Source organism: Candidatus Poribacteria bacterium (assembly GCA_026706025.1).
Taxonomy (GTDB): domain Bacteria; phylum Poribacteria; class WGA-4E; order WGA-4E; family WGA-3G; genus WGA-3G.
The window spans coordinates 1-57,671 of sequence record JAPOZO010000087.1 but is presented as its reverse complement, the minus strand read 5'-3'; the positions used below and the strand labels follow the sequence as shown (position 1 = coordinate 57,671).

At 46.9% G+C, this 57,671-nt stretch carries 46 protein-coding genes (1 of these 46 running past the window's edge); 21 read left to right on the top strand and 25 right to left on the bottom strand.

Annotation, left to right across the window (positions count from 1 at the left end; translation table 11 throughout):
* Together OXH00_22055 and OXH00_22050 are read right to left on the bottom strand one after the other, a co-directional pair.
* Nucleotides 1–886: the beginning of a hypothetical protein gene (locus tag OXH00_22055; GenBank protein MCY3743708.1), read on the bottom strand. The gene continues 1,253 nt to the left of window position 1, outside the view; the window shows 886 of its 2,139 coding nt (coding positions 1–886); it begins with the start codon at nt 884–886; its stop codon lies beyond the left edge, outside the window.
* Nucleotides 887–1,074: 188 nt separating this feature from the next.
* Nucleotides 1,075–2,961 (bottom strand): hypothetical protein, encoded by a 1,887-nt coding sequence (locus OXH00_22050; GenBank protein MCY3743707.1) that lies wholly within the window; start codon nt 2,959–2,961, stop codon nt 1,075–1,077.
* A gap of 550 nt (nt 2,962–3,511) precedes the next feature.
* Here OXH00_22050 and glpK point away from each other — a divergent pair.
* The 3 genes from glpK (at nt 3,512) to OXH00_22035 (ending at nt 8,315) form a co-directional block, all read left to right on the top strand.
* Nucleotides 3,512–5,053 carry a glycerol kinase GlpK gene (gene glpK, locus OXH00_22045; GenBank protein ID MCY3743706.1) on the top strand — a complete coding sequence of 514 codons (1,542 nt, stop codon included), beginning with the start codon at nt 3,512–3,514 and terminating at the stop codon, nt 5,051–5,053.
* 1 nt (nt 5,054) lies between these two features.
* Nucleotides 5,055–6,758, top strand: a complete 1,704-nt coding sequence (locus OXH00_22040; protein ID MCY3743705.1) for an ATP-binding protein — start codon at nt 5,055–5,057, stop codon at nt 6,756–6,758.
* Between the two features lie 165 nt (nt 6,759–6,923).
* Nucleotides 6,924–8,315, top strand: coding sequence for a sigma-54 dependent transcriptional regulator (locus OXH00_22035; GenBank protein MCY3743704.1), 1,392 nt, complete (start codon nt 6,924–6,926; stop codon nt 8,313–8,315).
* Nucleotides 8,316–8,333: 18 nt separating this feature from the next.
* On the opposite strand, the gene OXH00_22030 is transcribed toward OXH00_22035, so the two are convergent.
* Entirely contained in the window at nt 8,334–8,705 is a 372-nt protein-coding gene (locus tag OXH00_22030) for a rhodanese-like domain-containing protein (protein ID MCY3743703.1), read from the bottom strand.
* Between the two features lie 177 nt (nt 8,706–8,882).
* Nucleotides 8,883–10,910, bottom strand: coding sequence for a TonB-dependent receptor plug domain-containing protein (locus OXH00_22025; GenBank protein MCY3743702.1), 2,028 nt, complete (start codon nt 10,908–10,910; stop codon nt 8,883–8,885).
* A gap of 536 nt (nt 10,911–11,446) precedes the next feature.
* On the opposite strand from OXH00_22025, the gene OXH00_22020 reads away from it, so the two are divergent.
* From OXH00_22020 to OXH00_22010, 3 genes are read left to right on the top strand one after another with little or no spacing between them, the layout of a single operon-like run.
* The gene (locus OXH00_22020; GenBank protein ID MCY3743701.1) at nt 11,447–12,232 is read left to right on the top strand and encodes a LamG domain-containing protein; all 786 of its coding nucleotides are present in this window, start codon (nt 11,447–11,449) and stop codon (nt 12,230–12,232) included.
* A gap of 50 nt (nt 12,233–12,282) precedes the next feature.
* Nucleotides 12,283–14,022, top strand: a complete 1,740-nt coding sequence (locus tag OXH00_22015; GenBank protein ID MCY3743700.1) for a hypothetical protein — start codon at nt 12,283–12,285, stop codon at nt 14,020–14,022.
* 13 nt (nt 14,023–14,035) lie between these two features.
* A complete protein-coding gene (locus OXH00_22010) occupies nt 14,036–14,716 on the top strand; it encodes a TIGR04283 family arsenosugar biosynthesis glycosyltransferase (GenBank protein ID MCY3743699.1) in 681 nt (226 codons plus the stop codon).
* A 106-nt stretch (nt 14,717–14,822) separates the two neighbouring features.
* On the opposite strand, the gene OXH00_22005 is transcribed toward OXH00_22010, so the two are convergent.
* From OXH00_22005 to OXH00_21950, 12 genes are all read right to left on the bottom strand, one after another.
* A complete protein-coding gene (locus OXH00_22005) occupies nt 14,823–15,692 on the bottom strand; it encodes a hypothetical protein (protein MCY3743698.1) in 870 nt (289 codons plus the stop codon).
* A gap of 318 nt (nt 15,693–16,010) precedes the next feature.
* A complete protein-coding gene (locus OXH00_22000) occupies nt 16,011–16,739 on the bottom strand; it encodes a hypothetical protein (GenBank protein MCY3743697.1) in 729 nt (242 codons plus the stop codon).
* 277 nt (nt 16,740–17,016) lie between these two features.
* Nucleotides 17,017–18,192, bottom strand: a complete 1,176-nt coding sequence (locus OXH00_21995) for an aminotransferase class I/II-fold pyridoxal phosphate-dependent enzyme (GenBank protein MCY3743696.1) — start codon at nt 18,190–18,192, stop codon at nt 17,017–17,019.
* A gap of 199 nt (nt 18,193–18,391) precedes the next feature.
* Nucleotides 18,392–19,822: a sulfatase-like hydrolase/transferase gene (locus OXH00_21990; GenBank protein MCY3743695.1), complete on the bottom strand. Its 1,431-nt coding sequence runs from the start codon at nt 19,820–19,822 to the stop codon at nt 18,392–18,394.
* On the bottom strand, nt 19,819–20,613 hold the full coding sequence (locus tag OXH00_21985; GenBank protein ID MCY3743694.1) for a hypothetical protein: 795 nt from the start codon (nt 20,611–20,613) through the stop codon (nt 19,819–19,821). Before OXH00_21985 ends, OXH00_21990 begins: the two co-directional genes overlap by 4 nt.
* A complete protein-coding gene (gene nfi / locus OXH00_21980) occupies nt 20,610–21,284 on the bottom strand; it encodes a deoxyribonuclease V (protein MCY3743693.1) in 675 nt (224 codons plus the stop codon). The genes OXH00_21985 and nfi overlap by 4 nt, the downstream gene beginning before the upstream one ends.
* A gap of 158 nt (nt 21,285–21,442) precedes the next feature.
* Nucleotides 21,443–21,595: a hypothetical protein gene (locus OXH00_21975; GenBank protein MCY3743692.1), complete on the bottom strand. Its 153-nt coding sequence runs from the start codon at nt 21,593–21,595 to the stop codon at nt 21,443–21,445.
* 750 nt (nt 21,596–22,345) lie between these two features.
* Nucleotides 22,346–23,131, bottom strand: a complete 786-nt coding sequence (locus tag OXH00_21970; GenBank protein ID MCY3743691.1) for a hypothetical protein — start codon at nt 23,129–23,131, stop codon at nt 22,346–22,348.
* 52 nt (nt 23,132–23,183) lie between these two features.
* The gene (gene mazG / locus OXH00_21965) at nt 23,184–23,975 is read right to left on the bottom strand and encodes a nucleoside triphosphate pyrophosphohydrolase (GenBank protein MCY3743690.1); all 792 of its coding nucleotides are present in this window, start codon (nt 23,973–23,975) and stop codon (nt 23,184–23,186) included.
* Nucleotides 23,976–23,986: 11 nt separating this feature from the next.
* Entirely contained in the window at nt 23,987–25,267 is a 1,281-nt protein-coding gene (locus tag OXH00_21960) for a hypothetical protein (GenBank protein ID MCY3743689.1), read from the bottom strand.
* Nucleotides 25,264–25,965: a hypothetical protein gene (locus OXH00_21955; GenBank protein MCY3743688.1), complete on the bottom strand. Its 702-nt coding sequence runs from the start codon at nt 25,963–25,965 to the stop codon at nt 25,264–25,266. The genes OXH00_21960 and OXH00_21955 overlap by 4 nt, the downstream gene beginning before the upstream one ends.
* A gap of 3 nt (nt 25,966–25,968) precedes the next feature.
* The gene (locus tag OXH00_21950) at nt 25,969–28,473 is read right to left on the bottom strand and encodes a tetratricopeptide repeat protein (protein ID MCY3743687.1); all 2,505 of its coding nucleotides are present in this window, start codon (nt 28,471–28,473) and stop codon (nt 25,969–25,971) included.
* A 216-nt stretch (nt 28,474–28,689) separates the two neighbouring features.
* Between OXH00_21950 and OXH00_21945 the strand changes: the two genes are divergently transcribed.
* The 3 genes from OXH00_21945 to OXH00_21935 all read left to right on the top strand — a co-directional run bounded on the left by OXH00_21945 (nt 28,690) and on the right by OXH00_21935 (nt 31,232).
* A complete protein-coding gene (locus OXH00_21945) occupies nt 28,690–29,238 on the top strand; it encodes a redoxin domain-containing protein (GenBank protein MCY3743686.1) in 549 nt (182 codons plus the stop codon).
* 90 nt (nt 29,239–29,328) lie between these two features.
* Nucleotides 29,329–30,186: a hypothetical protein gene (locus OXH00_21940; protein MCY3743685.1), complete on the top strand. Its 858-nt coding sequence runs from the start codon at nt 29,329–29,331 to the stop codon at nt 30,184–30,186.
* Nucleotides 30,187–30,230: 44 nt separating this feature from the next.
* Nucleotides 30,231–31,232 (top strand): GDP-mannose 4,6-dehydratase, encoded by a 1,002-nt coding sequence (locus OXH00_21935; GenBank protein MCY3743684.1) that lies wholly within the window; start codon nt 30,231–30,233, stop codon nt 31,230–31,232.
* On the opposite strand, the gene OXH00_21930 is transcribed toward OXH00_21935, so the two are convergent.
* The gene (locus OXH00_21930) at nt 31,229–31,849 is read right to left on the bottom strand and encodes a hypothetical protein (protein ID MCY3743683.1); all 621 of its coding nucleotides are present in this window, start codon (nt 31,847–31,849) and stop codon (nt 31,229–31,231) included. The two genes, OXH00_21935 and OXH00_21930, sit on opposite strands and share 4 nt — an antisense overlap.
* A gap of 99 nt (nt 31,850–31,948) precedes the next feature.
* On the bottom strand, nt 31,949–33,535 hold the full coding sequence (gene cimA, locus OXH00_21925) for a citramalate synthase (protein ID MCY3743682.1): 1,587 nt from the start codon (nt 33,533–33,535) through the stop codon (nt 31,949–31,951).
* Nucleotides 33,536–33,813: 278 nt separating this feature from the next.
* On the opposite strand from cimA, the gene dacB reads away from it, so the two are divergent.
* From dacB to OXH00_21910, 3 genes are all read left to right on the top strand, one after another.
* On the top strand, nt 33,814–35,049 hold the full coding sequence (dacB, locus tag OXH00_21920; GenBank protein ID MCY3743681.1) for a D-alanyl-D-alanine carboxypeptidase/D-alanyl-D-alanine-endopeptidase: 1,236 nt from the start codon (nt 33,814–33,816) through the stop codon (nt 35,047–35,049).
* Nucleotides 35,050–35,241: 192 nt separating this feature from the next.
* Nucleotides 35,242–35,562 carry a type II toxin-antitoxin system HigB family toxin gene (locus tag OXH00_21915; protein MCY3743680.1) on the top strand — a complete coding sequence of 107 codons (321 nt, stop codon included), beginning with the start codon at nt 35,242–35,244 and terminating at the stop codon, nt 35,560–35,562.
* 3 nt (nt 35,563–35,565) lie between these two features.
* Complete coding sequence (locus OXH00_21910; protein MCY3743679.1) at nt 35,566–36,933, top strand: tetratricopeptide repeat protein; 1,368 nt, start codon at nt 35,566–35,568, stop codon at nt 36,931–36,933.
* A 25-nt stretch (nt 36,934–36,958) separates the two neighbouring features.
* Here the strand turns inward: OXH00_21910 and OXH00_21905 are convergent, their stop codons facing one another.
* The 3 genes from OXH00_21905 to OXH00_21895 all read right to left on the bottom strand — a co-directional run bounded on the left by OXH00_21905 (nt 36,959) and on the right by OXH00_21895 (nt 39,694).
* The gene (locus OXH00_21905; GenBank protein ID MCY3743678.1) at nt 36,959–37,738 is read right to left on the bottom strand and encodes a phytanoyl-CoA dioxygenase family protein; all 780 of its coding nucleotides are present in this window, start codon (nt 37,736–37,738) and stop codon (nt 36,959–36,961) included.
* A 72-nt stretch (nt 37,739–37,810) separates the two neighbouring features.
* Complete coding sequence (locus OXH00_21900) at nt 37,811–38,941, bottom strand: sulfite oxidase (GenBank protein MCY3743677.1); 1,131 nt, start codon at nt 38,939–38,941, stop codon at nt 37,811–37,813.
* A 30-nt stretch (nt 38,942–38,971) separates the two neighbouring features.
* Nucleotides 38,972–39,694 (bottom strand): superoxide dismutase, encoded by a 723-nt coding sequence (locus OXH00_21895; GenBank protein ID MCY3743676.1) that lies wholly within the window; start codon nt 39,692–39,694, stop codon nt 38,972–38,974.
* 134 nt (nt 39,695–39,828) lie between these two features.
* On the opposite strand from OXH00_21895, the gene OXH00_21890 reads away from it, so the two are divergent.
* The 5 genes from OXH00_21890 (at nt 39,829) to OXH00_21870 (ending at nt 44,245) form a co-directional block, all read left to right on the top strand.
* On the top strand, nt 39,829–40,833 hold the full coding sequence (locus OXH00_21890; protein MCY3743675.1) for a DUF4268 domain-containing protein: 1,005 nt from the start codon (nt 39,829–39,831) through the stop codon (nt 40,831–40,833).
* A gap of 7 nt (nt 40,834–40,840) precedes the next feature.
* Nucleotides 40,841–41,749, top strand: coding sequence for a CBASS cGAMP-activated phospholipase (locus OXH00_21885; GenBank protein MCY3743674.1), 909 nt, complete (start codon nt 40,841–40,843; stop codon nt 41,747–41,749).
* Nucleotides 41,750–42,054: 305 nt separating this feature from the next.
* Nucleotides 42,055–42,483 carry a hypothetical protein gene (locus OXH00_21880; protein ID MCY3743673.1) on the top strand — a complete coding sequence of 143 codons (429 nt, stop codon included), beginning with the start codon at nt 42,055–42,057 and terminating at the stop codon, nt 42,481–42,483.
* Between the two features lie 656 nt (nt 42,484–43,139).
* Nucleotides 43,140–43,895, top strand: a complete 756-nt coding sequence (locus OXH00_21875) for an aldolase/citrate lyase family protein (protein ID MCY3743672.1) — start codon at nt 43,140–43,142, stop codon at nt 43,893–43,895.
* Nucleotides 43,896–43,930: 35 nt separating this feature from the next.
* Entirely contained in the window at nt 43,931–44,245 is a 315-nt protein-coding gene (locus OXH00_21870; protein MCY3743671.1) for a DUF4282 domain-containing protein, read from the top strand.
* 95 nt (nt 44,246–44,340) lie between these two features.
* On the opposite strand, the gene OXH00_21865 is transcribed toward OXH00_21870, so the two are convergent.
* Nucleotides 44,341–45,675: a mandelate racemase/muconate lactonizing enzyme domain-containing protein gene (locus tag OXH00_21865; protein ID MCY3743670.1), complete on the bottom strand. Its 1,335-nt coding sequence runs from the start codon at nt 45,673–45,675 to the stop codon at nt 44,341–44,343.
* Nucleotides 45,676–45,719: 44 nt separating this feature from the next.
* Between OXH00_21865 and OXH00_21860 the strand changes: the two genes are divergently transcribed.
* From OXH00_21860 to OXH00_21850, 3 genes are all read left to right on the top strand, one after another.
* The gene (locus tag OXH00_21860; GenBank protein ID MCY3743669.1) at nt 45,720–46,274 is read left to right on the top strand and encodes a cob(I)yrinic acid a,c-diamide adenosyltransferase; all 555 of its coding nucleotides are present in this window, start codon (nt 45,720–45,722) and stop codon (nt 46,272–46,274) included.
* Between the two features lie 631 nt (nt 46,275–46,905).
* Entirely contained in the window at nt 46,906–49,482 is a 2,577-nt protein-coding gene (locus OXH00_21855) for a T9SS type A sorting domain-containing protein (protein MCY3743668.1), read from the top strand.
* A gap of 131 nt (nt 49,483–49,613) precedes the next feature.
* Nucleotides 49,614–50,381 (top strand): hypothetical protein, encoded by a 768-nt coding sequence (locus tag OXH00_21850; GenBank protein ID MCY3743667.1) that lies wholly within the window; start codon nt 49,614–49,616, stop codon nt 50,379–50,381.
* Between the two features lie 63 nt (nt 50,382–50,444).
* On the opposite strand, the gene OXH00_21845 is transcribed toward OXH00_21850, so the two are convergent.
* From OXH00_21845 to OXH00_21835, 3 genes are all read right to left on the bottom strand, one after another.
* A complete protein-coding gene (locus tag OXH00_21845) occupies nt 50,445–51,431 on the bottom strand; it encodes an aldo/keto reductase (GenBank protein ID MCY3743666.1) in 987 nt (328 codons plus the stop codon).
* 109 nt (nt 51,432–51,540) lie between these two features.
* Nucleotides 51,541–53,961, bottom strand: coding sequence for a cohesin domain-containing protein (locus tag OXH00_21840; GenBank protein MCY3743665.1), 2,421 nt, complete (start codon nt 53,959–53,961; stop codon nt 51,541–51,543).
* Between the two features lie 4 nt (nt 53,962–53,965).
* Nucleotides 53,966–56,533 carry a dockerin type I domain-containing protein gene (locus tag OXH00_21835; GenBank protein ID MCY3743664.1) on the bottom strand — a complete coding sequence of 856 codons (2,568 nt, stop codon included), beginning with the start codon at nt 56,531–56,533 and terminating at the stop codon, nt 53,966–53,968.
* A gap of 286 nt (nt 56,534–56,819) precedes the next feature.
* On the opposite strand from OXH00_21835, the gene OXH00_21830 reads away from it, so the two are divergent.
* Nucleotides 56,820–57,605 carry a phytanoyl-CoA dioxygenase family protein gene (locus OXH00_21830; GenBank protein ID MCY3743663.1) on the top strand — a complete coding sequence of 262 codons (786 nt, stop codon included), beginning with the start codon at nt 56,820–56,822 and terminating at the stop codon, nt 57,603–57,605.
* The last annotated feature ends 66 nt before the right edge of the window (nt 57,606–57,671 follow it).

Here is a 57,671-nt window from a genome sequence, read left to right as displayed (position 1 = left end):
CATCTGGTCGAATTTTGTAGATATTAGATTTATTCTCTTGCGGTGGTCCTCCACCGGGTGGCGGCGGTCCACTGGGTGTAGGCGGTCCGTTTGCGCCGCGTCGACCGCGTGATGGTTCTGCGGGCTGAGATGTAACGGCTGCAGCGTAGAGATTGCCTTTACTATCCAATTTAAGGGCGCGGACTTCTTTTTCATTGGCTTGATATATAACCTTTGCAGTGCCATCGCCCATAATATGGTAGATAACGCCGTTGTCCCCGCTTCCTGCATAGGAACCGTTTTCGTGGAGCAGGAGGGTCATAATATTTTTTTCTTCGGCATCAAATAGGACGCTGGATTCACCTTCTGGTGTAATTTTGTAAATCTTTCCATCGGTACCTGTTGCGGCATAAAGATTACCAGCATCATCAAACTGCAATGCCCATACATATTTGTCGCCTTCATTGAGGATAGTTGTAGGCGGTGTCGTAGCATCAGTGATTTTGTAAATCAACCCATCGGGGCCTGTCCCTGCGTAGAGGGTATCGTCGGGTCCGATAGCGAGGCTGTAAATGGTAACTTCGGGTGAATTATAATAGAGTTCAGCGGTGTCGCCATCAGCACTAATTTTATAGATTTTCCCTTCGTTCCCGGTACCCGCATAGAGGTTTCCCGCTGAATCTTCGACAAGTGCCCAGACCTGGGTCTCCTTCATTTTTGTAAAAGCATCAATTTTCAGAGACAACATAACGTCTCCTGTGCTTGTCAATGAAAGGTCTTTGGGCTTACCAGACTCAAAATCGGCGTGATTTTGCTGTTCCCACAACGAAGTTTTCACAGCGGATGCGACACCTGCGAAAATCAAAATAGTTAAAATAAGACTCCAAAAGGAGATGACACGGCGCATTGAAAATACCCTCCTATAGGGTTGCTTAGGCGAAACTTGAGGTGATATTGCAAGTCGCCAAATCTTTAAGGATTTTTAGATACGATTTTGTATTCACCGGCATAGAGACAAGAGCTATGTATCTCTACCTCGTCACCAAATATTGCAGGCAAAAGTTGGTGCCCCCACTTACTTTGTCTTTTTGGACCTTACTCGGCGTTCCTATCAACAACAAAGCGAATAATACCACTACCAAAGACGACATAGTCTGTGGATAGTTTGTCAACATGTAAAGCTGTCCCGGCAGTATATCCTGAATTGCCGACCACCTGCTTTGCAGTATTCATCACAGACATAACAGAAGGTGGTAAATTCGAGAATTCTTGACCTTGAACAGTGAGTCCGGGTTGCGGTACAGAGAGTTCAAAAATAATATTGGAATTGTTTTCCTCACGTTTCAAGAGTTCAACTAACTGGTTGATGTCTCTGTATCGGAAGTTAAATGGTGCCCGGGAACGCTGCCAAGACTCATAAAAACTCCCGTTGGAAGCGAGAAGCATAACAAGTCCATCGGGTGTATCCTTTGGAATCGTAATTGTTCCTGTCAGGACGACCGGCATTTCAAGATAAGGTTGCAGAGTTATCTCGACTGCGACAGTATCACCAGGGCGATATCGAAGTTTATCGACCCGAAGGCTTATAACTCTCGCCGTTCGGCGTTTATCCTCCACCTTAATATCAAGGTCAACCCCCTCAACCTGAACCTTTGTGTAAGTGTTGCTGTCCAACAACATTATTGGGGACATCACCGTTTGCATGATCCCAGAGGCTGGTGAGCCGCTCGAAGAAAAGACGTTTTTGTACGCCAACTCTCGAGTTGTGAGGTCAGGATGTTCTTTCAAGGTGATGGTAGCGTTCAGGTTGACCGTGTAATCGTGGAAATAGAACTCAAGCGCATCAAGAAGATAGGATGCCCCGACTCCGACATAAAGGCCAGATACTCCGCGGTCTCTTATTACCTCATAATACTTTTCGTGCTGCTTCCCATCGGTTGTTTGCACATTAACATTGACCGGAATATAACTCGGATGCTTTCCGATGATCCCGGCGATTGAGGTTTCGCGATCTTGGACTAAGGTCCCGACGAGTTGTGTCGGTGCCGCGACCTTGGAGGAGCGCGATCGGCTCGGCAAAATAAAATGGACATAACCGCCTGAAAGCGGTAGATTTACATTACCTTCCGCCGACGGTGTACCATGTCCATAAGCGAGGAGCTCATCATCTTTGACATAAGTGATAGTACCATAGCCAAAAAATGAGACATCACCCCGTACATATTCCGTCCCGATGATCTGTCCTTCCTCAACCGGCGATTCCTTAATACGACCACCACCCCCTGCTGCTTGAACAGGAGTAAAGTTGAACTTGTCAAAAATCGGTTTGACATATCGCATTAATTCTGGGTTCAGTGGTGGCATCGCGAGCGGTATGGACAACTGGGCGGATCTCGCTGGGGAAGCAGCCCTGGACATGTTCTCAAACCACACTTCATCAAAACTACGCGGGATCTGTGAGACTTTACCGTCGCGAAGCAACGATGCCCCCATATCTAAACCAGATGCTTGCACCGCAGCTGCAGCACCGAAATCAAAGAGTTGCGTGCCTTGGTAACTTAAATTGGGTTCCATCCCACGCTGTGCCACTTTAATCATCGATCCAATGGGCGTGACACCAAAGAGATTGGCATGTTCCCGCTGATTGAAATGTCCAAGCGAGAGTGCCCCTATGAGTCTACCATCAATATAGATCGGACTACCGCTCATGCCGCCTGCGACACCGGTACGTTTAAAGTTGTCGCTGAGCCCTTTACACCATACGACATGCCACCCGGGGAAATAGTTGTACTCAACGCTTACAACTTCAAAATCAAATTCTTCCACTTCTATGCCTGAAAATACAGTGTACCCCTTCCCTGTCATGCCCTGTTTCACATCGGACAACGGCATAAACTTTTCAGCATCCCACTGAATCTGCGCGTGGCTATGATATACAGCCAAGCAGAATACGACCAGAGCGCAAAGCCAAACCTTTTTCACAACGTCACTCCTCTCTGAACTATCAGAAATCTGTTTTATGTTCGCAACAATCATCTCAATCGCACATTGATTAAGACGTAGAGTCATCCAGTTGGTCTACCTGTAGCCTTCAAATCTAAGCCTCCGCTCAATAGGGGCGATATACGAGTTTTAATTTTTTAATTAGAAAGTGGCAAATTTGTTAGCATACTAAAGACCAATGAAAACGGCTCTATGTAATTTAATACTGTCAAGACATAATAGGATATTATAGCAGAATAATAAATTCGATGTCAACTTGAATTGATAAAAAACGCTAAAATCCTCTGGTCAACCAAGTCCACATTTTCAATTGTTATTTTTTCCCAGCCGTGTTATGCTTTAATGATAGAACTTACGCAAATTGCGTAAATGTAGGACATTTGGACGCAAAAAGCGGTAATTTTGATGTATTTAACCCCCTAAATCCCTCTTATCAGGGGGACTTTAACCTAAATCCCTCTTATCAGGGGACTTTAAAAAGAAATGCGTAAGTCCGAAATAAAAAAGAATTAGGAGTCGCACGCGCAGCATGCCGAACACAGCTTGTATCCTCGCGATCGACCAAGGGACAACAGGTACGACCGCCCTTCTTGTTGACATCCAAGGCAATATCGTTGCCCGAGGATACCAAGAATTTACACAATACTATCCACACCCCGGTTGGGTAGAACACGATCCAGAGGAGATATGGAACGCTACACTACAAGCCATAGACGCCCTCTTTGGAGAAACAGTACCAAACATTATCGCGCTCGGCATCGCAAATCAACGTGAAACAACACTCATCTGGAATCGAGAGACAGGTAAACCGATTCACCCTGCGATTGTGTGGCAGTGTCGGCGCACTACAGATAGGTGTAACACACTTCAGAAACAAGGACTTTCAGAAGAGATCAAGACGAAAACAGGTCTCGTCTTAGATGCCTACTTTTCGGCAACAAAAATCGCTTGGATTCTTGATAATGTTAACGGTGCGCGGGAACAAGCAGAACGCGGAGAACTCGCGTTTGGAACTGTAGATACCTGGCTCCTGTGGAAATTAACAGACGGTGCTGTTCATAAAACCGATTACACAAATGCATCGCGCACACTACTTTTCAATATTAACAATCTTTCGTGGGACGATAGTCTTTTGGAAATCTTCAATGTTCCAAAAGCTATATTGCCTGAAGTCTATCCATCCGCAAACAACTTCGGGACAGCGAGTTTCTATCGTAATTTTTGGCTTGAGACCTTCGGGAAAAATATATCTTTAGATGGCATCCCGATTACTGGCATCGCGGGGGATCAGCAAGCCGCCCTTTTCGGGCAATTGTGTACCGAACCCGGCATGGTGAAAAACACTTACGGAACCGGCTGCTTCTTGATGCTGAATACAGGTGCTAAAAAAACAGAAACGGAGACTGGACTCCTGACAACACTTGCTTGTAGTTTAGATGAAAACCCCGTTTATGCGCTGGAAGGGAGCGTATTTGTCGCGGGTGCTGCTGTCCAGTGGCTCCGAGACGGCATCCAGATTATTGAGAACGCAGCAGAAACGGGAAAGATCGCATCCAGTATCCCAGATTCAGGTGGTGTCTTCGTTGTTCCTGCGTTTACTGGACTCGGTGCCCCGTATTGGGAGGCTGAGGCACGCGGTGCAATCCTCGGTTTAACACGCGGGAGCACTCGTGCAGAGATCATCCGTGCCACTTTAGAATCAATCGCTTATCAATCCGCAGATGTCGTCACTGCGATGTTGACAGATGCAGACATGACGATTGATCGTTTGCGTGTTGACGGCGGAGCAACAGCGAATGATTTTCTTATGCAGTTCCAAGCAGATATTCTGGGGATAGATGTAGAACGTCCCGCGCAAATCGAGACAACAGGACTGGGTGCGGCGTACCTCGCTGGTATTACAACCGGAATGTGGAACGATATCGCTGAACTGGAGAGGTATCGATCTACACAAGCGACACCCGCAGACGCGGTTTCTACAGCCTGCGTCTTTTCACCACAGATTGACCCAAACGAACGGAATCAGAAACTCACGCAGTGGAAAAAGGCAGTGAAACGTGTGATGGGTTAAAATGCGACTCCAATGGAAGTATTCCCTTGTTATCAACCTCTCCGTAATAGCAGTCTTAGTGGCATTTTACTTTTTCGACAGTATTCGTGTCCGAAGTGAAATGAATGCCCTTCACGCCTTGGGGGCAGAACGCGGTGCGGAACTGAAGAAAATCACTGAAAACACAATCCTTGATGCGATTACGAGAGAAATCGAAACAACAAAAGTATTTGACGCGAACCGGCTGGACTATGTGCTTACTGAACTCAAGCAGGCACACCCGGACATGCAAGATGTGCTAAACGTCCATATCTCCGTAAACAACACCCGTATTCGCTCGAGCCTACTTACGGGTGAAGATGCTGGCGACATAAATCTTGACACAGCGGACCTTAAACAAATCGAGGCAAAAGGCGCGACGGTCCACGCTGTTGAGGGACAAAATGCAACGGCTATTGTTATTAAGTATACTGCCGTTTTGACGGCACCAAAGCCGATAGAGTTAGATCCGCGCGACTTCGCATATGTCCCAACACTTGATGAAGGGCGGATGCCGCATAAGGTTTGGTGGAGAGCCTTTGGTGAAAACACCTATGTGCCAGAAGGACTGGTCCTTGTGATACCAGAAGAGAAAGGTAGACGCTGGCGAATTACCGACCAAGAGAGAGGCGTTTTTTATAATCTATGGAAGCAAGATGAGATCCTGTGGATTCGGAAAGCGTTAACTGGCTACATACAGGTGCTTTTTGATGTGCCTTATATTGATAGATCAATCCGAAATTCATTGTTGATGCACGCGATACTGATCGTGATTGTCGGGGCACTCCTCGTAATTCTGATCGACTTAACGACGAATCACTTGATTATGAAGCCGTTAGAACGGATGACCCATATTATTCAGAGCGCAGAAAGTGGCGATTTATCTCTTGACCAGACTTACTCCTCGGATGAAATCGGAAGGGCAACCCATAACCTCGTCCGAATGCTGTGGCAATTGCGAGATTCTCACTCAAAAAGGATTGCTGCCTTAGGTCAATTTGCGGCTGGTGTGGCACACGAAATTCGGAACCCACTTAATTCAATTGGAATGACTGCCCAGCACCTGAAATCTGTTTTCTCACAACGAAAGGTGAACCCCGATGATATTGAGGAAGCGAAAGAACTTTTAGAGATCGTTGATAAAAAAATAGGGGAATTAAAGCAAACTTCAGAGCAGTTCCTCACCCTAAATCGACCGAGAAAATTGAATATAGAACCGGTAAACCTCAATGCCCTTGTAGAGCAGGTTTTATCGGAATTCGCACTCGTTACCGAAGGAGCCGAGGTACAGGTAATTAAAAGCTATAACGAAAACTTACCGGATGTCCCATTGGATACAGCGCTAATGCGGCAAACCATCTTCAACTTTGTGCAAAACAGTATCCAAGCAATGCCGAAGGGCGGTAGCATTTACATCACCACCTTAATTGAGGAAATAGAGGACGAGATGAACCAAGCAGTAATCGAAATTCGAGATACCGGTATCGGTATTCCAGAAGAAATTCAGGAACAGATTTACGATGCTTATTTTACAACGAAAGACGCTACCGGTGGCATAGGACTCGGACTTGCGATTTCGCACCAGATCATTACTGCGCATAAAGGTAAGATCGAAGTCAGAAGCAAAATAGGAATGGGAACTGCTTTTAAAATCAGTCTTCCACTTAATGAGAATAAACTCTCATAGGACTTACGCAATTTTGATTTTAGCGCATACTGTTAAGTAGGGTGCTTAGAAAAAACACAGACGGTCTCTTGGCACAGGAGACCAACGGTTTCCTATGCTACAAAAGAGCAGCATGCGTAAGTCCTATCCCATAAATTTACGGGTTCAAATGAGGAGAACCAAACGATGGCATCAATACTAATCGTAGACGACGACCAGGCACAACTGACAATCCTACAGCGTATCTTGAAACGTGAAGGGTACACGGTTGAAATCGTTGGAGACAGCAAAGCCGCGCTTGAGAGCTTAGAGAAACAGATGTTTGATCTCGTTATCAGTGATATGTGGATGTCTTCACGGTTTGAAGGTCGAGATCTGCTTCGGGAAATAAAGCGCACTGACCCAGATCTACCGGTTCTTATCATGACAGCGTACGCCGAATTGAATGATGCTGTGAATCTTGTGGCACATGAAGGTGCGTTTTACTACCTCGAAAAACCGATTCAGCTTGATGTTCTGAAACGGGAAGTGAAGCATGCCTTACAGACTCGCGGCGCGCTCGGAGAGCCTGAAAGCGAGACCGATGATCCAACCCCTGACATTCAGATTGATGAGATTGTGGGTGAAAGCGAGCAAATGCAGGAGCTTTTCAAAAAGATGGCTCGGATTTTGCATCGCGGTGTCACGCAAGTGCTCATCACAGGAGAAACTGGTTCTGGGAAAAGTTTAATCGCACGGGCACTTCACAAGCATGGTCTTAGGAAAGGCAAACCTTTCATCGCAGTTAATTGTGGTGCGATTCCAGATACGCTGATTGAAAGTGAACTCTTTGGTCACGAAAAGGGGGCGTTTACAGATGCCGCGCATCAAAAGAAAGGGTTGTTTGAAGTCGCAAACGAAGGGATACTCTTCCTTGACGAGATCGGCGATCTCCCGACGCAGACACAGAGCAAACTCTTACATGTCTTAGAAGAACGCGAGATACGCCGAATCGGTGGAACTCAGAACATTAAAGTGGATGTTTGTGTGATCGCCGCCACGAATAAGAACTTAATTCAAGCCGTCCGAGATGGGGCATTCCGTGACGATCTCTATTTTCGCCTGAATGTGATTCCGCTTCACGTCCCGCCACTTCGGGAACACCCTGAGGATATTCCAATGCTCGTGAATTTCCTCATCCAGAAGTTCAGCAATGAATACGCGGAGGCGTTACCAAAGCAAGTTACACCGCAGGCGATGTCAGCACTCCGGCGTTATGAGTGGCCCGGCAACATTCGGCAATTAGAAAATTACCTCCGCAGGATCTTTGTGCTTTCAGAAAATGAAGTGATCGACAAAGATGAATTGCCTCCGGAAATTTTAGATACATCACTGCCTACGACCGATGTTGAGTTCGATATACCGGAAGAAGGGGTCTCACTTGAGGAAATTATTAAGGAATATGTGTGCACGGCATTGACAAGAAGCAATGGAAACCAGATTCAAGCGGCGAAACTGCTCGGTATCTCACGTCGCAAACTCCAGCACCGGATGCAGAAATATGAACTCCAGAGCCAAGATTTCAAAACAGAAGCGTAGATAGAGATACATGCAGCACTAATATCGTAGGGTCTGGGTATCAATTTCCTGTGCCCACCGATCAATGCCGCCGATCAGACTCTTCACGGATTTAAAACCGAGTTGTTGCAAAAGAAATGCTGCATCAAGCCCCCGCATGCCCCAGTGGCAATACACCACCACCTCAACGCCTGGCGTAATTTCCCTAAACCGTCTCGGTAACTCGCCGAAAGGCATCAACATAGCTCCGTCAATATGAACCATCTCATACTCCCATTTCTCCCGCACATCCAACAAAATGAACGGTTTATCTTCGTTCATCATCTCTTTAAGTTGCGTCGGTGTGATCGTGTACGTATCAGCGTCTAACGGTAGAATCGCTTCAACTACACTTGGTGCAGCCTTCGGCAAGTCCCGTCTCTGCAAATTTCTTATATACCGTCGTCGTATTTTTTTGAGTGCTTTTCTGATATATTTCAACATCTTCTTATCTGTTTTTTAAATTGGAGAGTTTCATGGCGTTTGAAAAACCGCTTTCACACCGAAATCTAAAATATAGTTTATCCATACAGAAGCGACATTATATCTTTAGAAACGCATCGTAACACCCAAGGTCGGAACGATTGGAAAGAGGGGTTCTTCCTCAATAGCACACTCAATAGTACCCGTTTCCTCATTGCGTACTTCACTAAAGGCGTACTGATCCAGATTTCTATGGTTATATAGGTTCAAAATCTGGAAGTACCAAGATAACTCCCATCGCCGATAAGGGTTTCGCTTGGTGATACGAAAATCAAGACTATGGTAAGCAGGCATCCGCGCTGAATGCGTATCCCCAAATTGTCGGTCGCAGGCAATGCCGCCATCAGGTAGCCGGACTTCCGTGTGAATAAGTGGTGTCCGCGGTTCACCAGTATGGAAACGCCAACTGAGATAGAGATGCCAGAGCGGAGCAAACTGATAGTTACTACTAACGGCGAAAGAGTGGCGCCTGTCATACTGGCGAAAAATAGTTTCACCACCAGCGATCTCTTCCGCGATGCCATAAGCGTACCCGAGCGTCCACGCCAACCGATCTGAAACCGTATGCGTCATGAACACATCGAAACCTTTAGCGTCCCCAGACTCTGGTGCGGCGAAAATCTGATTTTGTCGTCCAAACTCGCGAAGCCGTCCAACAAGATTATCAAATGTATTGTAATACCCCTCCACACGCACCAAAAAATTATGGGTAGGGGTATATTCAGCACCGATAACGTAATGCACGGCTTGTTCCGCGCGTCCAACGGTCTGAATACCGTCCTCTACAGGCACACCCATTAGGCTAACCGGTTGGTGGTAAAGTCCCCACGCGCCCCGTAGGACTAAGTTATTCACAGGTTTTACTGCCAGTGCAACCCGCGGTCCAATTTCATAACGCTGAATGCCGGTTTCACGATACTGTTGGTAAACAAAATGCGCACCAACATTGAGAGCAAGTTTAGGGTGGAGTTGCCACTCATCCTGCAAGAAAGCACTGATGTCGCTCCCACTATTGTCAACATCAACGAGAATAGGTTTATAGATGTTTACACCTGCTTGCCGTTCTTGAACATCGTATTGATATTGAGCAGTTAACCACTGCCACTTCACGCCGCTCCGGAATGTGTGTGCGTCAAAAAGGCTTGCAGTGAACTCCGCTTTTGTCCCCAAGAATCGGAAGTCTCGGTTATCAATATCAGCCTTCCCAGTCATTCTATCTTGCGTGGAAGTACCAGCGAAAACGAAAAAATCTGTCCAGTGTGAACCACCAAAGGTATGCCGCCACTTCGCCCAAAGGGTTGAGTTATCGTATTGGGAATCCAAGTTATTATCTATATCCTCTAAGCGAATCCGATTTTTGTCCCAACCGTATAATCCATTAAGCGTGACCGTATCTGCCTGTGTGACCTGATATGTGAATTTACTGTAGACATCGGCATACTGCGGTTTATAGTCCTCGTCAATATCCATAAGGGCAAGAATTAAATCAATATACCCGCGGCGGGCTGATAGGAGCCACCCGCCGTTCTCAAAGAGCGGTCCTTCTAAAGTAGCAGTCGCGTTAATCAGATCTACGCCAAAATTAGCGGAGAATTGCTCGGTATTTGGAGATCTCGCCGTGATGTCAAAGACACCAGACATCTTTTCACCATATTCCGCGGGGAATCCACCTATGAGCAGCTGCGTGTTCTGAACGAGTTCGAGTCCGATGAGCGAAACCGCACCACCGAAGTCTTGAAGATGATAAGGGTTATAGAGCTCCATGCCGTCTAATCTGACAGCAATATCATCTTTTTCTCCGCCGCGAACGCTGAATCGCGCGCTATAATCGCTTGAAACAACCCCTGGAAAGACGTGTCCGGCACGCATCACATCGTTGTCAATCAACGGAAAACGCTCAATTTCCTGTTTAGATAGGGAGATTCTTGCTGAAGTGCCGTCATAAATCGTAAAGCGACCGGGGGTTACAACAATTTTTTCCAGCTCTACAGGCGCGGTTCCCTCTTCAGCGAAAGTTGCAAACAGACCCGTTAATCCAAAAAACAGCGCGGAAAAGATTAGGTATATCGGCTTCCGAAGGTTAAAGCTAAACATCCAGCTGCACCTCAGCGTATAGTTTATCTGCTTTTATATGGCTATTATAGCACACTTTGGCTGTTGCAGTCAAATATGTACGATAACGTGAGTTTGGTAATTAAAAATGCGAATGAAGTTTCCGTAGGTTGGTTGAGCAGTGAAGACCAAGATCGCTGTATTTATAGCAGAAATCTCGCTTTCCCATGAATCGTTGATAGACATAGATATAGCGAAACCCAACAAACAAATCACGTAGGATTAATTCTAAGTTCCGCTATAGTTCATGAAAGGCGCAGTTCCCAATATACAGTAAATGACCCTCCTATACCAATTTTCCGACAGAGCCATTCAATTTTAAGAAATTATTGGATTTCACGTCTTTTTTTTAAGATCCGGTGCGGTTCGGAAACCCCACTTACCGTGCCTGGTGGTGAAGATTCGCTCGGCAAATGGAGAATTGAATGGCTCTGAATTTTCCGACTAAAAACATTGACACCGACAGTTCCTGTATGCTAAACTATACATCAAATTGAGTGACACAGAAGGAGTAAAATATGGGTCTAATAAAATGGCAATATATGCCCTTATTATACGCGTTTCTTATTTTTTTAAGAACCAGTATCTGTTTCGCCGCTGACGGATTTGAGTATCTGCCCGATGAATCGACGCTCGGCTTGTGGCACTTTGATGGTGATGATATTGTAGACATCTCCGATAACAAAGTCAAAGGCGAGGTAGAAGGAAAAGCGGCATGGGATGCAAATCAAGATTGGAACAAAGAAAACAAAGCAGGAAAATCGTTTGTTTTTGATGGAAATACCGTGATTTCGCTCGGCGAAGCAGATGTCCTGATACCGAAAGTTGAGATTACGATTGAAGCCTGGGTCTATCCCGAAGACTTGACTGGATGGCGCCTCATCTTCACAAACTGGGATGGACCGCCGGGTGCCTATCATTTAGGTGTTCAGAACGGGATCACCAAATTCCACATTAACACGGAAAAGGGAACCGCGTTCGCTGGTGCGACAGATGCGTTAGAATTAGAGCAGTGGCAGCACGTCGCTGGCACCTATGACTCCAAACAGATCAAACTCTATATTGACGGCAAAGAGGTCGGTTCAACGAACCATGGCGGTAAATTCGCAGGTGCAGCAGGGTTTGATGTTATCATCGGAAGCAAGAATACCCGTCAATTTAAGTGGCTCGGATTAATGGATGAAGTCCGAATCAGCGATATTGCAAGAGAGGCTGATGTCCTGAGCCCAAATTTGGATGCGCCACAGGCAGTCGAGTTTTCCGAATTCACATTGCCGACTTTCTGGGGGCACCTTAAACAATAAGCAGTCAGGAAGCTGCTTCTTGGAAATTTTGTGGATGTCAGAAATTCATTATGAAAGAAGAAATCAAATCTGTATTAACGCGCGGCACTACCTTTCTACTTAGGCAACAGTGCGAAGACGGAAATTTTGAGGGGCAACTCTCGTCAAGTACGTTTCCGAGCTGCGCGTATGCTTGGATACAACTCGCACGCGGCGAAACGCCTGAACTTGCGTTAATCGAATGGTTCAGAGCAAACCAGAACAATGATGACAGATGGGGATTGGATATTGCCAACATATCAAACGCAGAAGCAACGCGATTCACCCAAATCATTCTAAAACAAGTTCACCAACGCGCCCCAGACGCATCACTCCAAAAACTATTAGCATCTATCCCGAAATTGCCGCCACACCTCGCCTTGGTCAACTTGGCTTACGCGGCTTTCGGCGAATTTGACTGGAACGAACTTACCTTCTCAGAAAATGCCCTGCCGCTTATGAAATTAGCAAGGCAATTGACAAAAATCCCGCTGCTTGGCAGTCGATTGAAACCACCGAGGCATCGGCTGCCACCTGTCGCGCTGTTCAATACCACAATGTTTGAGGCACTGTTCATTGCTGAACAACACACACTTGTGCCTGTTTTCATCCTCATCGAATTGAATACCGCAAAACGTCCTGAAATGATAACGTCCCTTGTTGCATGGCTGAAAGCACACGTTCTCAGCGATGGCAGTTGGTTTCGAGTAAACTATATTACTGCCCTTTCGGTCTTGGCACTCATTGAACTTCAGGAAAAATGGGAAACTGATGAAGAAATCGGAGAATTCATTGAACGCGGGATTGCCTGGCTCGATAAGACCCAAAATCCTGATGGTGGATGTCGAGAGGCGTTAAATCTCAATGTTTGGGATACAGCGTTGAGTATCATTGCCCTAACAGAAGTGCATCCCATAGACGCGAAAAACTCACCTATCAACGACGCCCTTAGGGACAAAGTAACACACGCTGCACAATGGCTTGTCGAACATCAAAATATGGATGGTGGGTGGGCATTTTCTGGACTCCGCGACAGCACCCTTCCAAGTGACGCGGATGATACTGCCCTCGGAACGCTTGCCCTGATACGCGCTCTCGGTGTTGATACTTCCGAGGATCAACAGATGCCACATGCTGCTATTCGCCGCGGGATTACATGGTTAAAGACGCAACAGGTACGCGATGGAAGTTGGAGCACATATCAGCCCGGACAAGGAGACGTTGGATGCGTCAGTATCACAGCGCATGCCATTGAAGCACTGATTGCTTTTCATGACTGCGACATTACGGATAAACCGAATGTCCAAACCGAGATACAGGGCGGTATCAATTGGCTGCGTCGTCAAATTCATCGAGATGGCTATTGGCGAGACCTCTGGTTAGCAAAAGACACATACGGCACGGCGTGTGCTATTACGGCACTTGTAAAAGCCGGTCTGAAAAACGTAGCAGAAGTTCATAGTGGTGTTGAATGGTTAGAACGTAGCCAAAATGCCGATGGCGGGTGGGGCGAAGATATGTTCGGAAATCCGACCGAAAGTACAGTGGAGCAGACGGCATGGAGTACTTATGCCCTTCTCCAAGTGAACCCGGAAAATCGTGCAGCGCAAAACGGCATACAATTTCTACTCGAACATCAGCGGGAAGACGGCTCCTGGCAAGAGCAGTGCGTCGGTATCTATTGGGAGTTTATTGGCGGATATGCGGACCCGATTAATGCGTCCGTTTTTCCGATGCTGGCTCTGAATCAGTTCGCGCAAACTCCATCTTAGGTCGCGCATAGCAATGTCCCAGAAAATAACAATTATCATTCCAGTTCTGAACGAAGCGAAGATTCTGGAGAAGACGCTGTCTCAACTTCAGTCTGAATTAGGACATCACGAACTCATCATCGTAGACGGTGGAAGCACTGATGGCTCGGTTCCTATTGCGGAGAAGTATGGAAAGGTGGTTACATCTGCGCGAGGACGCGCGAAGCAGTTAAATGCAGGTGCAGCCGCTGCATCAGGCGACATTCTCATCTTTCTACACGCAGATATTTGGCTCGAGCCGGGGGCATTGGCAGCAGTAGAAACGGCACTCTCTTCGGGCTACATCGGGGGCGGGTTTCGTCAAAAAATTGATGGGAACAACATTCTCTATCGTGCGATTGAGATAGCAGGAAACATCCGAGGGAAACATCTGAAGGTGTTTTATGGCGATAGCGGTATCTTTCTAAGGCGTGCCGATTTCGAGAAGATCGGTGGCTTCCGTGAGATTCCGATTTTGGAAGAGATGGAATTTTCGAGGGATTTGCGTAAACTCGGCAAAACAACCCTTGTTATCCCTCATATCCATATTTCTGCGCGGCGATGGGAAACGAAAGGGATTGTGCGCACCACAGTAAACAACTGGCTGATAACGTTTCTCTATTTCCTTAAATTCTCACCGGAACAGCTTGCCAAACTCTATCAACATATCCGATAGAAAAAGAAAAAAGGGAACTTCCTGGGCTGCCTCGGCGGCAGTTCGGAAATTCCCTATAGAAGATGTCGGCTAACTTATTACTATTCCGACACTGGCATACCTGAAATTAGCGAGTCTGCTTAATGGTACCCCAAGTTGTCGCCAACTTGTTCTTGGCTTCAACATCAAAGGTGCCATTCTCTGCGAGCCAGTTGTTGATGAATTCAGCAACACCGATACCGCGGATGTCGGTATTTCCAGGCCATTCGGGTTTAGCGGCTTGCCACATCGCGGCGATCATGCCGGTTCCGTCTCCACCCGGTGACTTGCTAATAGCAACTGCTGGGTCAGCGTTACTTTTGTCAGCCTCCCCGAAAATCACGAGATCCCAATCTGAACCTTTAAACTGCTCTACGTGCCAAGGACGATCAGAATTGAATGCCTCCATTGATGGCATAACCTTTTTCCCGAGGTCTGTCGGTTTCATAGCACCAACGCGTGCCCCAAAGCTGAGTCCATCAATATCAAAGACATTGGCAGCCCCCGTAGGACCGTTATTCGGACTGCGGACACCGCCTTCGTAACTCATATAGAAGATCCAGTCTGCGACGTTAATAACGACATTACCGGCTTCAACAAAGTTCTCAACATTGGATCCATCTGCATCCTTATTCGGGAACTCATAAAGCCCACTTGGACAGGTTCCACAGGCAAGGATGATAACATCTTGCTGTCCGTTATCGGTATGTTCCTTGGTCCACTTAGCGAGCGGGGAATTGTCTCCCACTTCATCGCCATCACCGAAATCTTCTATACTGTTAAAGAGTGCTTTGACACCTGGGTCATCTTTAATGACCTTGACGTTCTCTTGGACGGCTTTATCGGAAATCCAACCCGGGTTGGTAGGCCCCGAGTAAAAAGCCAAATCGTTGGCTGAAACCATAGTTACAAAGCTGAAGAGAACTAAGAGCGTTATACCGAAATAAATCTTTCTCATGATGTGCAATACCTCCTTTTGGGTTGCCATGAGTATGTTACTTATTGCTGGAATGGCACATTAGAACACCACCCCAGATATTGACAAAGGAGCTGCCAGAAAAACAACTCGCGACCGGATTCAATTTTACCTCAGGTTGTCACTACCTTACCCTGAGCATATAATCGTTCCGGTAGGACGTTTATGTCACTTCACTTGCGCAAAGTATACCTTAAAAGGCAAAATGAAGTCAATACTTTTTTTGAAAATTGTAAAGATTAAAAGTTGCCTCTGCTGCACCAAGATTCACAGATAGGCTTTGTCTAACATCTCGACCAACTACTGCTTGAGTTCTGCCCATTTCACAGCGAGTTTACCGTGAGGCTCAACAGCGAGACTCACCTCATTCGGACTGTCGTAAAGGTAAAGGTTATCAATATAATAGTGTTGGAGCTGATTGGTGTGGAAACCGAGGACACCTTTGGGATGCAGATTCTTGACATCGCTTAAATCTGAAACCTTTTGATATCTGAGTTCGCCTTGTCGCTTGATATAGAGTTCAAAATCACTACCTCTGCCGAGCAGCGCAAGGGTGTACCATACTTTTGTTTCAATGGGGATCGGAAATTCATCTCTGAAGTCAATGTACTCGTTCCATGTGCCTCGATCATTGCCTTCTCGCTTGTACCAACGTGCGGAATTAGGGCGACCAAATCCATCACTCGGCGTAATAATCAACTGATAGAAATGTAGATCTTCGTTTGCCCGGAATAGGAGCTCCATCTTACTCGGCTGTGGATCCGAAAAAAGGTAGAAATCAAGACGAAGCCCAAAATTTTCAAATTCTATGATGCCATATCCAAAATCCTCAGCCCCGTTTCCATCACCAGCGACGCGATGTATCTCCAGGTGCTCGTTTTTGATATCCCAAGATTCCTTCTGCCCTTTCCAGTACTTATCTTTGAGTTTACCCTTAAAATCGTCTTCTACAAGGAGCTTAGCATTACTCATCTGACATAACAACAGTGCTGATATGATCAGAATACAGAGAATAACGATTTTTCGCATGGTAGTCACCTCTGTTAGAATAAAAATCTGTCTTTATTATACCCGACCTATTAGAATTTGTCAAGACTTTTTAGAAAAAAAATCAGAGCCATTCAATTGTCCCATAATTTCAATTTTTCGCGTAAAACGTCTCCGTGTAGGAGTACCCTTCTGGTTGCGACGCTTCTTCTAAAATCGACAAAAAACGGAAAACTGGATGACTCTGGGAAAAAATAGGAATGTCTGGGAGCGGATACGAAAAATTAAGGGGTTTATTGGTATATGGTACCCTTCATGATTACCCAAACAACGCGCGTCGTATCTGACGGACTGCCTGACGAATTCGATCTTCGTTCTCCACAAGCGCGATGCGGATATATCCTTCACCGTTATGCCCAAACCCGGCACCCGGAGAGACACAGACCTCCGCTTCATTGAGGAGTTTCATAGAGAAGTCCAGAGAGTTCAGATGCCGCCACGCCTCAGGAATAGGTGCCCAAACGAACATAGAAGCCTGCGGTTTCGGCACGGTCCATCCGATCCGGTTTAGCCCTTCAACAAGCACATCGCGGCGTTTCTGGTAGATAGCAGCGTTTTCCATCACCGTATCTTCTGGCGTGCGGAGTGCCATAATTGCAGCGACCTGAATCGGTGCGAAAATACCATAGTCATAGTAGCCTTTAATCCGAGCGAGAGCCTCAATAATATCTCTATTTCCGGCTGCAAACCCACACCGCCACCCTGCCATGTTATAGGATTTGGATAGGGATATAAATTCAATACCGACATCCTTCGCGCCCTTCGCTTGCAGGAAACTCGGTGCTTTGTAGCCATCAAAAACGATGTCTGCATAAGCCAAATCATGGACAACAACGATCTCCTGTTGTTTCGCGAACGCGACGATCTCCTCAAAGAAGCCAAGATCAACGACAGCTCCCGTAGGGTTATGCGGAAAACTTAAAATCAACATTTTCGGTCTCGGCCAAATATCGCGTGTAATCTCGGTCAGCGAAGGGATGAAATCGTTCTCTTCAGTGAGCGGTATACTCACAACGCTTCCACCCGCAAGGACAACACTATAAGTATGAATCGGGAACGTTGGATTCGGCACCATCGCTAAGTCGCCTTCGTCAATCATGGCTAAAGCGAGGTGCCCAAGTCCTTCTTTGGTTCCGATGACAGCAATTGCTTCCTCATTTGGATCAATGTTAACACCGAATCGGCGTTCATAATGCCAACTGACTTCTCTACGGAGATTGTAGATACCGCGCGATGCCGAGTAGCGGTGATTTCGCATCTCCTGCGCGGCTTCTGTCAGTTTATCAATAATAGGTTGCGGTGTCGGTTGATTCGGGTTCCCCATCCCCAAATCGATAATATCTACACCTTGCTGGCGACGTTCGTGTGTTATCTGCTTCAGCTTACCAAACATGTAGGGTGGGAGTCGATTTAAGCGTTTTGAAAATATATTCATTTTTTTAAATATTTGGGTTTTTGCTCATTTTTTTCCTTCGTCAAAAAATGGTTTCCGATGCGTTTCAACTGATTCTTTTCCATAATATCATGAACATATAGAGGTCACTATCACAATCCTCGTTTTTATCAAATTGAAACCGTTTTCTGACAAAGGTAAGGAAACGAACAGAGATTATTTATGTTAACGAATTGATTTCCTATATCCTATCCATCATGCTCCAATATGACCGTAATCGGTCACCCCAATTTGATATTATCCGTTTCGGACTTGGATGCGCCATCACCTGCCGATGGAGTTTGGTTTCTTGGGCAAGCAGTTTATCTTGGCACATTTTGATGACTTCATCGTAAGCCTCGTCCTCAGCCAAATTTTGCATCTCTCCGGGATCATCGTGCCGATCAAACAGCTGCGCAAGTCCGAACTGTGCAGCATCTGGTCCGGGAGGTAAGAAATCCTCCACCGCCTTCGGTTTATATTCCGTAACGTATTTATACTGTTCGGTGACGATCGCGCGTCCCCAGTAATTGCTCTCTATGTAAGCAGAATCGTGCCATGGGACCTCTTTCCCTTCAGCAAGCGGACGTACACTGGTTCCCTGTAGCCTTCCTGATGTATCAATACCAGCGTAATCACAAACAGTAGGGAATAGGTCTACACCGGAAACGAAGTGCGTTTCGTCAAGCCGGTCTTTCTCTATAGGAATCTCATCTCCCAAACACGCCACGATGAACGGGACTCGTACGCTCTCTTCATAAAGCGTGAACTTCTGGAACATCTGGTGGCTGCCACACGCCTCACCGTGGTCAGCACTGAAGATAATGAGCGTGTTGTGGTGCAGAGATGTTTCACGTAGCAACGCCAGGACTCGACCAATCTCAGCATCAACCTTTTCGATGAACCGGTAATAGTTCCATCTCAAGTAACGCCACTGAAGTTCATCCCAATCGCGTACCCCTTTAAGAATAGCGGCGTGGATAAGTGCGTCATCAACCCTTCGACAGACCCGATGCAGCAGCGTCTCCCGCGTATCGTAGTCGAAGTTTTCCGGGAGTGGTGGCAAAGCATCTTCCGAAACAATTCCCTGTTCCACCGGATTCGGGATACGTTTTTCCTCATGGTTGTGCAGATATTCGCAGACATCATGCGGATCAACATACCCAATTTGGAGATAAAAAGGTTCTGCGCCATCGTAGTTCGTCAAGAAATCGGCAACAGCGTGCGTGGATGCTGAATCGTAATACGCTGCACCGCCAGCACCGATATTGCGTCGCCCGTAATAGAGCGTCTGAAAACTTTCACGGACATTCCGACCCGGAACATGCCACTTGCCACAGTGGAAAGCTTTGTAGCCGCCTTCGCTGAGCACTTGACCAAGATCGGGGATTTCTGGATGCAGATGTCCACCGTTGAAAGGGACACCTGTTTCGGAGGTGTATAATCCCGTCGCCCAACTCGAACGCGCAGCGGCACACACTGGATCCGTACAATATGACTGACGAAAGGAGGTGCCATTCCTATGAAGCGTATCAATATTAGGCGTTTGAAGATACGGGTTTCCGTATGCCGAGATCGCATCCCACGAGTGCTGGTCGGTATTGATAAAGAGAATATTCGGACGTTTGCTCACGTATTCCCTCCTATCTTCTCTTTCAGCACCAACGTCTCAAAAAAGGTAGAAGCGATGGCGATGCTCCCATCTGCATCAAGCCACCAATACGAAGGCAAAAGTCCAGTACCGTAAAGGTAATAACCATCAAGCGACAAAGGTTTCTGTATTGTCTCAAGGAAACCGAGCCTGCTTTTTAGTCTAAGCTGCTCCAAGTCTTCAAGCAGTGCGAGTTTCACGCCGTTGCCTGAGACTCGGATTGTCTCCGCAAGTGCGGGAATTACGTCGAAAAGTGCCCAATTGCACGTCAGTTTGGCAGTTGTGTCCACTGTTCCAACAACGATCTCAGTTCCGCTAACGCGAAGCCGTACCTCCGAATCTTCAACAAGATACCCTTCACACGTCACTTTGGAATATTCATCGTTGCCACTATTTCGGGCATCAACGCGCCAACTGCCTGTGAGCGGACGATAGTGTTCATCACTACAGCGGAATTGCATCCGTAGGTTCTCGCCGCTTGTTGTATTCTCATATTGGACGGAATAGTTCCACAGACCGTCCTGCTTGCTGCGTTCAAGAATAACTGTCCCGATGCTCAGCGTCTCCTTAGCATCTCCTCCAGCATAACCGCGCCAATAGTTCGGCAGAATATTATAGATATGCGTGAGAGCCTGCCCTGTTTGCGTGTCCCGCGCATCGGTATCCGTCGTGTAACACCGGTCAAGTGTTCCAATCAATTCCTGTACAAATTGGGGGTTTTGCGCACCATAATTATAGTCAAACGACCAGTGATGCTCACTGTTATTATTCATGTGCGTATTTTGGGGGGTTTACCGGATGCGGCGTTGTGCGCATAACGCGTCGTTTCGGGCAAACGATAGCCTCGACAACATGCCAACACCCACACACGTGCTGAATCCAAGGAGATTCGGTGCCCTATAGATACATACACCACCCGAACGTTCGCGCGCGTGCGGACTGCAGCACCGATTACCTCCTCTTTGGCTGTGAGGTACGTGTAAGCACCTTGTTCTGAATCAGGTTCTTCGTATTGTCCCCAGAGCCGGGATTTTGCACAACCGATCGTCGGTTTATCCAAGATCAGCCCCAAGTGCGATGCGAGTCCGAATCGCCTCGGGTGTGCGATGCCCTGCCCGTCTACGATGACCAGATCGGGTTCTGTTTGCAACGCCGCAAACGCTGTTAGCAGCGGTGGGATTTCTCGAAAGGACAACAACCCCGGTATATAAGGAAAACGAACAGGGCTCTCTGTAACCACGCTATCTACCACCTGCAGTTCGGGAAAGCTGAGGACTACCACGGATGCGAGTGCGGTGTCCTTTTTCAACCCGATGTCTACCCCAGCAACGGTGTTGATTGTCCCAAACCGGTCTGTTTGAACCACCTGAGAGCGGAGTTCGTTTTGGAGCTGCCGCGCTTCTTCAGGTGTAACATCCCACGAATGGAGGGCGCGATATTTCATAGCTGCCGCTGTTCGTTTTCAATGTAAACGTCATTTTGTGTTATAATATTTTAGGCTCCAAGACACGGTGGCGATCCTCCGCCGGATGCTCCATAACATTATAACACAAAAATTTTCAATTGTCAAGCCGTTTCAACGTAGTCTACACGTAGAAACGCCTACTTTTCCGGTGTCGTTTCTTTGACTTCAACGGCACCAGGTTTAGTGATATGCCGGATGCCCGCGAAAAAAGCGGAAAGAATTAAATAGCCGCCACCAATACCGATGAGGGCACCTAAACTGCCTATAATAATTTCTACTCCGTTGAACATCGTCTATTCTCCCCAACATAAGATTTATATTAGAGCCCTATGTGAGCCTGTTGACGTCTTTTTCAGGTTTCAACCTGCTACTGAAATTATTGCAATATACGCAACTATCTATTAATCGGTTACAGTTTTGTTTTCTTTAAATTTTTCCGACTAACAACAGAATTAGTAGGAATTAACATGAATCACGCTGCAGAAGTAGCAAGAATCATGCCAATGCAAAACGCCAAAATGGGGGATAAAAGTTGGGAAAGTGTGTGTTCCTTGACACAATTCGGCTGGAGGTTTGACAGAAATGTATTAAAATGGAAACACATTGATTTGACATACTCCCCCCGCTAAAGCAGGGGGATTCTTGAAGTCCTCCTACGCGGGGCAGATTGTGGTATCAACAGAGATTGCTCACGATTGTGAGTCTTACATCTCCTACTCCAAAGGTTGATGTCCCAACCTTCTGACTCTGATAGAGTCAGCCTAAATTATGTGACACGTGATTTTTAACGGGATGCACCTGTAAGTGTCTTTCCCTAAACGTGCAACGGATACCCGAAAGGGTTTTGTCAATATAGAGGCGTGTGAGGCTTTTACGTGATTGTCTCATTGACGAGCGTTCCGACAACACATCAATCACAACCAATGCCGAACACGAAAAGTATTCTAACATTTTTGGCAAACTTTGTCAATATAAATATAGGCAGTGTCTACATCCCTGCCTTGAAAGACAGGGTTTTGACACTGAAGAAAATGATAATTTTACCCGATGTGTGCTTTTTCATTGTTAGATCGGCATACATCAAGCATCGTGAGGATACTTGGTGGTACAAGGTGTTCAATCGCTTCACCGCGCGCTAACAATTCACGTACCTCCGTTGAGGACATATAGGCATAAACATCTGGCAACAGAAGGCTTGAAACGTAAGCAGCATACTGGCGAATGTTTGATTGTGCCATGAAGGACGCTATTGTCTGAATATCCGCCTCTGCCCGGTTCGCAACGATAAAGCGAGCCGACGCAAACACCTCTTGCAATTCAGCATGGAAATCGGTGTAGTATTTTGTGTCAAAGATCCTGACGAGGGTATCATACCCGACAATAAAATGGAATTCAGTGTCCGGTGGGAATATAGATTTTAAGGCGACGACTTTATCAATATACCTCCCGTGGCTTGATACACCGACAGAAAACGCTTGTTGACTCTCCGCGTATTTTCTGACTGTCAGGAGTCGCGCAGCAAGGGGTAAACCGAACACCGATTTATCTACGTTCGCTTTTGCAAGAAGTAGGAGCAGTTCATCTAACTCGTATTTAGCGACAGTATCCTCCACCATCTGCGTATGCGCAAGCGTCAGCGGATTGAAGGAACCAGAAAAAATGCCGAGTTTCTTACCGCGCATAAGTATCGGGGGCGCAGCGCGCTGGACAAGCTCTATCTGCGGCGGTGCCGATGGATCCAACCGGTTAAAGAGTTCAGTGTACCGTCCATAGTCGGGATGGCTCTCGCATTTTTGTATCAAGAGATTCAAGAGTGATTTCGCCATTATCTTCCACCTGCGTTCTTGTCCGAGTCAAAAGATTTACGTGAAGAGAGAATCAATCGATGTCGGCTTCGGCTTTTTTCGCTTCTTCCCAGATTGCGTCTAAACTTTCTAAGTTTTGTGCTTCAAAATTCGTGCCGCGGCGTTCTAATTCTGCTTCCATCCATTTAAAACGCTGTATAAATTTTCGGTTCGCCTGCCGCAATGTCTCCTCCGCTTGAATCTCCATAAAACGACACAGATTCACGATAGCAAACAACAGGTCCCCGAGTTCCATCGCTGTTGCCTCTGGGTCATCTGTGCTGATACTCACTTTAACTTCCTCAAGTTCCTCCTCAACCTTAGCAACAACATCGGTCAGCTCATCCCAATCAAAACCGACACGTGCTGCGCGGTTCTGTATCTTCTGTGCGCGGAGCAGCATCGGGAGTGCGTTCGGAATCCCATCAAGTACGGATTTCCGATCCTCATAACCCGCCTCTTGACGTTTGATCGCCTCCCAATTCCTCACGACCTCATCCGAATTCTCAACATCCACATTACCAAAGACATGCGGATGCCGCCGTATAAGTTTCTCTGTTAAGGTCTCAATTACGCCGTAGATGTCAAAATCCTCGTGTTCGGCTGCAATCTGTGCCTGAAGCATGATGTTTAAAAGCAGATCACCGAGTTCTTCTTTCAACTTCTTTGGATCACCCGTATCAATCGCTTCAAGGGTCTCGTAGGTTTCCTCAATGAGTGTAGATTTCAGCGATTCATGCGTCTGCTCGCGATCCCACGGACATCCATTTTCGCTTCGCAGTGTCGCTATGACATCAACGAGTTCCTCAAACAGATCTTTTGGCATACCGATCTCCTTTACTTCGTTCCTGTTTTGTTTTTCAAGTTCTTCACGTGTTTCTGGACTTCTGGGTAGCGTTCCGCCTCTGGAAAATAAGTCAGGTAGAGTTCATAGAGTTGCAACGCGCGCGCATAGTTTTTCTGTGTTTCTGCCGCACGGGCGCGTTTTTCTAACGCATCTGCCTTCGCATTCAACAGTTCACTGAGCAATTGCGTAGCACGCGCCGCGAAAACACTCTTGCTATATGTATTGCGAAACATCTCTAACGCCTTCACCACTTCAGCATACGGTTTCTTATCCCCTGCCTTTTTCAACTGGTCGAGTTGGATTTCGGCTTGCGTAGTAAGACGTGTCGCTGATTCTTTCGCTGTGCGGCATAATTCCGTATCAGGCAAAATGTCCACAATTTGGGCATAAAGTGTGAACGCTTCGCCCAGTCTACCATCCTTTTCAGCGATTTGTGCCTTTTCAAACCCAGACTCAACCTGTTTCGCTGGTCCATAAGCAATAAGCCACTCTCGCATCTTCGTTTTTGTTGACCATTTTGGAGAAAGACTGTGTGTTTCATCTGGCCACCCCTCAAACGTCACATCTGCGCCCCACTCTGTATAAAACCCGGATGCGCGTTTTGCGCGTGGATAGTGTGGATCATCCAATTCGCCTGCGCCGTAGAAGATCGGGTGCCCGCGAATCAGTTCAGTTGGCGGTGGTTCCATATCCACATTGCGTCTACCTGCACCCAAAATAAGAAAACCTGCTAACCGATCCAGCAACTGTTCTCCGAGAACGGTTGTCGAATAGCCGCCTTGGCTATAACCACCCATGAAGATATAATCCATTGCTATATTCAGGCGTGCTGAGACGAGTGCTATAACTTCATAAAAAAATGCCTTTTCAGGTGCTGTTTTGGTAGGTGGGAGGTGTCCTTTGTAATAGTCATCAGTTGCGTAATTCATGCCGACAATGATAAACCCTTCTCCTTTTGTTATATGCCTGAACATCTGGGTTGTGGCTGTCCCACGGTAACCGTGGTAATAAAAAATAACCGGAAATGGACGTTTATCGGTGTAATCAACCGGAACGTAAAGGAGAAAAGTTTTCCCTGTCTTTGGGGCTGTGATACGCACTTCCTTTCCCGGCAATAATTCAGCATCTGACATTGGCACATCAGCGGAGAGGACACTGCAAAACAGAAGCAGCGGGAGTGTGCTGAAGCAAGCGGTTTTTGCCCTACGGCGTGAATAATTGGAACGGAGGCATTTGATATGGCAAGCTGCACTGAAAAAGTGTGTTCTCATGCGTCCGTATCACTCTCCTGAAGTGCCTCTAATTGAAGAATCAGTTGACCAAGTTGCAGTCGCAACAGTAGTGTGTAGATTTGCATGAGTAGCGTGACCTGCGCTTCCGTTGGCAAATCGCTGGCATAAATCACGGCGAGTAACCTATCCGCACGTTCACGGACCTGCTCGGCTTTCTCTAAATCGTCTTCTTCTGTCTCCGGTGTACTCTCCTTAATAAACTGCCAAATGCGATCTTGAATTTCGAGCATGTAATTCTTTGCCATTGCAGTGCGTGCCTTCTTAGCAGAATCTACCCAGATCGTATTCGCCTTCCAATTGAGCATAAACGCCACACTGTTGATAACCACATCCCGGAGCGTATCTTCACCAGAAAGAAGCTCCTCAAGGTTAGTGATCCCTTCCGCCTCTGCCGAGAAAGTGCGAACGCGCGTAAAATCCTTTAAGTTTGTCAGCACCAACTCGTTATCAGCGATAAGCCGCCAAAAATCTGCACTCGTTGAAAGCAAGATCTCTACACGATTGCAAACTGCTTCGGGGATTTGCGCGCGAACACAGTAGTAATGGAGACTGTGGAGCTGACTCCGAAAGAGTTGCAAGCTCTCAGCCGTCTGGATTGCCGAAGAACGTGCAATATGCGGGAGGAGTTCCTCCCGAATCTGATTCAAAAGTGTAGGGATAGTGCGTTCAATGTTCATATTTTAATTTTCAGTCTTCGCTGCTTTTAGTTGCTTCGCTTTTTCAAAAGCATCTATCGCCGCTCTCGCTTTACCAAGCCCAGCGTTTGCAAGTCCCAGACCTCCGTAGTGCCCGGCGTAACCACCATCCAACTTAATAGCTGCCTTAAAATCTTCAATTGCCGACTTATACAATTTTCGTGCTTCCTTTGAATGTCCGTGCTTCGCCTTCGCGTAACCGAGTAGGTAGCGCACCGACCCTCGAAAATGGTAAGAAAAACTAAAATTTGATTTTTGTTCAAGGGCTTTATTAAAATCGTGAAGTGCTGCTTGACAGTCTTCAATCGCCTCGTTGGGGTCACGACTAGCTCCGCGTAGGAGCTTTGTCACGCCTCTATTTGTGTAGTAATAAGCTAGATCATTCTTGGTGGCTAATTTAATGGCTTCATCATAGTTTTGGATGGCTTCTTTATATAGGTTTCGTGCGCCTTCTAAATCGGCTAAATCCGCTTTGAGTTTTCCAAGTTTTTCTTTTATGTTGCCGAGCCGGTTGTATGCCCTGACTCGAAAATTTTTGGCACGCTCAAGATTTTTGCTTAACGCAAGACTTTTGTTAAAGTGCTCAATTGCTTCTTCATAATCACCGCTTTTGTAGGCTTCATTGCCCCAATGATTATGGGCGATGATAGAATCTACTTTAGCCTCTATATTCTTCTGTGAAGTTTCCTTTGCCTCCGCTCTGGCTCTGTAAGCTTCAGCATAAATCGTTGGATTCTTTAATTTAATAGCTTGATCAAAGGCGTTAATTGCTGCTTGATATTCTCCAAGACGTTGCTGCGTTATACCTAATTTGTAGTAAGCTTCCGGGTAATTTAGATTTAGTTTGATAGCCGTTTTAAAGTCAGCACCCGCTGCTTGATAATCACCGTCGTCACTAAGCAAGAGTCGCACATCGCCGCGTGCATAATAGGCTTTCGCATAATCTGAATTCTGGCTGATAGCTGCTGTATAGTCTTGAATAGCACCTTCATAGTCGCTGCTTTTCTGCTTTGCATTGCCCCGCGCATAATAGGTCTTGTCATCCGGATTTAACGCAATGGATTTATCAAATTTTCTAATTGCCTTTTGATAGTTATCGCTGTTAGCATCGGCTCTACCCCAGCAATAGTAAGCTTTAGCTAAGTTTAGATTGGCTTTTTCATATTGACCTAAGTTTTTCTGCATGTCCCCAAGATTGAGGTAGAGCTGTCCCAACAGCGTATAATCTGAATTTAGGCCGATGGCTTCGGTATAGTCGTCAATCGCACCTGCATAATCTGGGTTAGGCTTTTTTGCTTGCGCGATGCCCCGATTAAAATAGGCATAAGCATTTTTCGGATTTCGTTTGATGGCTTCTGTACAATCGTCAAATGCTCCATCGTAGTCGTTCCTGTTCAATTTTACGTTGCCTCGGTTGTTATAGGCACGGGCATCCTTCGGATTTCGTTTGATGGCTTCAGTATAGTCGTCAACCGCACCTGCATAATCTGGGTTAGGCTTTCTTTTTTTCGCAATGCCTCGATGACGGTAAGCTTCTGCATAATCTGGATTTAATTCAAGAGTTTTGTTAAAGTCTTGAATTGCGTTCCCGTAGTTACCCTTGTTTAGATTCGCTATACCTCTAAGGAAGTAGACGGCGAAATTATCTGGGATCAATCCGATCGCGTCATCAAAGTCTTTAATCGCCTCCTGATGCCGTTTGAGGCTGTATTTTGCCTGCCCTCGGATCGTGTAGGCATCAGCATACCGGTATAATGGAATGGCTTTATTAATCCCTTCTACTGCCAGATCATAATCATGGTTTTCTAATTTATTATGCCCCCACATTTCATAGACAAAGGCAAGTATAGGATCTTTCTTTTGCCAATCCGAGAGATTTTGCTCATCTGAATTAAGCAATGACTTCAGTGCCATTGAAGTACTGGCGAAACTAAAATTCTCGGCTGTGGAAACGGCGATTCCAATAACTTGTCCGTTGCTGTTTAGGACTGGTCCGCCACTGTTCCCAGTAGAAACAACAGAAGCCCCGCGATTTTCTGGAAAACCTTCGGGGACCAACCGAAGTTGTTTGTCGCTGTTTCGGATGCCGTGTACTTTGCCCTTTGTGACATCGTAAGCTCCACCGGGGTAACCTGCGAGGAAAATGGGTTCGTTTATTTTTCCTTCGCCAATTTCAAGGGGGTTGCCTTTACCTTCCACCTTTAGAACAACCAAGTCACGGTCGAGATCATATCCAGTGACCTTTTCAATATTGTAAACTTTTGTTTTCCCAACAGCGAAAACCATTCTTGCACCAGCAACAACATGGATATTGGTCGCAATTTTATCACGTCCTACGAAAAAGCCGCTACCGTGGTTGATACCGCTGTCTGCCTCTCCGATAACTATCAGGACTGTAGCATCTTTAGCACGCTGCTCGGGAGTCTGTGTACAAGAGCATAGGATCCCGAAAATAAGTAATGCGAATAAAAATTTTCTACTATATGTCATAAGCACGATCTTTCTTATGGTTTAGGCTTCATTATGAGTTGACCAATAAAGGTTAGATAGGTGTAGGAGGACTCCCGCAACTACAAAACGCTGGAAATGCTTAAAACATTCCATAATAGGATAGCAGGTTTCCCGTAAAAAGTCAATTTGACAATTACTGGAAGACTGTGTTAAAATGTGGATAGGAAATACATAGGGCAAACGGAGGGCTGGGTCATGAAATTATTTATCGTTGCTATCATCAGTATCGCGTTTTTCGGGATGCTCGCGAGTTTCGCCGACGAACAGGCTGAGCCAGCACCGCCAAAAGTTGGCGACACAGCACCGGATTGGACGCTCCAAGACCCTGAAGAGAAAGAACATAACCTGAAGAAGCTGCGCGGTAAGGTCGTCTTTCTGATTCTCGGTAACCGGAAAATTCGGAAGGAAGACGACAAATGGGCAGAGGCGTTTCAGAAGGATTATCGAGAGAACACACAGGTTAACGCCTATATCATCGCCGATATGCGGAGCGTTCCGGGGTTCATACCGAAACGGTTTATTAGAGGTCAACTCAAGAAAAACCCGCCGCCTGTGAAATTCCTACTGGATTGGAAAGGCGAAGTGCATAAACAGTATCAGACAGAAAAAAAGAAACCGACGCTCTACCTAATCTCGCAGAAAGGCACGATTGTATTCCACCGAAAAGCGGATTTCAAACCGGAGGCTTATGCCGAACTTAAAAAGGAAATCGACAAACTTTTAACCGCCCCTGACGAAGAGTAATTTTTTCTGGATCTGCCCTGCGATCCCTTCTATTTTTTTATTCAAGAAAAGTAACCAACCGCGTCCAACCCATTGTAATAGGAGAAAAATATGTCTTCTACAGAACCCAAAGTCGAAAATTACCTATCCAGTCCAATCTTTCCGCTTGTTACTGGACTGCTCCTTGGTGGATTCGGGCTGTTCGCGATGTGGGTAGCAGCAGACGATACGCTGTTCCATATTTTAGCGTTATTTCTAACTGTCTGCGGTTTCTCCGCCGCTGCTTACGGACTAATGGGAACATTAGAGGGCAAACAGCCCAGAAAACTTACTAAAAGTGAACGGCAAGAAGTACTCACACTTTCTCAGAGTTTGAAGGTACGTTACCCGACTTACACATTGAAGGTTCACAAATTGAAAGAGAAGCACGAGACGCTTCATGAGAAGTTCCCTGAAATTCGGGCATACGCTGAGGAATTCAATCACCGTCTCAAGATGTTCCAATCTGGGTTAGCTGAATTGGAGACACAACTCCACGATAACCTAAAAAAGCACGCGCCTGTTATAGATAATGACAGTGTAGACGGTGTCGCAAAGAAAATTATTTGGTCGGATAAGCAGCTTGAGTTGACGCAATTAGGGACTGCCTTAAAAACGTTAGCCGAGACAGAAAGACCGGTAGTGCCAGAGACTTACCGTAGCGTGTTGAGTCGTATTCGTAAAGACCTCAAAAGGTTTGATAACGGCGTAACGCTTTACCACGAATTGCTGATAGCATGCACCAAAGAAACCTCCGAGTTTGATGCCATCAAAGCATTGAAAGAAGAAGTTGAGGCGGTTGACGCGCTAATGTCCCTGCACGAAGCTGAATTGCAAAAACTGGAGACAGATACCCAAACGCAATACGAGATGTCAAAAATGGCACTGTCGATGTTTCAAGAACGTTTTGACGAGTTCAAATCGGATTGAGAGTTTTAATAGCAAACTTGCTGAAAGGCTGAAAGTGAATACCTATGAAATATCTCGTAACCGGCTGTGCAGGATTTATCGGATGGAAAGTGACGGAATTTTTGCTGGAGATGGGTCATACCGTCGTCGGGGTTGATAACATAAATACCGCTTACGACATACGTGTCAAGCAGTGGAGACTCAAGCAACTCGAAGGCACCCCAAACTTTGAATTCCACCGTTTTGACATCTGCGACCGAGATGCACTGCGAAAAATATTTAGAGGTTCTGATACGGCACAGCGGAGTGTGCCTACTACTTTTAATGCTGTGATTAACCTTGCAGCACGCGCCGGTGTCCGGCAGTCTGTGGAAAATCCGTGGGTATACGTTGATACGAACGTGACCGGGACGCTAAACCTGTTAGAGTTATGCCGTGAGTTTGAAGTAAGTAAATTTGTATTGGCTTCAACATCAAGCCTCTACGGTGCGAACAACTCACTTCCGTTCAGTGAGGAAGCGAACACAGACGGTCCCTTATCCCCTTATGCTGCTTCAAAAAAAGGTGCCGAATCGCTTTGTCACAGTTACCACCATCTCTACGGTATCGACGTGACAATCTTCCGTTTTTTCACTGTCTATGGGCCCGCTGGTAGACCTGACATGAGTGCGTTCCGCTTCGTCCAATGGATTAGCGAAGGAAAACCGGTTATTGTCTATGGCGATGGCAAACAGTCCTCGCGAGACTATACCTATCTCGAAGACATTGCCCGGGGTGTGATTGCAGGGTTGAAACCGCTCAAGTACGAAGTGATTAATCTCGGTTCAGATAGTCCCATCGTGCTGATTGATACGATTCGACTGATAGAGGAATTAATTGGCAAAGAAGCGGAACTCTCACATCAACCGTTCCATCCCGCAGATGTGCGTGCAACGTGGGCAGATATCCGAAAGGCGGAAAAACTTTTAGAGTGGCGACCACAGGTCACTTTTCGAGAGGGAATAACCGCACTTGTGGAATGGTATCAGGCAAATCGGGAATGGGCAAAGCACATCCAAACAGGCTAAACCGCAGATACAGCCTGTGAACCGCTACGCTGCGTTAAAAGCGTGACCGCCTTTTTCAAAGCGTTCGCGTCCACCTTTATTTTCGCTATCTCTACCTCGCGTTGCACATAAGTTAGTGTATGCTCCGGACTCATCGGGGCAGCAATGTCTTGTACAATCTTATGGAGCCGTTTAACATCGGCTTTCTTGATGCCTGTCTGTGCCTCAACGCGGGTATGTAGCACAGCAGGAGATTCCGGCTCCTCAACGGGTTTTGCTTGCTTGGTCCGGGTGGGCTTAGCTTTAGGTTTCGACTCGGCAGACGACGCTGTCAGTGTCTTCGCACGACGGGCACGTTTTCGAGAAGTTCCCTGTTTAGCGGACTGAATTTTCCCTGCCTCCAAGGATTTGACTCCACATTCTTTACATAACTTCGCTGTGACATCTCCCAAGGTCATCGTTACAATAATTTCACTGATTGACCCACAGAGTTCACATTCGGCGAGGTTTTCGATGCCTGCAAGGATGTCCGCCTGTATTGCCAACATCTTTTCCTTGTCGGTCTTTGTCTGCTTCTCCTTCTGGCAGAGCGCGATCAATTTCTGGGCAGATTTTTCAATTGTGTCTAAATGTCCCATGTTTCCCCCTAAGATGCCTAACAAGGTACCCCGATATTAGATTTTTTAACGTGATTTGCAGGCGAGATTTGTGACAGGAGACGTACCTATTCCAGACAATTATTCCGACTGTTGTAAGGCAGTGACTTTTTTATCCGTATAGAGTTTATATTCAAAACTATCAAGCAGTGCCTCGCAACTCGCGGAGATGATATTCTCTGAGACACCGACGGTTCTCCAACTTTTCTCTCCGTCACTCGCTTCAATCAGCACTCTGACTTTTGAACCAGTGCCAGCTTTGGTATCCAGCACTCGGACTTTGTAATCTATGAGCCGGACTGTCTGCAGGGCGGGATAGAACTGTTCGAGAGCCTTTCGGAGTGCCGTGTCAAGTGCGTTGACCGGACCATCGCCATCGGCAGCGGTATGTGCAGTCAGACCGTCTGGTGTCGTGACCTTTACGGTTGCTTCGGAACGCATCGCGAAATCAGTGAACTGCTCAATAATCACGCGAAAACCGACAGGATCAAAGAAGGACTCATATCCGTTAAACACCTTATGTGTCAAAAGTTCAAACGATGCTTCAGCGGCTTCGTATTGGTAACCTTCTTGTTCGGCTTCTTTGAGACGCTTGAAGAGTTCTAACACCTGCGGTGAATTCTTATCGTAATCCGGATACTCCTTCTCAATTTTTTTCATGATCGTGCCGCGTCCGGCTTGGTCAGAGACGAGAATCCGTTGCGTATTGCCAACCGTTTCGGGTATGATGTGTTCATAAGTAAGGCGGTTTTTACGGATCGCATCGGTATGTAAACCCCCCTTATGCGCAAAAGCAGAACGTCCCACATAGGGTTGACGCTCATCATGCGGGAGGTTCGCCAATTCGCTGATAAGTCGTGATACGCTCGTTAATCCTTGCAGCTGCACATCGCTGAGACACTTTATCCCGAGTTTGAGTTGAACCGTAGGGATAATAGAGGCGAGATTAGCGTTTCCACACCGTTCACCATAGCCGTTGAATGTACCTTGTATGTGGGTCGCACCAGCCTGTACAGCCAATACCGAGTTTGCCGCACCCATCCCAGCATCGTTGTGCGTGTGAATGCCGACAGGCAAAGATAACTCGGCGAGGACGACCTTGACACCTTCCTGGATCTCCAATGGCAATCTACCACCGTTGGTATCACAGAGGACGAGACAACTCGCACCACCTGCTGCAGCGGCTCGCAGTGTTTCTACTGCATACGCAGCGTCATCGGCGTAGCCATCAAAAAAGTGCTCCGCATCGTAAATTACCTCGCGACCGTTCTCCACGAGGTATCGGACAGAACTCTCAATTAATTCCAAGTTCTCTTCAGCCGTCACGCGCAGGACATCGGTCGCATGGAGCCGCCAACTTTTCCCGAATATCGTGACAGTTCGTGCCCCCGTGTCCAGCAAAGCAGATAGATTCGGATCGGCATCGGCGGTATAAGTCGGGTATCTCGTGCTACCAAATGGCACAATCGTCGCTGTTTCGAGTGCCAGCCCCTTCGCCCGCTTGAAAAATTCTATATCTTTCGGATTGGAACCTGGGTAACCCCCCTCAATGTAGCGGATCCCTAATTTATCAAGTGCTTCTATGATGATGAGTTTATCTTCAACAGAAAACGCCACGCCTTCTGCTTGGCTGCCATCCCTGAGCGTTGTATCGTAAAATTCAACCATGTTATTCTTCACTGTAAGTTTTGGCTCGCGCTTTTGAATATGGGCTTGCAAACTTTGCCCTACAACGCCAAAATTTGGTGTCTCCTTTTAGTAGCAATACCCGTTTAATTGTTACTGAAATTCTATCACATTTTAGGGCAAAAGTCAAGATATTTGTAGTTCTACGACATGTTTCTCTTTCATAATCCACATAATTGTGTTATCATTTAACCATCATGAAAAACTATGCTATTTTACTCATTTGCGTTGCGTTGTTGTTTCCAGGTTGCGGAATGTTGGTGTCAAAACCGAAACCCATTGCGCCCCCGTTACCAACAGCTTCTATAGACCCGCTCGAAACACTACACACCGATATTGATGCCGTTTTGCAGGAAACGTTGTTCACAACAGCAAGTGTCGGTATAAAAGTTGTCGCTGTCAAAACAGGGGAGGTCGTTTATGAAAAGAACCCCTACAAACTCCACCATCCTGCCTCCACAACAAAACTCTTCACGGCAGCAACCGCCTTGGCAAAACTCGGATCAGACTACCAGTTTGAAACGACTGTCTACATCGATGCGGATGCGGATACACAAGTGGTCGGAGACATCTACCTCAAAGGCAGAGCCGACCCAGTGCTTCAACCGATTGATATAATGAAATTGGTCGATACGTTGCTTGAAACTGGCTTGAAATCGATACAAGGTGACATTGTCGTTGATACAACATACCTCGATACTGTTCGGGAAGGTCCCGGATGGATGTGGGACGATAGGCAGCTTCGGATTAGTGCTTTAAGCATCAGACAAATAGAACCGGAACCGGGTACAAGGAGCAGAGCCCTTGCATGCGGTTATCTACTGAAAAACGAACTCATAGAGAAAGGTATTGAGGTGACAGGTGATGTTGTCCCCGGCACAGTGCCATTAGATGCGCGTACGGTTGCCAAACACTTATCGCCGCCACTCGCCGATATCATCAAATTAATGAACAAACCGAGCGACAATTGGATCGCCGAACTGCTTTTCAAAACGATAGGTGCTGAAGTGATGGGTGAACCCGGCACATGGCAAAAAGGGAGAGATGCTGTCAATGAATTCTTAGAAGAAATCATGGGTGAACCATCAGCGCATCGGTTTGTTGATGGTTCTGGACTCTCTCGCTATAATCTCCTCAACGCCGAATTGCTCACGCAGTTGCTCGTCTATATGTATCAGAATTTTGAGTTGATGCCGGAGTATGTGGCATCGCTCCCGATTGCTGGTGTTGATGGCACCTTAAGCAGTCGGATGCAAGGCGTATATGCTGAAAGGATATTACGTGCGAAAACAGGGACGTTGAGTGGTGTCTCTGCGCTTGCTGGCTACACGACCACGGCAGATGGTGAGGTCTTTGCATTCGGTATCCTCATCAGCCACTACGTCGGTTCTGCTATCCCCGCGCGGGATATCCAAGATAAGATTGGAAACTATTTAACAAGTTTCAGTCGTCATCCCGTTAGTAATGTTAACGGCAAACTCTCCGAAGATGAATAGGAGCAACTTGAGCGTGCTATTCTATTAAGGCAATTTCTTTTACGATTTAAGTTTTCGTGTGGTATAATATTCGCTGTTTCATAGCACAGATTTAATGAGATAATTATAACCTGACTGTCTGCGGATTCTCTGCCAACCTTTCAAAAACTGAAACAGTCTTTGAATACAACAGACATACTATACGGATGTTTTATGCGAATTGTTAGAGAAAATGAGTTGGTGAAATTTGCAGAGCGACATCCGAATATTCGTGCCTCCCTCAACCATTGGGCACAATTGATAAGAGCAGGAAGTTTCAAGTCAATTATTGAGTTGCGTGAAACGTTCGGACGCGTTTCACCAGTAAAGGTACGCCCCAAAAGATTTAATCGCGATTCAATAACATTAACAGTTTTCAACATTAGTGGCAATGATGCCCGTCTCATTGCGGTTGTACAATATACGAAACAGGTCGTGATTATTGATCAGGTGCTAACGCACGACGAATACGATACAGGAAATTGGAGAAAGTGAACCATGTTAACTGAAAGACCACCTACACAACATACATCGTCAACACCAATTTCTATGGAACTTAATGCCTTGCTTGAGAAAACGGATATTAGCGCGTTCTTCCAAAAGCAAACAATTGCTGAGTTCAGTTCTGAGCATCTACAAACCCTGATGTGGAAAATCGTTCCTGAAGTTCCAATACCTGCTTCCGAACCAATAAAGGCATCGGAACAAGAACAGGTTGAATTTGGTCCGTACCCCGAAAACGACTACCAATGGCTTGTAGAGGTACTTGAGGCGTTAACCGATATAGTGAGTCGGAACGTAAACAACGACTTTGCTGCACTGACCGAAGTTGACTATGAACAACTTGATGCCGTACTGAAAGAGTTGATTTATGTGGTTGGTGATGATGAAGAGCATTCCTTGGCACCATTGATGGATTTCATCGGTACCCTCACCTCACAATATGAGGACAAACACTTTCCAAAATTGACAGACCTATTCCCCGAACTAATGGAGGGTGTAAAGCCAAAAGACACAAAGGATAAGGAGTGCAAGGATAATTCTACAAAGGTATCAAAGAAACCTATAAATACACTTGCCGCAGAGGCGTTTTTCTCCATCGGTAACTCTCTTTTGGAAGGAAATAGGGAAGAGAAAGCAATTTACGCTTACAACCAAGCGATACATCTGAATCCGAAGTATGCGCATGCTTACTACAATCGTGGGATAGCGAAAGGAGCATTAGGTCAACATGAGTCTGAGATTGCCGATTTTGATGAGACGCTTCGACTCGCACCGGATTTTGCCAAAGCTTACTTCTTACGAGGCTTCACAAAAGTCACACTGAATCGCTATGAATCCGCGGTTGCTGACTTTGATGCAAGTATCCAACTGAATATAGACGACTCCGTAATGTATATAGCCTACTTCCTGCGCGGCTATTCAAAATACACACTACGGTTCTATGAGGATACAATTGCCGATTTTAATGAAGGTATCCAGCTCAAACCAGATGATGCATATGCCTATTTCATACGGGGGCGTGCGAAGGTAGCATTAGAACGCTATGAGGCTGGGATTACTGATTTTGATGAAAGTCTTCAACTCAATCCAGAGGCAGCGTATGTCCATTTTTTGCGAGGTAGTGCAAGAATAGAATTAGGTAGATACCAGTCTGCGCTTACGGACTGTGAGGAAGCGATTCGGAGAAATCCTGATTTGGCGGAAGCCTACCATACACGAGGCGAAGCCTATCGTCTTTTAGGCAAAACGCTGGAAGCAAAAGCCGATTACCAGAAAGCCTTGGAATTAGCAGAGGAAACCGACGACCAAGACCTCAAAATCGAGATTGAGCAATCGCTTGAAAAACTTAACAACACCGAGTAGAGAACAAATTTCCTCACAATCTATCCTAATCAAACCGCGACGTAATCTCCGGCGGCGGTTCTCCTACAGCAGACTTTCCATCCCGCAACAACGGTTCCGCATTGCCCCACAAACGACTCCCATCATGTGAGAGAAGAGGCTCAGCGGAATACTGTGCGAGGTAGGCACGCCGCAGATTATTCGTGTAGTTCGTCCCGCTGCAGTGGAAGTTGACACTCGTAAACGCCACAATGCTCCCCGCAGGTACGATAGCAGGGACACCCTTCTCCGGTCCGAAATAGCCCACCATATCATTGCTTTCATCGTCACGGATGTGCTTTACCCATGAACGGATACCGATGTTGGAAAACGGCATTACATAGACTGTCCCGTTCTCTTCGGACATATCGTCAAGGGCACACCAACAGGTGAGATACGGTTTGTGATCGGGATAACCGACGTAGCCTGAATCCTGATGCCAACTGAATTTCATCCCCTCTTCCGCGCCTTTGACGACATATTGTTCCCAGAAGAGATACGCCGTATCGCCTAAGGTGGCGCGGCAGACATCTGCCATCAAGTCGCTGAACAGGAATTCGCGGAGTTTTGGCTGCCTCCTGAAGCAGTTTGAGACGAAATACCGTTTACCGCGATGGTTGAGACCGAGTACATCTGTGTCCTGCCGCGCCATCTCAGCATCCGCCTGATTGATAAAGGTCCCGCATTCACCGCGAAGCAGTTCCAGCAGCGGTTCCGGGATAACATTTTCTAAAATGAAATAGCCTTCCTCTTGGAATTGCTGTTTCTGTGCATCGGTTATATTCATTTTTTTAATTATTCAGTTTCTGCTCTGCCCTCCACTGTAGGAGGGGTTTGTAACCCCGATTCCTTCGGGCTTCTATTCGATATTGACCCGACGGACAACCTGACCGTTGCTTTCCCAATAAGTATGTTTCCCAGTCATGTAGTCAGAGTCTGCAGCGGGTTGGATATTCCCCTTCGTATCAATCGCTCTGGAGACGACAGTATGTTCACCCTTCGGCGGATTATCCCAATTAAGATGCCAGATTTTCCATGCGAATTCCGTGTTCTCTTCCGGGTCAATCGTCGCTTTTTGCCATGCGCCGCCATCAATACTCACCTCAACGGTAGCAATAGGCGCGCCCCACGCCGCACCGTAGATACGGTACTTGTCGCCGATACGCGTTACTTTCGCTGCTAACGATTTCAACTGTGTCCTACCGACCGAGGTCTCCATCCAGACCGATTCGCCATCGGGACGTTTCTCTTCACGCATCGTGACATAATCGCGTCCCATGAATCTCCCCATATACCGGGTATCCCGCACCTCAATACGCTTAAGCCACTTGACACATGCGATGCCGTACCAACCCGGGGCAATCAGGCGTAGTGGCGCGCCGTTGTCGTGTGGTAACGGTTCCCCGTTCATCTCATAGCAGAGAAGCATCGTATCTTCCAGTGCGTCTTCAACGGACATACTGCGTGCGAAATTCTGACGCATCTTGACCTTTCGCCGTTCCTCTTCGCCAACATCGTGTCCGAAGAAAATTACCTCAATGCCGTCTTCTTGAATGTTAGCTTCCTTGAGGATAGGGGCAAGCGGTGTACCCGCCCATTTCGCGTTGCCAATTGCCCCAGTAAACGTTGGAAATCCGTGGTTGCCGGAGCATTCGAGCGTAAAGGTTACCTCTTGCCGCGGACGCGCTTTAATGTCGTCAATCGCGAGCATCAGCGGATTATCGACCAAACCGCTCACTTCTAACTTCCACGTCGCGAGATCAACTTCAGGCTTGCCGTAGTGTGAAACGTTGAAGAATTCAGCGTTCGGTGTTATAAACGTATCCAATTCGTTCCAATCCAACAAGACTCGTTCTGAGGGTGGCGGCTGATCAGTGAACGGTATAAGCACTTCACCTTCACGACTGGGGAAGGCATAGACTGCCCACGGGCTGAGTAGCAGTCCTGTAAGCGTTAAACCGCTGCGTCGCAAAAAATCTCTACGCTCCATGGTGACTCCTCATTTTTCGGTAGACGTGGCTTAAGCCTTCATCGCCGCCATATAGTTGGCATTAACCTGTTTCCAATTGACGACCTTACCCCAAGCATCAACATAATCGGCGCGCCGGTTCTGATAGTTGAGATAATAGGCATGTTCCCAGACATCAAGACCGAGGATAGGCGTATGTCCCTTCATCAAAGGACTATCCTGATTCGATGTCGAATAGATTTGCAACTTCTTCTTATCATCAACGACAAGCCATGCCCACCCTGACCCGAAATGCGTTTTCGCGGCTTTGGTGAACATCTCGCTACCAGCATCGAATGAACCGAATGTGGATTGAATCGCCTCCGCGACTTTCCCTGTGGGTTCGCTACCACCGGGAACCATAATGCTCCAGAAGAGCGTGTGATTGGCGTGTCCGCCGCCACTGTTGATAACGGCTTGACGGATGTCCTTCGGCACTTTATCAATATTCCGAAGCAGTACCTCAATCGAGAGGTGCTCCAAATCGTGATGATGCGCAATCGCTGCATTGAGTTTATTAACATAGCCTTGGTGGTGTTTTCCGTGATGGATCTCCATCGTGCGTTTGTCAATGTGAGGTTCAAGCGCATCGTGTGGGTACGGGAGTTTTGGCAGCGCATGGCCATGGCTATGTGCATGCTCGTGGTGGTCTGCGTAAAGGCGCAGCGGACTGTTTGCAAGAAGCAGCCCTGCCACTGCAGTGCTTCCCTGAATTAAAAAATTTCTACGATTCATAATTTCTCCTTGTCCTGCTGTTTTGAATAGGATTTTAGCAGGATTTTAGGTTTGTGTCAATATAAAATTCAGTTGATTTTGGTAAAGAGATGTGGTATGTTGATTACAGTATTGCTACGAAGGAGAAATGCTTTATGCCTAAAGTAGAATTAGATTATCTTCAATCCGTTGAACTTGATAAAGTATGGGAGAACGAGCCGGGCGACTTTACACCGTGGTTAGCGGAGGAGGAAAACCTCAAACAACTTGGTGAAACACTCGGTATGGAACTTGAATTTGAAGGACAAGAATTGCCTGTTGGAAATTTCCGGGCGGATATCCTGTGCAGAAATACAGTAGATGGTTCGCGGGTGCTGATTGAAAACCAATTAACGAGAACCGACCACCCTCACCTCGGTCAACTTTTGACGTATGCAGCTGGATTGGATGCCCGGACAGTTGTCTGGATTGCAAAGGAGTTTCGAGAAGAACACCGTGCCGCGCTTGATCGGTTAAATGAAATTACAAACGAAAGTTTCCAGTACTTCGGGATAAAAATTAAGGTATGGCAAATTGTTGGAAATTCCGCTCGCGCCCCACAGTTTGAGATCGTTTCCAGCCCCAACAATTGGAGTCGTACGGTGAGTCGCGAAACACGAGGCTTTGAGGACAAAGATCTTTCCGAAGCCCAACGACTGAAGCAAAAGTACTGGTCCAAATTACGCGATTACATGATTCAGAAGGATACGCCGATTAAATGGGGCAAATTAGGACACTGGGGCGACCAAGGTTTCAGCATAGGGCGCGGCAATTTCGGATTAGTCGCACGACAGAACTCAAGAGACAACTTTATTGCTATTATACTCTTCATGCTCGGAATGGACGCTAAAAAGCATTTCGATTTGTTGAAGGAGCAGCAGCAGCAGGAAATTGAGGACGAACTTGGCATCTCACTTGAATGGAAAAAGTTACCTGAAGGTAAGCAAAGTTTAGTGTTATTTTCCAAAAGGGATACAGATCCAGCAAACGAGGTCGATTGGCAAAATCAACATGAATGGCTTGCTTCAAATCTCGAAAAGTTCGACGAGGTCTTCCGACCCCGCGTAAAAGCACTTAATGCTGATGACTGGGAACCTCCTGAAGACGAGGGTGATGAATAGACAATCAATGAAAAACACAGACACTTTTCATATCCTCGCATTAGATGGCGGAGGCACCCGCGGCATGTACACCGCCCAACTTCTCGCTAAAATTGAAGAGGTTTTTGGAACGCGGATCAAAACCTGTTTCGATCTCATTGCTGGAACAAGTACAGGTGCCATCATCGCCGGTGCTGCTGTCTCCGACATCCCGATGGTGGATATCGTTGAACTTTTTGATACCGAGACACCACACATCTTCCGAAGGAGATGGTATCGCATCCCGTTGTTCCTCAGCAAATATCCAAGCGAACAACTCGCCAAGGTTATCGCCAAGCATATTCCCGCAACGCCTCTCGGTGAAATAGCAACGCCGTTGATGATAACAAGCTCAGAGATCACCAAAAGTGAAGTTCACATTTTTAGGTCCAATTATGGAAGTCTCGATTCGGAAATCGCTCCTACAAATCAAGGGGTCTGTTTACGAGATGCTATCCTCGCTTCTTGTGCTGCACCCACATTTTTTGCCCCAAAGTCCGTTGACAACCTCTTGTTAGCAGACGGCTGCTTATGGGCAAACAATCCTTCCGCAATTGCCGCCACAGAGGCACTCTCAGTATTTAGAAAAGCCCCGCAAGAGATTCGGATGCTATCCATCGGCACAGGACACTCGGTGAACATGTACCAACAAAGACGGGGTTGGGGATTTCTCACCGGATGGGGTGGCGCGAAACTAACCTCCTACGTGATGACATTGCAAGCCCAAGCATCCGCACATGCAACGAAACTGTTGCTAAAGGGCAATTATTTACGCGTCAATCCAGAAATCGATCGCTGGGAGATAGATACCCTTACGCAGTCAGACAACCTCAAATCTCTTGCCGATCGCGATTTTGAGAAGCATGCCGCAGAAATTAGAACATTTATTTCCGCCTAAGATAAAATAAGACAATCACCGCAAAGTGTTGTTCTCACGCTCTCCTATTTTTTTCTAACGCTATCATCCGCGACTTAAACAACCATAATATACTTTTTCGTAAAAAAGATTGACTTTTTATGTTGTAAAATGTACAATGCAGGAGAATGTGACAAATTTTTCCACTTTAAGAAGTGTAAGGTAATTTCTTGTTTCGTTAACGAGAGGCTAAAAACCTCAAACTTCATCCATTAATAATGCTATTTCCAATTTCGTCTTGGAGTAGGATTTAACTGGACCCAATCAGGGAATAAGGAGAAATTTTCATGGAAGCGTTCAAGCGATTTATAGGGATTGTGCTTATCGTCATTGCGGCGATAGTCGCCATCCAAACAATACTTGAGCCGATTTACCACACCTCCACCGATGATAGTCCGCACAGTTCCGCTTGGGACTACATCAATCCGCTCTCCGCCATTTCGATAATCTTGGGGTTGATATTCGGCTACATTCGTATGCGTGGCATCGGTGAGAATTCAAGCGTTCAAGAGTACATAGCGGCGAACACGTTATTCTACGGGTTCATTTTCACAGCTATAATATTCTTCTGGAACTGGTTCGGCATCATGGGTGCCGCGTCAGACTTTACGGCTGTCGGTATGGACACCCGCAGTTTAGTATGGATCCTCTTTGATGCCATATTGCCACCGTTGAATATCGCAATGGGTATCTATCTGCTACGTGCCAGCGAATAGGCAACGAAGCCTATTTCAGCGTTAACATTCTGGTTCAGAGTAGGGCGATTTCTCAAACGAATGTGTTATTACGAACCTAAAAGCGAAGTGCGCGCTTTCTAAGCGCGCACTTTACTTTTTTATGGACAATTTTCGAGATTCCTGATACCCTTTACTGCCAAGATAACAACCTAAGACCCCTTCTGATTGAAGATTTTTCTTAAAAGGTCTACTGTTTTTAGTTATGCCCGGTGCGGTTAGGAAACCGCACCATAGATATCAATTTAGTAAATTTTCAGTGGTTTCCTCGTGAAGTCCCGTAGGTTGGATAGAACGGTGTTGAGAAGTTGGATGTTGGTAGGCCAAACACACCTGAAAGCTAATATCCCACTATATCTACTCATGAACGGAGTGAAACCCAACTTTAGACTGTCAGGGTCTCAGAACCTTCAAGGTATCCAAAGCGTTGGGTTTTACTCGGTTTCTGGTGGCTGTTGTGCATCAGGAACAAGTCGTATTTTTCTCTGATTTGGCAGGCTTTGGTGGTATCCGTTCAACCTAACCTACAGGACTGTTTTTAGTTATGCCCGGTGCGGTTAGGAATGCAGATCGCATTTGGGTGTGTACACCGCAAAACCGCCCCTACCGGATCTGGATGGTATAATAGGAGAAATTTTATGGAAATAAGAGCAAACCGAGTAAAAGAGAAATTAGCTGCTGGTGATTTAGCATACGTCATCTCAGGACTCACGAATGCTGACGATATAGACCTCTTCGGTCCAAACGGATACGACGGCGTATGGCTGGAAGGCGAACACGGTGCTGTCGATGCATCGCGAATCGGCGATCTGACGCGGGCATGCGACCTCTGGGGCATGACCTCTATCACACGCGTCAATCGTAACGATCAGGCACTGATCTACCGCACGCTTGACTGTGGTTCGATGGGAATTTGTGTCCCGCACGTCAACACGAAAGCGGAGGCCCAAAACGTCGTGGACGGTACAAAGTTCGCCCCCATCGGTCACCGCGGGATGTATACGAGCCGCCAAGGCTATGGTGTGGACAACTATTTTGATGTCGCTAACTCACAAACGCTCGTCATCGTCTTGATTGAAGACATTGTCGCGGTTAACAACTTAGACGAGATTCTCACCGTCGACCATATTGATGTATTTTTCGTGGCACCATCGGATTTAGCGACTTCTATGGGGCATATCGGGAACCTTACCCACCCCGATGTTCAGAACACAATAGATACAGCACTTGCTCGTATCCAAGCGGCAGGACGAGTTGCTGGCACCTTGACGCTTGATGCCACGGTTGAGAAATATGTCAAGGCAGGTGTACGGTTCTTAATGACAGGTGTTGGCGGATGGATTACGTCCGGGGCGGCAGCATTTAAAGAACGCGCAGAAAGCGCGAAAAACTAATTTGCAGCATAACGTATCAAAAAGGGGAAACTCACATGAAAGACTTTCTGAAATTCAAAAAGATGATCACACCAATTATCATTCCAATACTGTTTTGGGTCGGTGCCATTATCTGTGTCATTGCCGGAATTGTCTTTATTGCTATGGGAGCTACGGACAACTTTGGTGCTGATGGAGGTGAAATGGTACTTATGGGATTTTGTTACCTCTTTCTCGGTCCAATTGCCATACGTTTCTACTGTGAGTTCTTGATAATCCTATTTTCCGTTAACGATAAACTGACAGATATTAAAGATTTGTTGAAACACCAGCAAGATAACGATAATCAGAGCAATTTGTCAGAAGAATAAACTGGCTTAAAATTAAGGTTCGTGAAGGGCGCGCTTACAAAGCGCGCCTATTCGCGCTGAGGAACCGCTCAATATCGAAAGCAGCGTTGAGACAATCACGCCAGAAAAGTGACCCCACCAGATGCCTCTCTGCCTTGCCAAACTGAACCTATCGGATAGATGTGCTTTTCGATGAAGTCCGGGTACATCTCAAGTCCCCAACCGGGTGCTGTCGGTGTAACATAGGCACCGTCACGAACTTCGATGGGGTGTAGGAAAACATCCTCTTGCAGGAAATTGAGGTATTCAACCACCTGTGTATCCGAATGTGCAGCGACACAAATTTGATCCCAGATGGCATAGTGTTGAATCATATTGCATAACCCGATGCCGCCACCGTGTGGACAGACAGGGACACCATACTTTGCCGCCATTAAGATGACCCCTAACACATCGTTGACGCCTCCGAGCCGTGTTGCATCAATCTGACAATACTGGATCGCCCCGCTCGTGATTAACTGTTTGAAGATAACAGGGGATGGCACCTGTTCTCCCGTAGCGACACCGATGCCGTGCTTCTCTAAGGCACGCGATATTTTTACGAAGCCGAGCACATCATCGCGTGCTGTGGGTTCCTCAATCCATGTCGGCTTGAACACTGCCAATTCTTCCATATAGGCGATGGCTTCATTAACACCCCAAATCTGGTTTGCATCCAACATCAAACGTGCCTCTGAGCCGATCGCCTCGCGTATGAAGGCGAGCCGTTTCTTGTCAAATTCCAAATCCTGTCCGACCTTCATTTTGAAGCAGTCGAGTCCGGCTGCTTTCACTTGATTTACGGTCTCAATAATTTGCTCATCCGTTAAACCGAGCCACCCCGCTGTGGAATACGCCTTCGGTCCCTGTTGATGGAGTTTCTGTTCACGGACTTCTCGACTGTCCCAGTGTTTGCTAAGTATCTCTGCTGCTTCATCAGGGGTCAGGGCATCGCGTAGATACCGCCAATCGATGGACTGCACAATTTTCTCCGGTGGCAAATCGACCAGCAATTTCCAAAGCGGTTTATCAATTAGTTTCGCCCAGACATCCCACATCGCATTGACAATACTCCCGATTGCCATCCGATTGACACCATCTGCGAGCCAGCGTAACTGGTGATGGTCTATGAGCAGTCTGTGAAAGGCACCCGGATCATCAACGAAAGTGTCCACCTCCATCCCAATTACGAGTTGTGCGAGGTCTTCAACCCCGTAAGCGATCCAATCGTTTCCAGCACCAGCAGTGAAGGCGACTGAAATACCGAGATGCCCAGTATCTGTTTCTATTGTTGTTAGCACTGCGGAATAGTTAGGCTTCTTATGGAACGGATCGGAACCGAGTAGCGTATCCGATGTCGGAACTCGTAAATCAACAACGTTAACCTTTTGAATTTTGCCCGATATTTTCATACTTAACTTGACTCCTTTTTCCCCAAAGTATATAATGAATTGACATGAAAATCTACACTAAATTTGGTGATTCTGGGGAAACCGCGCTTTACGGTGGGACAAGAGTCGGAAAAGACGCTCCCCGAATTGAAGCGATCGGGACTGTTGATGAACTGAACGCTTACATCGGCTATGCGCAAACACTCGTTGATGATACAGACCTCTCCGATCTGATGGCGCAAATCCAAAATCACCTCTTCGCGGTCGGTGCAGATTTAGCAACGCCTGCGACACACACAAAAGCTGCTGAATTCCGCATATCAGCGAATTTCACAACAGCGATGGAAACCGCGATAGACACACTTTCAGAGGAACTTCCGCCACTGACAAACTTTATTCTACCCGGTGGATGCACTGCCGGTGCTATTTTACATATTGCCCGCGTTGTCTGTCGCCGAAGCGAACGGTGTGTTGTGCGCCTTGCACGCGAAGAAGATGTTAATCCTGAGATAATTCGGAGTTTGAACAGGCTTTCGGATCTTCTGTTTGTTCTCGCTCGAGTAGTGAATTTCCGAGCGAACACTTCGGAACCGATTTGGGAGTCCCAATCAGATGCTTGAAAAAGCGGAGGTATTAAGATGTTGTATTATGGCAAGGTTTTCAAATCACGCGAACTGAAAATCATAACTGGACTCTTAATAACCCAAGTTGCCATCTTTAGTAGTACAACCTGTTTCGCTTGAACATCTTGGCGATTTCCCTCACTCTGAAACCATACACAAACTATAATTTGATTTATGCATCAAATTTGTGTATAATTGATTATCTACACCATGACTATTTAGCTATAAATCTCTTATCGATAAATTTTCATGTTTATAAACTTTTGCTCAGTGACAACTTAGGTTTATCTAACTTTTTAGGACTCCTAAACGTAAGAACAACTTAATTCTTGAGGAGAACACCTTAATTAAGATTCTTTCAGGACTTACGCACCGTCCTTGTTGGAGAGGTTTGAAACCACGTCCAGCGGCTTGCAGGCTGTCGGTTCTTATCAGAAAATTGTGTAAGTTCTATTCTTTCTTAAGACACAATCAGACTATGCATAATCAGAGTAAAATTAGTTTTTTGTTTTACACATTTACATTATTCATATGCTTCAATTCCTTTTTTTTAAACAATACCGATGCCCAAACCGATAATGAACCGCCCACGGCACCTGAATTCAATTTCACCTATGAGAGCATTGATGTGCCAGGTGTAGATTTTTTAGCGTTGACAGCGAGTAGCGACTTTGAGGATTACGCTGGCTACACGAGAAGTCCCGATGGTGACAAAATGGTCGGTTTTACACTCATAGATGGCGTTTTTACGACATACGATTTCCCCGGTTCACAGAACACTTACTTCTATGCGTTTGGCAATAATGGGTTAGCTGCGGGACACTACAAAGATAGTGATGGTCTGTATCACGGTGTTATCTTAGAAGATGGTGAATTGCGGCAATATGATTTTCCGGGTGCCGTTGAAACGGAGATATACGGTTACAGTGATTCGAAGGGCGTATTGACGGGTAATTTTATAGATGCGTCTGGTGTTCGCCGTGGATTCTCGGGAGACCTAATAGTTGAGGTCCCTGAGGCAACGGCAACTTATGCTGATTTTGTGAACGCAAGTGGTGCTATTACAGGAAGTTACATAGACGCTGATGGTCTATATTATCCATACGTTCGCACCTCAAATGGCACATTTGTATTTCATGACTATCTGGATTCATCAACGCTGGAATACTTTTTTGTGCACGGTATCACTGATACAAGAATTATCGTTGCGCGCGCTAAAGCGATAGGGGGTATTCCGCGCTCCTATGCCGGTACATCCCAGCAAGGATTATCTGAATTACAGTTTCCAGGCAGCATTAGCACGGAGGGTTGGAATATCAACCAGGATGGTTCTGTCGTCGGGTACCACGATTTAGCAGATGGACGTAGACACGGGTTTATCGCCAGACCCACTGAGGAAACTGCTGCGCAATTCAGAAATATAGCGTATCCTCCACCCCCTGAATTCACTTACACTTATGAGAGTATTGATGTTCCGAATGTAGATTTTTTAGCGTTGACAGCGAGTAGCGACTTTGAGGGTTACGCTGGCTACACGAAAAGTCCCGATGGTGACAAAATGGTCGGCTTTACACTCATAGATGGCGTTTTTACGACATACGATTTCCCCGGTTCACAGAACACTTACTTCTATGCGTTTGGCAATAATGGGTTAGCTGCGGGACACTACAAAGATAGTGATGGTCTGTATCACGGTGTTATCTTAGAAGATGGTGAATTGCGGCAATATGATTTTCCGGGTGCCGTTGAAACGGAGATATACGGTTACAGTGATTCGAAGGGCGTATTGACGGGTAATTTTATAGATGCGTCTGGTGTTCGCCGTGGATTCTCGGGAGACCTAATAGTTGAGGTCCCTGAGGCAACGGCAACTTATGCTGATTTTGTGAATGCGGCAGGTTCTATCATAGGCAGCTACGTAGATGCTGACGGTCTATATCATGCCTACGCGCGTACCTCAAGTGGCAGGTTTATAACTCTGGACTATCTGGAACCCTCCAGCCTGGAATACTTTTTTCTGCACGGTATTAACGATGCAGAGGGAAGGGGGGTGTTTGTGGTTGCCCGAGCCAAAGCGGCGGGGGACCTCCCGCGCTCCTATGTCGGCTCATACCTATATGGACTACATGAATTGCAGTTTCCGGGCAGCATTAGCACAGAAGGTTGGAATATCAATCAGGATAGTTCTGTCGTGGGACACTATGACTCGCCAGATGGACGCAGACACGGGTTCATCGCCAGACTCGATACCAAGGAAGTGCAGGACCGTTTTAGTAACGCCTACACCGTCAAACTGTCTAAAGGTTTGAACATGCTTTCTGTGCCATTGACCTCCCCAACACCGATGCGGGCCAAGGAACTTGTCGCTTTGACAGGTGCAACAACCATCATCACGCTTGATGCGACAAAACAGCAGTTTGTGGCATGGACACCCGGCGCACCTGACGACGGGTTTTCAATTGAAGGCGGAAAAGGCTATATCGTCAATGTCCCAGAAACTCGCAACTTTGCATTTGTCGGAGCACCTTGGACAAATCAAACGGAGGCGGCTCCTACGGCACCATCCGCCATATCCGCGGAGATGTCCCAAGAAGCGTGGGCGTTCGTTGTTAGTGGTAGGGTTGGGGAACCCAACCCCTACAAAGGTAAAACGGTGTTTGATGGCTACAAGGTCATCGTCCGGAACCTGAGAACCAACAGCACGATAACCGCTGCTGTGCAAGGGGATTACTTCGCCGCTGCGACTGCCGACTTGACACGGCAGAGCGTCATCAAAGTTGGAGATGTCATTGAATTACGTGTCATCGGTCCGAGTGGAAACTATGAATCACAGACCCTTCGCTTTAAAGTGTCCCCTGAGCACTTGGCAAACGCTGTTTTGTCCGTCAATCTTGATGGTATTGGTCAACCGACACAGAATCTCCTGTTGCAGAACTATCCAAATCCGTTTAACCCGGAGACATGGATTCCATATCAACTCTCGGAAGACAGTCTGGTATCGGTCTCCATTTACGATACAACCGGTCAGTTGGTTCGCACACTCTCGCTGGGTTTTCAATCCGCTGGCTTCTATAACAGTCAAGGGCGTGCTGCGTATTGGGATGGACGTAATGCGCTTGGGGAACGCGTTGCGAGTGGTATCTATTTTTACCGATTGATGACTCCCTCTTTTCAGCAGACCCGACGACTCGTCATTGTAAAGTAGGGTCCATCCGTATAGAACTTGCAAATGTCCCAGTTATATAGGATGGTGTGTTAGACTTGAGAGGATGATGTATTAGTTTTGAAAAATTCTTACACTTTATGTGTTATATTTTTTACGAAGGAGAATAAACTATGAATTTGAAATTCACAAGCCTCTTTTTGATAGTTCTCATCGCGCTCGTCGCACTCGCTGGCTGTGAGAGAGCACAAGATATGGTTGCAGATACTATACCGTCAGCGGAAGCCACCATGGATGACGCTATGACTGATATGGAAAAGGTGCCAGTAAGTTTAGTCTGGTTAGTCGACTACCCAGAGGGCGAGAAGGAGATTTATCTGGAGTGGATTGCGTCCGTTGCACCGATACTGAAAGCCCCGGCAGAAGTCAATCGGATAAGATCTTACGACAATCTTGAGGAGACGACTCCACATCGGTTTGTTGAGTTTGCATTTGACAGTTTTGTTGATGCGATGACCTATATGAACCGTCCAGAGATTGCTGCCGTTTTTGAAGATCTTCCCAACCACGCAACTCAAGTGAGCGCACACACGTTTATTGAGCGTTCTGACTACGCGAAAACTGAGTTAGACGATTGGCCAATTAAAGGTATTATTTTTGTTGACTATCCCCTTGGTGGGAAAGCAGCATATCTGGAATGGGTTGCTTCCATTTCTTCTGCCTTGGTCGGGCCCGCTCAAGTGAAGGCGGTATCCTCTTACGACAACTATAATGGCGAATCTCCACATCGGCTTGTTACGTTGGAGTTTGCGAGCCAAGAGGATATCGAGGTTTATGAACAATTGGAAGCTATAATGGCTATTGAGGCTGAACTTGATGTCCAAGCAGGCAGCTGGGTGCTACATACATTTGAATTACGATCAGATTACATCAAAGAATAGTGCTTCGTAGTTGTCTTTTTTTTCGAGGCGCGCTTTCCGAGCGCGCCTCTTTTTTCTTACATCTCACCGGGCAGGTCCTGGGCCGTTGTATTCCCTACCGAACGACAGACTGTGCGGCTCTTCAAAGGGTCGGAATGGCACCATATCCGCGATTTCCTGAAGCCGTTCTAATACCTCCGAGGGTAAGGGCCCCGCTTCAACCGCACGGACATTCTGTTCGACTTCCGCTACAGACCGAGCACCCACCAACACCGTAGAAATATCAGGATTGGATATAACCATACGGATACCTGCCTCTGGCAGCGAGAGTTCGACTTCATCCAAAAACTGGTAGAGTGCCTTGAACTGTTCCTGACGCGGACGGCTAAGCCACCATGCCCCGGTTTCTACTTCGGCGTGACGGCGGGACAATGCCCCCTGTTGTAAGGGAGCACCGATGACAATTCCCATATTCTGTCGTTTTGCTTCTGGAAAGATAGAAATTGCCGATTCACGCCAGAGTAGACTATAATTCTGTGCTGCCAGCACCACATCGTAGACACCTGTTGCCATAATTGCGGGGAGTTGATGTGCGGTTGTGCCACCTAATCCGGTGAAACGGACAATTCCTTCCGCTTTGAGTTCCGCCAACAGTTCACAGACCGGTCCATCAAATGTCTCGTGGCTTGTCCACCAATCATATTGTCCGGGGCGATCCGGTTCATGCACCATCAAAATATCGATGGTATCCCGTTTCAGCAAACGCAGACTCTCTTCAACCGATTGTCGTAGGAGTTGTTTATCCTTCGGATCGAAAGGTTGTGGTCTACCACCGATTTTCGTGGAGAGATAATGCGGTTGCAACACACCATCCAAAGCTTCTCCAACGACCTCTTCACTGTTCCCGTAGCTTGGTGCGGTATCGACGTAGTTGACCCCGAGTTCCAAAGCACGTCGGATAGCATTATGTCCGTCAGCGCGGTTCCTACCACCAGCCGTTGAGACAAAGAGTCCGCCCATTCCTAAGACGCTCACTTCAATCCCTGTTCGTCCTAAAATTCGTTTTTCCACAGCTGCTCCTCTGGTTATATTTGTAAAGTTGGTATTCTAATAAAACCGAGTTTACAATAAATTCTACCGAGGGTCAACACTAAAATCAGTCGCTATTGCAACAAGAATTTTACTCCATCGCTCCGGCAACCACGACAAGGTCAAGAATATTAACAACACCATCACTGTTAACATCCGCTGTATCTCCTACTCCGACAGGTCCAAGCCGAGCCGCAACAAACGTTAAATCGTCAATATTGACACTGCCATCGCCGTTGACATCTGTCGGTATTTTGAGCGGTTTAATTACGCAAGATCCCCCAATGCTAAAATCCAAACGTTCACCATTACTGTTTACGATACTTACCTCAGATAACGCTATAGTAGAAGATTTGCTGTCGATGACTTCATAAGTGAGGGTTGTCAAGGTGCCATCGCCCGTATTACCTCCTGTGAGAGAAGACGCAATAAGTGACACGCTATTCATATTCACACTCGGAGAAACAACAAACGCATCACAAGACAAGTAATCTCCATTGGTACTGGAAACAAACCGCAGGGCAGTTGCATCGAAGTCTACTGTGAGTTGATAACCAACGACATCCTTACCACCGATAATGTTAACGTTAAGGGTGAACTGTTCACCAACTATAGACGATTCCACCAATGTGGGAGTCATGTGAACACGAGGTTTGATCTCAGCATCGGGTGTGACATGCCATAGAAGGATTGATCCGTCTGCACTTGCACTCGCCAACGTTGTGCCATCGGGTGAGAATGCTACCGCATTCACATCCCCTGTATGTCCATTGCGCGTGTCTCGGTTCTCGCCGGTACCGACATCCCATAAATAAATTGAAGAACGTAGACCCCAATTCCGACTCGCACTTGCTAAAGTACTACCATTGGGTGAAAACGCAAGCGCGTTAACTATCAGCGCACCGATATGTCCGGTGATGAGTTTCAGACGTTTTCCGGTGTGGGCATCCCACAACCGAAGCGTTGCACTACCACCACTGACGAGGATGCTACCATCAGGAGAAAAGGCGAGGGTTCTGCTGGAATCTCCATACCATGTGAGTGTATGTAGATGTTCACCGCTATGTGCGTCTCTTAACCAGATACCTTCTAAACCGCTACTGGCGAGCGTTTTACCGTCCGGTGAGAACGCTATGTCAAAGGTCCAACGCCCGTTATTGCGAAACGTTTCCTGTAACTGTCCAGTGCGCACATCCCATAAACGGACCGTATAATCACTCCCACCACTGGCAAGTCTCTTTCCGTCTGGCGAAAATGCGACAGCAAGGACAGCATCCGTATGATCTGTAAGTGTATTTACGCATTTTCCGGTGTTCAGATCCCATAGGCAGATTGTGTCATCACTACTCCCGCTCGCGAGCATACTCCCATCAGGCGAAAAGGCAATAGAATTAATTCCTGCTGTATGCCCAGTAAGCACATTTAGATGCTGTCCTGTTTCTGGGTCCCACAAGTTGATCGTGTCATTATCATCCCCACTTGCGAGCAATACACCATCGGGAGAAAAGGATACCGTTCTCATCTCATCCGTAAACCCAGTGAGCGTCTTTAGACGCTGCCCGGTGTGTGAATTCCAAAATTGAACGCTGCGCCAATTTCCGCTTGCAAGCGTCCTGCCATCTGGAGAAAACGCGACGAAATTACCATTTCCGGTGAGCGTTTCACGGAGGTTTCCAGTGTGCGGATCCCAGAGTTGGATGCTCTGTGAATTTCCGGTGACAAGTGTATTTCCGTCCGGAGAAAACGCAATGGAAAGTACCGATCCACCAGAACCGAATGTATCTCGCGGTTCCCCAGTCTGAAAATCCCACAATCGAATTGTCTCATTCTTCCAATCGCCAGCACTTGCGATCATTTTCTGATCTGGGGAAAATGCTACGGCACGCCCGCTAAGTGTATCTCGCGGTTCTCCAGTCTGAAAATCCCACAACCGGATGGTGTGGCTACGACTCTCGCCACTCGTAGCAAAGGTATTGCCATCTGGAGAAAACACTATTTTCTCAATGTTGTATGTGGACTTTGTGATAATCCGTTGAAGTTGTCCAGTGTGTGGATTCCACAACCGAATTGTCTCATCATCCCCCGCACTCACAAGTGTGCGCCCGTCTGGCGAAAATGCCACAGCAGTAACAGCCCGGGTGTGTCCGAGTAACGTCCGCCGAATGTCGCCTATGCGAACATCCCACAACCGAATAGTGTTGTCTGAACCTCCACTCGCGAGTGTTGCACCATCGGGCGAGAATGCAACGGTATTAACGCGGTTTGTGTGCCCGGTGAGGAGTGTGAATTCTTGGTAGGTATGTGCATCGTGAATCCACACCCCGACTGAACTCGCAACGGCGAACCAAGCACCATCTGGAGAAAACGCAAGATCGGTTATCTGTCCTTTTCCGAGACGCGCTTTAGCACCTTCAGGGAGTCCTATTCGCGTCCAATCTTGGGCGAAACTATTGACCAGAAGTAGAGCAACACTGAAAATTAAAGTGATGATTAAAAACAGCGTTTTTTTCACGCGGTCACTTCCTTATTAACATTTTCCGAGTGCAAGTGAAATTCCCGACTGTTAGTGTGTAGAGATAGATACCACTTGCTACAGGTTCACCGAGATCATTCCTGCCATCCCAATACGCCGCACGACTTCGGTGCTGATAGAGTCCTGCAGGCTGATGTCCCAACGCTAAAGTCCTCACTACGTTTCCGTTCGCCGCACAGATAGTAATTGTGACCGCCGCAGACTCCGCTAAGTGGTAAGGTATCCATGTCTCAGGGTTGAACGGATTCGGGTAATTCGGTAACAGCACTGTTTCTGTAGGAATCCAAAGATGGAAGGTTAGTGGTGAAAGAAGGTGTTCAAGCACCAGAACACCCCTTTGAAAGGTCGGGTCTGTTGCTACGGATGTGTTGTAATTATCCGTTGCGTTTACCGCTTCCGTAAGCCATTCCCGGACATCCACTACTGAGAGAACCTCACTCCTAAAGGCTGAGGGGCCACCTATTACTGCGTTTATCATACCTGCCACCAGAACCAGATCAACAATATCAACGACTTCGTCGCCATTAACATCCGCAGCATGCTGCTCGGTCTGCCCTAAATGTGAGGCAACGAACACGACATCGTGGAGGTCTACTACACCATCACCGTTGACATCTTCGGATATTTCGACGGGGCCTGTCTCAGACCCGGTTCCCCATAGGAGAATCGTGCCGTCACAGCTGGCACTGGCAAGGAGTCCACCATCCGGTGAGAATGCCAAATCTGTAATATCTTCTACGTGTCCGACGAGTGTCTCAAAAGGTTGGAGTGTCTCCGTATCTAAAAGTTGTATCCGATTGTTCTGCCATCCACTCCACCCGACCGCAAGGGTGCTACCATCGGGAGAAAATGCAACAGAGGTGACATAATCTGGATACTGCAATACTGCCTTACGTTCTCCAGTATGCGGGTCCCATAAGCGGAGCGTCTGATCATAACTACCGCTCGCAAGTGTTTTGCCATCGGGAGAAAACGCAACAGAAGAAACAGATTCTGTGTGTTGTGTCGTAAGGCTGTAACGACGTTGCGCAGTCGGGATATCCCAAAAAATAATCTCGGAATCTCCACTACTACTCACAAGCGTTTTACCATCCGGTGAAAATGCCAAACAAGTTAGTAAACCGTGATATTCTTTCAAAATATGGCGAAGTTCACCGGTGTGGACATCCCACAAACCTATTGTTCCAATGATACTGTCCCCTCCATACGCGTTTGCAAGCAGCTGTCCATCTGGCGAAAATGCCACAGCAGGGCCACCGCCTCTAAGCGTAGCGATGTGGTGACCGGTTTTAGCATTCCACAATCGGAGCCGACTGTCGTAACCGCCACTGGCAATCAATTTTCCATCCGGTGAAAACACGACGGTTTGAACGTAATCGATGTGGTCTACAAAGTGTTCCACGTGTTCTCCGGTACGGGCATACCACAATTGGAGCAGGTCGCCTTCCGTATTCCATAGGTGAATCAATCCTCGGCTGGCACTCGCGATGGTTTCACCATCCGGCGAAAATGCAACAGTATTGACTGAATTGGAATGCTCCCCAAAGGTCTTATGGAGTTTTCCGGTGGAGGTATCCCATAACCGGAGGGTCCAATCCCAGCTTGCACTGGCAATCGTTTTTCCGTCTGGCGAAAACACAACAGTAGTAACAAGCGCAGCATGTCCGTCAATAATCTCTTTAAGCTGTTTCGTGAAGGTATCCCATAACCATATCTGATTGGCTGTTGCGCTTACTAATGTCTTCCCGTCGGGTGAAAACGCAATAGCATTGATTTTTTCTGGAAATCGAGCGGGTCCTTTAAGAATAGCGAATATCCTGCCTATGTGCACATCCCACAAGTGAATTGTTCCATCACTGCTACCGCTTGCCAATGTTCTGCCATCCGGCGAAAACACAACGGAATTAACGTCGTCTCGGTGTTCGTCAAGTAGACACTTAAGTTCCCCAGTTTGTATATCCCATAACCGAATCGTGTTATCCTCACTTCCACTCACAAGAGTTTTCCCGTCCGCTGAGAACGAAAGGGCGAAGGTCCAACTCGTGTGTCCAAAGAGAGTATCTCGAAGTTGCCGATTTGCTACGCTCCATAACCGAATCGGATAGTCGGGGCCTCCGCCACTACTGGCAAGAACTGTCCCATCTGGTGAAAACGCAAGGGCTAAAATCTCCTCGTATCCGTCAAAGGTGCCACGAAGTTCTCCAGTATCTATATTCCATAATCGAATGATATGGTTTGGCGAATAGCCGCTACTGGCTAAGGTGCTGCCATCTGGCGAGAATGCGATCGCCTCAACGTAATCCGGAACTTCAGAGAGGAGGTTAAGTTCAGCATCGGTAGATGTGTCATAGAGCCACACTCCTATAGAAGTCGCTACGGCAAGTCGAGTGCCATCTGGAGAATACTTGACATCATTTACATACCCTTTGCCAAAGCGCGCAATCGCGCCCTCCGGTAGTCCAAGCCGCGTGTAATTCTGTGCGAAACTGTTCGGCAAAAAGCATATAGAAATCAGCAACAACGCGAAAATAAAAGATGTTTTCTGTTTCACACGTGGAGTGCCTCCTTTTCAAGTGATGAACGCTTATCATAACCGATGCAATTTATATGCCATACCTGAAACGCCAGAATATACCGCTGTTTCCAGTCCTAACACAGATAATCTGCACAAAAATGGGCAATCCCACTTTTACACTGCACGGTATAGGGCATTCACACGCCACAAATGCATAATATGTTTGACAAAGTCTGACCCATGTGCTAAATTGACTCTCAATGACTATTGAGACTATTTCACAGTTAAATTTGAAACCTGTAGATAATAGGAGAGTCAACGTATGAGCGATCTACAGTTACAACAGTACCTCTTTGATGTACAAGGCTACCTCGTCATCGAAAATGTCTTGAATCCAGACGAACTCGCAGCCCTCAATGAACGAATTGACGCGCAACAATTGCCCACACCCGGAAAGGTCCAAAGATTTGGGAGCGCACCAGATGGCTCCGGTTTTCTGCAGTGGGGGAAACCGTTTTGCAATCTGCTTGACCATCCGAAGATTATGCCGATACTTCAATTTCGGTTAGGTGACTGCTTTCGGCTCGATCGGATTTATGGCATGTATATGGAGAATGGTATGCCGAGGGGCGGGCTGCACGCTGACTACGGTGCGACATCGCCGACAGCCAAAGCACACCCCGGTGAATACTATTCATTCCGAGACAATGAGATCCACAACGGGTTCGTGGTTGTGACATGGAATCTCGCGGATACTGGCCCCGAACATGGCGGGTTTTGCTGTATTCCGGGCAGCCACAAAAGCAATTATAAGTTGCCACAACAGATAGCAGCTTCACCCGAAAATGCGCATTGTGTGGTCATTCCGAACGCCCCCGCAGGATCAGCAATTTTATTTACGGAGGCATTAACCCACGGCACCGCGGCGTGGAACGGAAAATACCAACGCCGGTCCTTACTCTATAAATATTGTGTCTCACACATCGCTTGGACTTCACGGCGCGTCGCAATACCAGAGGATATAGCATTAACGGAGCGTCAAAAGATCCTCTTCCGTGACCCCGCCGACCCATATCGCCATTTCCCATCACTCTTTGACGCAGCATAGTAGAAACAGAGGTAGAGACGAGCTCAGATATGCCAAATTTCACACAAGAACAGTTACAAAAGATCA

Bases quoted from the DNA above. Each gene is read 5' to 3' on its own strand.
- glpK (MCY3743706.1), top strand. From the start codon at position 3,512: ATGCCGAACACAGCTTGTATCCTCGCGATCGACCAAGGGACAACAGGT.
- OXH00_22040 (MCY3743705.1), top strand. From the start codon at position 5,055: ATGCGACTCCAATGGAAGTATTCCCTTGTTATCAACCTCTCCGTAATA.
- OXH00_22035 (MCY3743704.1), top strand. From the start codon at position 6,924: ATGGCATCAATACTAATCGTAGACGACGACCAGGCACAACTGACAATC.
- OXH00_22025 (MCY3743702.1), bottom strand. From the start codon at position 10,910: ATGTTTAGCTTTAACCTTCGGAAGCCGATATACCTAATCTTTTCCGCG.
- OXH00_22020 (MCY3743701.1), top strand. From the start codon at position 11,447: ATGGGTCTAATAAAATGGCAATATATGCCCTTATTATACGCGTTTCTT.
- OXH00_22015 (MCY3743700.1), top strand. From the start codon at position 12,283: ATGAAAGAAGAAATCAAATCTGTATTAACGCGCGGCACTACCTTTCTA.
- OXH00_22010 (MCY3743699.1), top strand. From the start codon at position 14,036: ATGTCCCAGAAAATAACAATTATCATTCCAGTTCTGAACGAAGCGAAG.
- OXH00_22005 (MCY3743698.1), bottom strand. From the start codon at position 15,692: ATGAGAAAGATTTATTTCGGTATAACGCTCTTAGTTCTCTTCAGCTTT.
- OXH00_22000 (MCY3743697.1), bottom strand. From the start codon at position 16,739: ATGCGAAAAATCGTTATTCTCTGTATTCTGATCATATCAGCACTGTTG.
- OXH00_21995 (MCY3743696.1), bottom strand. From the start codon at position 18,192: ATGAATATATTTTCAAAACGCTTAAATCGACTCCCACCCTACATGTTT.
- OXH00_21985 (MCY3743694.1), bottom strand. From the start codon at position 20,613: ATGAATAATAACAGTGAGCATCACTGGTCGTTTGACTATAATTATGGT.
- nfi (MCY3743693.1), bottom strand. From the start codon at position 21,284: ATGAAATATCGCGCCCTCCATTCGTGGGATGTTACACCTGAAGAAGCG.
- OXH00_21975 (MCY3743692.1), bottom strand. From the start codon at position 21,595: ATGTTCAACGGAGTAGAAATTATTATAGGCAGTTTAGGTGCCCTCATC.
- OXH00_21970 (MCY3743691.1), bottom strand. From the start codon at position 23,131: ATGGCGAAATCACTCTTGAATCTCTTGATACAAAAATGCGAGAGCCAT.
- mazG (MCY3743690.1), bottom strand. From the start codon at position 23,975: ATGCCAAAAGATCTGTTTGAGGAACTCGTTGATGTCATAGCGACACTG.
- OXH00_21960 (MCY3743689.1), bottom strand. From the start codon at position 25,267: ATGAGAACACACTTTTTCAGTGCAGCTTGCCATATCAAATGCCTCCGT.
- OXH00_21955 (MCY3743688.1), bottom strand. From the start codon at position 25,965: ATGAACATTGAACGCACTATCCCTACACTTTTGAATCAGATTCGGGAG.
- OXH00_21950 (MCY3743687.1), bottom strand. From the start codon at position 28,473: ATGACATATAGTAGAAAATTTTTATTCGCATTACTTATTTTCGGGATC.
- OXH00_21945 (MCY3743686.1), top strand. From the start codon at position 28,690: ATGAAATTATTTATCGTTGCTATCATCAGTATCGCGTTTTTCGGGATG.
- OXH00_21940 (MCY3743685.1), top strand. From the start codon at position 29,329: ATGTCTTCTACAGAACCCAAAGTCGAAAATTACCTATCCAGTCCAATC.
- OXH00_21935 (MCY3743684.1), top strand. From the start codon at position 30,231: ATGAAATATCTCGTAACCGGCTGTGCAGGATTTATCGGATGGAAAGTG.
- OXH00_21930 (MCY3743683.1), bottom strand. From the start codon at position 31,849: ATGGGACATTTAGACACAATTGAAAAATCTGCCCAGAAATTGATCGCG.
- cimA (MCY3743682.1), bottom strand. From the start codon at position 33,535: ATGGTTGAATTTTACGATACAACGCTCAGGGATGGCAGCCAAGCAGAA.
- OXH00_21915 (MCY3743680.1), top strand. From the start codon at position 35,242: ATGCGAATTGTTAGAGAAAATGAGTTGGTGAAATTTGCAGAGCGACAT.
- OXH00_21910 (MCY3743679.1), top strand. From the start codon at position 35,566: ATGTTAACTGAAAGACCACCTACACAACATACATCGTCAACACCAATT.
- OXH00_21905 (MCY3743678.1), bottom strand. From the start codon at position 37,738: ATGAATATAACCGATGCACAGAAACAGCAATTCCAAGAGGAAGGCTAT.
- OXH00_21900 (MCY3743677.1), bottom strand. From the start codon at position 38,941: ATGGAGCGTAGAGATTTTTTGCGACGCAGCGGTTTAACGCTTACAGGA.
- OXH00_21895 (MCY3743676.1), bottom strand. From the start codon at position 39,694: ATGAATCGTAGAAATTTTTTAATTCAGGGAAGCACTGCAGTGGCAGGG.
- OXH00_21890 (MCY3743675.1), top strand. From the start codon at position 39,829: ATGCCTAAAGTAGAATTAGATTATCTTCAATCCGTTGAACTTGATAAA.
- OXH00_21885 (MCY3743674.1), top strand. From the start codon at position 40,841: ATGAAAAACACAGACACTTTTCATATCCTCGCATTAGATGGCGGAGGC.
- OXH00_21880 (MCY3743673.1), top strand. From the start codon at position 42,055: ATGGAAGCGTTCAAGCGATTTATAGGGATTGTGCTTATCGTCATTGCG.
- OXH00_21875 (MCY3743672.1), top strand. From the start codon at position 43,140: ATGGAAATAAGAGCAAACCGAGTAAAAGAGAAATTAGCTGCTGGTGAT.
- OXH00_21870 (MCY3743671.1), top strand. From the start codon at position 43,931: ATGAAAGACTTTCTGAAATTCAAAAAGATGATCACACCAATTATCATT.
- OXH00_21865 (MCY3743670.1), bottom strand. From the start codon at position 45,675: ATGAAAATATCGGGCAAAATTCAAAAGGTTAACGTTGTTGATTTACGA.
- OXH00_21860 (MCY3743669.1), top strand. From the start codon at position 45,720: ATGAAAATCTACACTAAATTTGGTGATTCTGGGGAAACCGCGCTTTAC.
- OXH00_21850 (MCY3743667.1), top strand. From the start codon at position 49,614: ATGAATTTGAAATTCACAAGCCTCTTTTTGATAGTTCTCATCGCGCTC.
- OXH00_21830 (MCY3743663.1), top strand. From the start codon at position 56,820: ATGAGCGATCTACAGTTACAACAGTACCTCTTTGATGTACAAGGCTAC.